44 protein-coding genes are annotated in these 45,545 nt (G+C 51.4%); 22 read left to right on the top strand and 22 right to left on the bottom strand.

Translation table 11 applies throughout. The features are described 5' to 3' along the window. Positions 1 to 536 precede the first annotated feature (536 nt). Positions 537 to 803, bottom strand: coding sequence for a hypothetical protein (locus J1778_RS00980; RefSeq protein ID WP_217171600.1), 267 nt, complete (start codon positions 801 to 803; stop codon positions 537 to 539). Positions 804 to 947: 144 nt separating this feature from the next. Here J1778_RS00980 and J1778_RS00975 point away from each other — a divergent pair, with 144 nt between their 5' ends. Beyond that, positions 948 to 1,832, top strand: coding sequence for a LysR family transcriptional regulator (locus J1778_RS00975; protein ID WP_217171599.1), 885 nt, complete (start codon positions 948 to 950; stop codon positions 1,830 to 1,832). Positions 1,833 to 2,072: 240 nt separating this feature from the next. Continuing rightward, positions 2,073 to 2,564, top strand: a complete 492-nt coding sequence (locus tag J1778_RS00970; RefSeq protein WP_217171598.1) for a hypothetical protein — start codon at positions 2,073 to 2,075, stop codon at positions 2,562 to 2,564. 50 nt (positions 2,565 to 2,614) lie between these two features. On the opposite strand, the gene J1778_RS00965 is transcribed toward J1778_RS00970, so the two are convergent. Further along, positions 2,615 to 3,829 (bottom strand): BaiN/RdsA family NAD(P)/FAD-dependent oxidoreductase, encoded by a 1,215-nt coding sequence (locus tag J1778_RS00965; RefSeq protein WP_217171597.1) that lies wholly within the window; start codon positions 3,827 to 3,829, stop codon positions 2,615 to 2,617. A 320-nt stretch (positions 3,830 to 4,149) separates the two neighbouring features. Between J1778_RS00965 and pitA the strand changes: the two genes are divergently transcribed. Beyond that, positions 4,150 to 5,655: an inorganic phosphate transporter PitA gene (pitA, locus tag J1778_RS00960; RefSeq protein WP_217171596.1), complete on the top strand. Its 1,506-nt coding sequence runs from the start codon at positions 4,150 to 4,152 to the stop codon at positions 5,653 to 5,655. Between the two features lie 96 nt (positions 5,656 to 5,751). On the opposite strand, the gene uspB is transcribed toward pitA, so the two are convergent. Then, positions 5,752 to 6,087 carry a universal stress protein UspB gene (uspB, locus tag J1778_RS00955; protein WP_217171595.1) on the bottom strand — a complete coding sequence of 112 codons (336 nt, stop codon included), beginning with the start codon at positions 6,085 to 6,087 and terminating at the stop codon, positions 5,752 to 5,754. 339 nt (positions 6,088 to 6,426) lie between these two features. Between uspB and uspA the strand changes: the two genes are divergently transcribed. Further along, positions 6,427 to 6,867 carry a universal stress protein UspA gene (uspA, locus tag J1778_RS00950; RefSeq protein ID WP_014333460.1) on the top strand — a complete coding sequence of 147 codons (441 nt, stop codon included), beginning with the start codon at positions 6,427 to 6,429 and terminating at the stop codon, positions 6,865 to 6,867. Between the two features lie 103 nt (positions 6,868 to 6,970). Here uspA and rsmJ read toward each other — a convergent pair whose 3' ends face one another. Beyond that, positions 6,971 to 7,717 carry a 16S rRNA (guanine(1516)-N(2))-methyltransferase RsmJ gene (gene rsmJ / locus J1778_RS00945; RefSeq protein ID WP_217171594.1) on the bottom strand — a complete coding sequence of 249 codons (747 nt, stop codon included), beginning with the start codon at positions 7,715 to 7,717 and terminating at the stop codon, positions 6,971 to 6,973. Positions 7,718 to 7,726: 9 nt separating this feature from the next. Next, positions 7,727 to 9,787, bottom strand: coding sequence for an oligopeptidase A (gene prlC / locus J1778_RS00940; protein ID WP_217171593.1), 2,061 nt, complete (start codon positions 9,785 to 9,787; stop codon positions 7,727 to 7,729). Positions 9,788 to 10,122: 335 nt separating this feature from the next. Between prlC and J1778_RS00935 the strand changes: the two genes are divergently transcribed. The 6 genes from J1778_RS00935 (at position 10,123) to gorA (ending at position 17,040) form a co-directional block, all read left to right on the top strand. Beyond that, positions 10,123 to 11,433: a 6-phospho-beta-glucosidase gene (locus J1778_RS00935; RefSeq protein WP_217171592.1), complete on the top strand. Its 1,311-nt coding sequence runs from the start codon at positions 10,123 to 10,125 to the stop codon at positions 11,431 to 11,433. Positions 11,434 to 11,452: 19 nt separating this feature from the next. Next, positions 11,453 to 12,730: a PTS sugar transporter subunit IIC gene (locus tag J1778_RS00930; protein WP_217171591.1), complete on the top strand. Its 1,278-nt coding sequence runs from the start codon at positions 11,453 to 11,455 to the stop codon at positions 12,728 to 12,730. A 13-nt stretch (positions 12,731 to 12,743) separates the two neighbouring features. After that, positions 12,744 to 13,781 carry an oxidoreductase gene (locus J1778_RS00925; protein WP_217171590.1) on the top strand — a complete coding sequence of 346 codons (1,038 nt, stop codon included), beginning with the start codon at positions 12,744 to 12,746 and terminating at the stop codon, positions 13,779 to 13,781. Positions 13,782 to 13,870: 89 nt separating this feature from the next. Then, positions 13,871 to 14,599, top strand: coding sequence for a GntR family transcriptional regulator (locus J1778_RS00920; protein WP_217171589.1), 729 nt, complete (start codon positions 13,871 to 13,873; stop codon positions 14,597 to 14,599). Positions 14,600 to 14,679: 80 nt separating this feature from the next. Then, positions 14,680 to 15,522, top strand: a complete 843-nt coding sequence (locus J1778_RS00915) for a 23S rRNA (adenine(2030)-N(6))-methyltransferase RlmJ (RefSeq protein ID WP_013573521.1) — start codon at positions 14,680 to 14,682, stop codon at positions 15,520 to 15,522. A gap of 165 nt (positions 15,523 to 15,687) precedes the next feature. Continuing rightward, on the top strand, positions 15,688 to 17,040 hold the full coding sequence (gene gorA / locus J1778_RS00910) for a glutathione-disulfide reductase (protein WP_217171588.1): 1,353 nt from the start codon (positions 15,688 to 15,690) through the stop codon (positions 17,038 to 17,040). A gap of 62 nt (positions 17,041 to 17,102) precedes the next feature. Here the strand turns inward: gorA and cho are convergent, their stop codons facing one another. Then, positions 17,103 to 17,954, bottom strand: a complete 852-nt coding sequence (cho, locus tag J1778_RS00905; protein WP_217171587.1) for an excinuclease Cho — start codon at positions 17,952 to 17,954, stop codon at positions 17,103 to 17,105. Between the two features lie 121 nt (positions 17,955 to 18,075). Further along, entirely contained in the window at positions 18,076 to 18,384 is a 309-nt protein-coding gene (locus tag J1778_RS00900; protein WP_217171586.1) for an antibiotic biosynthesis monooxygenase, read from the bottom strand. Between the two features lie 139 nt (positions 18,385 to 18,523). Here J1778_RS00900 and J1778_RS00895 point away from each other — a divergent pair, with 139 nt between their 5' ends. Beyond that, positions 18,524 to 19,432, top strand: a complete 909-nt coding sequence (locus J1778_RS00895; RefSeq protein ID WP_217171585.1) for a LysR family transcriptional regulator — start codon at positions 18,524 to 18,526, stop codon at positions 19,430 to 19,432. A 20-nt stretch (positions 19,433 to 19,452) separates the two neighbouring features. On the opposite strand, the gene J1778_RS00890 is transcribed toward J1778_RS00895, so the two are convergent. Next, complete coding sequence (locus J1778_RS00890) at positions 19,453 to 20,094, bottom strand: hydrolase (protein WP_217171584.1); 642 nt, start codon at positions 20,092 to 20,094, stop codon at positions 19,453 to 19,455. Between the two features lie 328 nt (positions 20,095 to 20,422). Here J1778_RS00890 and J1778_RS00885 point away from each other — a divergent pair, with 328 nt between their 5' ends. Then, positions 20,423 to 21,244, top strand: coding sequence for an alpha/beta fold hydrolase (locus J1778_RS00885; RefSeq protein WP_217171583.1), 822 nt, complete (start codon positions 20,423 to 20,425; stop codon positions 21,242 to 21,244). A gap of 83 nt (positions 21,245 to 21,327) precedes the next feature. Here J1778_RS00885 and J1778_RS00880 read toward each other — a convergent pair whose 3' ends face one another. Beyond that, positions 21,328 to 22,236, bottom strand: a complete 909-nt coding sequence (locus J1778_RS00880) for a LysR family transcriptional regulator (RefSeq protein ID WP_217171582.1) — start codon at positions 22,234 to 22,236, stop codon at positions 21,328 to 21,330. A 116-nt stretch (positions 22,237 to 22,352) separates the two neighbouring features. Between J1778_RS00880 and J1778_RS00875 the strand changes: the two genes are divergently transcribed. After that, on the top strand, positions 22,353 to 22,535 hold the full coding sequence (locus J1778_RS00875; RefSeq protein ID WP_217171581.1) for a 4-oxalocrotonate tautomerase: 183 nt from the start codon (positions 22,353 to 22,355) through the stop codon (positions 22,533 to 22,535). Between the two features lie 98 nt (positions 22,536 to 22,633). Continuing rightward, positions 22,634 to 23,587 carry a DMT family transporter gene (locus J1778_RS00870; protein ID WP_217171580.1) on the top strand — a complete coding sequence of 318 codons (954 nt, stop codon included), beginning with the start codon at positions 22,634 to 22,636 and terminating at the stop codon, positions 23,585 to 23,587. 32 nt (positions 23,588 to 23,619) lie between these two features. On the opposite strand, the gene msrA is transcribed toward J1778_RS00870, so the two are convergent. Then, entirely contained in the window at positions 23,620 to 24,165 is a 546-nt protein-coding gene (gene msrA, locus J1778_RS00865) for a peptide-methionine (S)-S-oxide reductase MsrA (protein WP_217171579.1), read from the bottom strand. Positions 24,166 to 24,385: 220 nt separating this feature from the next. Here msrA and J1778_RS00860 point away from each other — a divergent pair, with 220 nt between their 5' ends. Both J1778_RS00860 and J1778_RS00855 read left to right on the top strand, forming a co-directional pair. Then, the gene (locus tag J1778_RS00860; protein ID WP_095923905.1) at positions 24,386 to 25,021 is read left to right on the top strand and encodes a carbonic anhydrase; all 636 of its coding nucleotides are present in this window, start codon (positions 24,386 to 24,388) and stop codon (positions 25,019 to 25,021) included. A gap of 163 nt (positions 25,022 to 25,184) precedes the next feature. Beyond that, positions 25,185 to 26,312 carry a GNAT family N-acetyltransferase gene (locus J1778_RS00855; RefSeq protein WP_217171578.1) on the top strand — a complete coding sequence of 376 codons (1,128 nt, stop codon included), beginning with the start codon at positions 25,185 to 25,187 and terminating at the stop codon, positions 26,310 to 26,312. A gap of 9 nt (positions 26,313 to 26,321) precedes the next feature. Here the strand turns inward: J1778_RS00855 and J1778_RS00850 are convergent, their stop codons facing one another. Beyond that, positions 26,322 to 28,169: an ABC transporter ATP-binding protein gene (locus J1778_RS00850; protein WP_217171602.1), complete on the bottom strand. Its 1,848-nt coding sequence runs from the start codon at positions 28,167 to 28,169 to the stop codon at positions 26,322 to 26,324. A gap of 302 nt (positions 28,170 to 28,471) precedes the next feature. Here J1778_RS00850 and J1778_RS00845 point away from each other — a divergent pair, with 302 nt between their 5' ends. Then, complete coding sequence (locus tag J1778_RS00845) at positions 28,472 to 28,951, top strand: Hcp family type VI secretion system effector (protein ID WP_217171577.1); 480 nt, start codon at positions 28,472 to 28,474, stop codon at positions 28,949 to 28,951. Positions 28,952 to 29,164: 213 nt separating this feature from the next. Here J1778_RS00845 and J1778_RS00840 read toward each other — a convergent pair whose 3' ends face one another. Then, complete coding sequence (locus J1778_RS00840) at positions 29,165 to 30,667, bottom strand: MDR family MFS transporter (protein WP_217171576.1); 1,503 nt, start codon at positions 30,665 to 30,667, stop codon at positions 29,165 to 29,167. Between the two features lie 84 nt (positions 30,668 to 30,751). On the opposite strand from J1778_RS00840, the gene J1778_RS00835 reads away from it, so the two are divergent. Together J1778_RS00835 and J1778_RS00830 are read left to right on the top strand one after the other, a co-directional pair. Beyond that, positions 30,752 to 31,453: a TetR/AcrR family transcriptional regulator gene (locus J1778_RS00835; protein ID WP_217171575.1), complete on the top strand. Its 702-nt coding sequence runs from the start codon at positions 30,752 to 30,754 to the stop codon at positions 31,451 to 31,453. Between the two features lie 132 nt (positions 31,454 to 31,585). Then, positions 31,586 to 32,800: an MFS transporter gene (locus tag J1778_RS00830; protein ID WP_217171574.1), complete on the top strand. Its 1,215-nt coding sequence runs from the start codon at positions 31,586 to 31,588 to the stop codon at positions 32,798 to 32,800. On the opposite strand, the gene J1778_RS00825 is transcribed toward J1778_RS00830, so the two are convergent. From J1778_RS00825 to dcp, 3 genes are all read right to left on the bottom strand, one after another. Continuing rightward, positions 32,772 to 33,524 carry an isocitrate lyase/PEP mutase family protein gene (locus tag J1778_RS00825; protein ID WP_217171573.1) on the bottom strand — a complete coding sequence of 251 codons (753 nt, stop codon included), beginning with the start codon at positions 33,522 to 33,524 and terminating at the stop codon, positions 32,772 to 32,774. The two genes, J1778_RS00830 and J1778_RS00825, sit on opposite strands and share 29 nt — an antisense overlap. A gap of 14 nt (positions 33,525 to 33,538) precedes the next feature. Next, the gene (locus J1778_RS00820) at positions 33,539 to 34,597 is read right to left on the bottom strand and encodes a bifunctional transcriptional activator/DNA repair enzyme AdaA (RefSeq protein ID WP_217171572.1); all 1,059 of its coding nucleotides are present in this window, start codon (positions 34,595 to 34,597) and stop codon (positions 33,539 to 33,541) included. Between the two features lie 150 nt (positions 34,598 to 34,747). Further along, positions 34,748 to 36,901: a peptidyl-dipeptidase Dcp gene (gene dcp, locus J1778_RS00815; protein WP_217171571.1), complete on the bottom strand. Its 2,154-nt coding sequence runs from the start codon at positions 36,899 to 36,901 to the stop codon at positions 34,748 to 34,750. Positions 36,902 to 37,088: 187 nt separating this feature from the next. On the opposite strand from dcp, the gene J1778_RS00810 reads away from it, so the two are divergent. After that, positions 37,089 to 37,745 carry a Qnr family pentapeptide repeat protein gene (locus J1778_RS00810; RefSeq protein ID WP_217171570.1) on the top strand — a complete coding sequence of 219 codons (657 nt, stop codon included), beginning with the start codon at positions 37,089 to 37,091 and terminating at the stop codon, positions 37,743 to 37,745. Between the two features lie 132 nt (positions 37,746 to 37,877). Next, entirely contained in the window at positions 37,878 to 39,140 is a 1,263-nt protein-coding gene (gene cytX / locus J1778_RS00805) for a putative hydroxymethylpyrimidine transporter CytX (RefSeq protein ID WP_217171569.1), read from the top strand. On the opposite strand, the gene J1778_RS00800 is transcribed toward cytX, so the two are convergent. The 3 genes from J1778_RS00800 to mqo all read right to left on the bottom strand — a co-directional run bounded on the left by J1778_RS00800 (position 39,137) and on the right by mqo (position 41,599). Next, positions 39,137 to 39,421: a type II toxin-antitoxin system RelE family toxin gene (locus tag J1778_RS00800; RefSeq protein ID WP_217171568.1), complete on the bottom strand. Its 285-nt coding sequence runs from the start codon at positions 39,419 to 39,421 to the stop codon at positions 39,137 to 39,139. The two genes, cytX and J1778_RS00800, sit on opposite strands and share 4 nt — an antisense overlap. Continuing rightward, positions 39,411 to 39,668 (bottom strand): type II toxin-antitoxin system Phd/YefM family antitoxin, encoded by a 258-nt coding sequence (locus J1778_RS00795; RefSeq protein WP_217171601.1) that lies wholly within the window; start codon positions 39,666 to 39,668, stop codon positions 39,411 to 39,413. The genes J1778_RS00800 and J1778_RS00795 overlap by 11 nt, the downstream gene beginning before the upstream one ends. A 278-nt stretch (positions 39,669 to 39,946) precedes the next feature. Further along, positions 39,947 to 41,599 carry a malate dehydrogenase (quinone) gene (mqo, locus tag J1778_RS00790; protein ID WP_217171567.1) on the bottom strand — a complete coding sequence of 551 codons (1,653 nt, stop codon included), beginning with the start codon at positions 41,597 to 41,599 and terminating at the stop codon, positions 39,947 to 39,949. A gap of 58 nt (positions 41,600 to 41,657) precedes the next feature. Between mqo and J1778_RS00785 the strand changes: the two genes are divergently transcribed. Beyond that, a complete protein-coding gene (locus J1778_RS00785) occupies positions 41,658 to 42,011 on the top strand; it encodes a hypothetical protein (protein ID WP_217171566.1) in 354 nt (117 codons plus the stop codon). Here J1778_RS00785 and J1778_RS00780 read toward each other — a convergent pair. The 4 genes from J1778_RS00780 to J1778_RS00765 are packed head-to-tail and all read right to left on the bottom strand — an operon-like array spanning position 41,988 to position 45,431. Then, positions 41,988 to 43,778, bottom strand: coding sequence for a DUF2235 domain-containing protein (locus J1778_RS00780; RefSeq protein ID WP_217171565.1), 1,791 nt, complete (start codon positions 43,776 to 43,778; stop codon positions 41,988 to 41,990). The genes J1778_RS00785 and J1778_RS00780 overlap by 24 nt on opposite strands. A 5-nt stretch (positions 43,779 to 43,783) precedes the next feature. Beyond that, on the bottom strand, positions 43,784 to 44,326 hold the full coding sequence (locus J1778_RS00775) for a DUF3304 domain-containing protein (RefSeq protein WP_217171564.1): 543 nt from the start codon (positions 44,324 to 44,326) through the stop codon (positions 43,784 to 43,786). A gap of 20 nt (positions 44,327 to 44,346) precedes the next feature. Continuing rightward, positions 44,347 to 44,877 carry a DUF3304 domain-containing protein gene (locus tag J1778_RS00770; protein WP_217171563.1) on the bottom strand — a complete coding sequence of 177 codons (531 nt, stop codon included), beginning with the start codon at positions 44,875 to 44,877 and terminating at the stop codon, positions 44,347 to 44,349. A gap of 35 nt (positions 44,878 to 44,912) precedes the next feature. Continuing rightward, positions 44,913 to 45,431 carry a DUF3304 domain-containing protein gene (locus J1778_RS00765; RefSeq protein WP_217171562.1) on the bottom strand — a complete coding sequence of 173 codons (519 nt, stop codon included), beginning with the start codon at positions 45,429 to 45,431 and terminating at the stop codon, positions 44,913 to 44,915. Between the last annotated feature and the right edge of the window lie 114 nt (positions 45,432 to 45,545).

The following is a 45,545-nucleotide window of genomic DNA, read 5'->3' as shown; positions in this document are numbered from 1 at the left end:
CCGACTTTTAACACTTTAATAGCATGAAAGACCAGACAGGAATAATAAACAGTTACATTACCTGTTTATATTTGCTTTCAACTATTTTCATCGTCTTATTGACATGGTTTTGAACGCGATTTGTGAGATAAAAACAATGGCAAATAATCACCAGAACTCAATGATGGCTAAACAAATCGTAATTTTTATGGTTCTCAGCTAGGAATTTTCTAGTTTCTTGAGCGAAAAAAATCAAACCCCAAGTAGGTTTGATTTTTAGCACAAAATAACAAATTTCTTACCTCATCCAGGCAGTGATCGGGCTGTAGCAGTTTACTGAATTTGTTCAGGTACAGGCTGATGGCCTGCTCTGACGTTCCACTGAAGGCAGGTCGTGCCTGGTTGATTCTGTGGTGCGGCCTCACTGATCAAAAAGAATGCAAAGGGCACAATAAAGTGCCCTTTGCATTCAAATACATTCACCACATCAATAATTAGAATGTTTTTATACGCTTTGGATATTTTGGTTATCCTTTTGTAATAATTTTATCCCACTTTTAATGAGTAAATCCTTTCCCTTCCAGTAATTCTTGCATTAGCCTTACCTGGTCCTTATAGACATACCGCAACTGATTCCCACCAGAAAAAATATCCTGAGCCTCCACAAAAACCAGACAAGGGAATGACTCTGGAGCAGATTCAGAAATGGCAACGCCCAGTTCTTCATCAGTAAGAATCGAAGGATTCAACGGGTTATGGTTAATATTCAAATAATCTTCTACGAACCATTTTTCAAATGTCGGTTTATCAGTCAGGACTTTCATTACACCTTCTTTTCATCAGCTAGGTAACGGGGGTTATTAGGCATTCTCCTTAAAACAGACACAATAGAAGTTTTTCGAAGTCGTGCTTTGAATTTTTTATATCACCTAATCTAACTACTTGATCAAAATAAGAATGGATGAAAAATGAACAATAAATTTGACTATAATCTTATAAAAACGCTGGTGCTGGTGTATGAAACCAAAAGCATGAGTAAATCCGCGCAAGCATTAGGAATATCATCGCCCACGCTGACCTATGCATTAAATAAACTTCGGGATTATTACAATGATCCCTTATTTATCAAATCAATAAAGGGACTAAAAGCCACACCGCTTGCTAACCAGCTTTATCCCTCCTTTAAACATATCGACGAAGAAATATCACACTCTGTCATGGTGAGTGTTGATGACCCTCCTGAAATTCCTAATGTTATTATCAGAACAAATACGATGATTGAATACTATCTGGTCGATAAGTTATTAAAAAACAGGAAATTTCCTCTGGAGTTAAATTTTACCTTCAATAACCGTATCATGCTGGAAGATCAGCGCATCACCGCGCTGGTATCAAGAGAAGTCGACATCGATATTGGCTCAGCCATCAGACATAACCATTCGTTCATTTCAACAAAAATTGCCCAGTCACGGATCGTGGGTTTGTGCCGGAAAGAACATCCGAGGATAAAAAATCAATTGAGCGATGACCAGTGGATGGCAGAGGAACATATCGTTCTCAGCTCGGCCGAAACCAGCGCCTACCTTCCTGAGAAGCTTTACGGCTTGTCTCATCAGAGGAATATCCGCTATCGATCTAATTCACTGATTAATATGCTTTACTGCATTGAGAAAAGTGATGCCGTCATGTTCTTTCCGGCATGCCTGCTAAAGCACATTCCTGTGCACCTGGGCGTGCGCAGTGTAGAAATACCCTGGATGGAAGAAGATACGTTGGATATTTATGCTTACATTCACAGTAAGGCGAAAAATGACGAGAGACTGGAATGGATTATCCAGTTGCTGAAGAATTAGAGAATAAATGATGAGGCATTATTCTGCGAACAACTCAAAGAAATGGATCGCCACACGTAAAATGTATATTACTAATATCGGTTAAGAGCTGATAATTAAATTTTCTTAATAAAAATGTAATTTTATTTCCGGTATTACTGATATGCAGCTTTGATATTATATGGCAGATTCCTTGTTAAAATCAGGTTCCACTTTCGATAAGGTGAATTCAATCTTCCATTAATTTATTATAAGAATCATATGATTACAATTGAAAGAAGCATTCTCAAAAAAGGCCACATCGGTTTTAAAGTATCTAACTATCAAAACTTCGATTATAAATGCACTTGGCGTACACCAATTGACGTGACTAAACCCTGGGCCGGTTTTTATATCGGTACTACAGAGGATGTCGCGGATGGATATAAAGATGATTACCAGCATCCGTACAGACATGCTGTCACCTTATTGCAGGATCTGGACATTATTATATGTACAGGTCCGGAGCTGGCTAACTCACAGATCCCAGGCATGGCAAAAGCAGAAATGGTAACAGAGGCTCTCCCGGACCACCTTAAGGACGCCGTCAGGAAACAAAACAAACCGTTAATGGATGCATTAGGGGAGTTGGGATTTTGTTACCAGGGGCCACACGATGATGAAGGAGGGATAGAAATCGTCATCCCCAACAAACTGACTCATTTAGTATCATTAAAAATGAAAATTGATTTTGGCGTTAACAAATACTTTTAGACGAAAAATGATGAGCAGTTGGAAAACTCTCCCGCTGCTCAGATATCCATTTAGGACTGATTCACTGCGAACGACCGCGCCACCAAATCCTGCGCACACGCCCAGGCGGAACTCCAGGCCCACTGGAAATTGTAGCCGCCGAGCCAGCCGGTAACATCCACCACTTCACCGATGAAATACAAACCGGGAACTTTCGCTGCCGCCATCGTTTTAGACGACAACTCTTTGGTATCGACACCGCCGAGTGTGACTTCTGCCGTGCGATAACCTTCGGTGCCATTCGGCTGCACCTGCCAGTTTTGCAGTTGCTCAACCAGTGCGGCCTGTTGCGGCACGTTCAGCTGCCTGAGCGTCACATCCGGCAGTTGTCCCAGAGTTTGCAAACATTCGACCAGACGCTTCGGCAGTTGCATTGCCAGCGTATTTTTCAGGCTCTGGTTCGGGTGCTCGTTCCGCTGTGTATTGAGAAACGCCGCCAGATCGACATCAGGAAGTAAGTTAACACTTACAAACTCGCCAGGCTGCCAGTAGCTTGAAAGCTGTAAAACAGCCGGCCCCGAAAGACCACGGTGGGTAAACAGAATGCTTTCCCGGAACACCGTCCCGTCTTCGGCGGTCAGCACCGCAGGCACAGAGACGCCGGAAAGCGTCTGTAAATGTTCAAGCAGCGGCTTGTGCAGGGTAAACGGCACCAGACCGGCGCGGGTTGGCAACACTTTAAGGCCAAACTGCTCCGCCAGACGGTAACCAAACGGCGAAGCGCCAAGTCCCGGCATGGAAAGTCCGCCGCTGGCCACGACAAGTGAGTGAGTACTCACAGTTGAGCCATTCACGTTGATAATAAAGCCTTCTTCCGTTTTCTGAACGTCGGTGATTTCACTTCTCAGACGCACACCAACGTTCCCCGCTTCGCACTCTTTATCGAGCATTGCCACTATCTGCTGCGCGGAATCATCACAAAAAAGCTGGCCGAGAGTTTTCTCATGCCAGGCGATGTTGTAACGGTTGACCATATCGATGAAATCCCACTGGGAGTAACGCGCCAGTGCGGATTTACAGAAATGCGGATTTTCAGAAAGATAAGCCGCCGGCTCGGCGTAAAGGTTCGTGAAGTTGCAGCGTCCGCCTCCCGACATCAAAATTTTACGTCCGGTTTTTTTGCCATTATCCAGCAGCAGAACCCGGCAGCCACCCTGTCCGGCCTGTGCCGCACAGAACATGCCTGCAGCACCTGCACCAATGACGACCACATCAACCTGTTCCACTTTTGGCCTCTCTTTATGAATATTCGACTACGTTTTAGATAGGGTTTCCCCTTCTGAGCGGGCGTTCCGCCCCCTGAGTGGCGCGAATTGTAAGGGACAGACGCGTCTTAAACCAGTCAGACAGCTTGCTTTCTGAACGTCGTAAGTAAATGTTTCAGACATCAAAGGAGGAATAAGATTTTGATAAATAAAAATTTAATTGAAACAGACGCGATTATTGAACTGTTTTTAGTCAAAAAAATGTCATATTTTCCTTTTCCCCTCACCCTGTTCTCGCAGATAATGCGCGGCGTTCATGACCACTAACTGGCGTAACAATTATGCTGCATCTATTTGCCGGGTTGGATATTCATACCGGTTCGTTATTGATTCTCGCGTTACTGTTTGTTCTGTTCTATGAAGCGATTAATGGCTTCCATGATACGGCCAACGCAGTAGCAACCGTCATCTATACCCGGGCAATGCGTTCGCAATTAGCGGTCGTGATGGCAGGGGTATTTAACTTCTTTGGCGTTCTGCTGGGTGGTTTGAGCGTGGCCTATGCCATCGTCCATTTACTCCCAACCGATCTTCTGCTCAATGTAGGTTCGGCACATGGTCTTGCCATGGTGTTCTCTATGTTACTGGCGGCGATCATCTGGAACCTCGGCACCTGGTATTTTGGTTTGCCGGCGTCCAGCTCCCACACCCTTATCGGCGCCATCATTGGCGTAGGGCTGACCAATGCATTAATGACTCACACTTCCGTGGTCGATGCGTTAAACATCCCTAAAATGATTGGTATTTTTGCTTCGCTGATTATCTCCCCGCTGGTCGGGATGATTATCGCCGGTACCATGATTTTCCTGCTGCGCCGTTACTGGAGTGGCAATAAGAAACATGCCCGTATCCACCTGACACCGGCGGAACGTGAGAAGAAAGACGGCAAGAAAAAGCCGCCATTCTGGACACGTACCGGTCTGATTCTCTCGGCTATCGGCGTGAGTTTCTCTCACGGCGCTAACGATGGGCAGAAGGGTATCGGCCTGATCATGCTGGTGCTGATTGGTGTGGCGCCAGCGGGTTTTGTGGTGAATATGAACGCGACCGGTTACGACATTACCCGTACCCGCGACGCCGTTACCCACCTCGGCCAGTATTATCAGCAACATGTTGATGCCGTGCCGCACGTGGTTGCACAGACACCAATCGTGCCTGCACCGGACGTCAATATCGCACCGACCGACGAGCCTGAAGTGTTCCACTGCGACAGCAGCCACGCACTTGACGCTATTGGTCGCGCGCAAACACTGCTGACTAATCTTCAGTCTTACAGCGACCTGGCACCGGAAGAACGCAGCCATATGCGTCGCCTGCTGATGTGTGTTTCTGATACTGCCGATAAAGTGGCCAAGCTGCCGGAAACCTCTCCTGCGGATAAACGTTTCCTCGGCGAGCTGAAAACAGACATTCTGCAAACCGTTGAATACGCACCAATCTGGATCATCATTGCCGTCGCTCTGGCGCTGGCACTGGGTACCATGATTGGCTGGAAACGCGTGGCGACAACCATCGGTGAGAAGATTGGTAAGAAAGGCATGACGTACGCACAAGGCTTGTCTGCACAGCTGACCGCGGCCGTTTCTATCGGCGTTGCCAGCTACACAGGTATGCCGGTTTCCACCACGCACGTGCTGTCTTCTGCGGTTGCAGGGACCATGATTGTGGATGGCGGCGGTGTGCAGTCGAAGACTGTGAAGAACATTGCAATGGCGTGGATCTTAACCCTGCCGGTGTCGATTGTTCTTTCCGGCGTGCTGTACTGGCTTGCTCTGAAGCTGATCTGATCACTTTCTGAACGGCATTAAAAAGGCGACCCTGCTCAGCAGCGGTCGCCTTTTTTGTTTCCTTTCTCACACATCCTCCCTCACGTTTTTCAGTTTCTAATACCAGATAAGCATCGCTATCATGCTGATCAAGATCAGTCCGACCAGGGCAGTTGTGAGAACAAACTGACCGCGGACACGTTCACAACGGCGGATAAACTCAGGATCGTGATGTTCAACATAGCGCTGAGCATAAATATAACGCACCAGTCTTATCTGCTTGCTGGGCTGACCGTGCGACGTGAAAAATCCCCCGCCATCGACATACTGATACAGCAAAGGATCGCACCCCCGCAGTACCACCAGCAATGCGCGCAAAGAAGAGTAATAGCGCAGCATATTCACCACACACACAAAACATAAAGCCCAAAACAGCGCAACGGGACTGATCATGATTCCCCCTCAAGGCGAACTGACACCGCGCAATGCACCGGTAAAATAGCGGCGCATACCCGACGTTTCGCCCTGCCTTTCCGCAATTTCACACCCCCGGGCAAACTATGCCCGCCCTCTTTTCGTACCACAGAAGATTGCCAAAACAGGAGAAGCCTGCATTATTGAGTGTAGGAAACGAATCCCGAACTGTTCATATTATTTGTATCTATAGATGCCCGGATTTCGAAATGGGATCTGTATGCTTGATTTCTCTGACCATTTTGGCGCTATACTGAAGTCATGACATTTGCATGATGCTGATATTGCTATTAACCGACTTATGGAAGGAGTTTTCTTATGGCTTACAAACACATATTGATTGCTGTTGACCTCTCACCTGAGAGCAAAGTTTTAGTCGAGAAAGCGGTTTCCATGGCGCGTCCGTATAACGCCAAGGTGTCCCTGATCCACGTTGATGTGAATTATTCTGACCTGTATACCGGTCTTATCGACGTCAATCTGGGTGACATGCAGAAACGCATTTCCGAAGAGACGCACCACGCGCTGAACGAACTGTCGCAAAACGCCGGTTATCCGATTTCAGAAACCCTGAGCGGCAGCGGTGATTTAGCGCAGGTGCTGGTCGATGCGATTAACAAATACGGCGTGGACTTAGTGCTGTGCGGCCATCACCAGGATTTCTGGAGCAAACTGATGTCCTCCGCGCGCCAGCTGATCAACACCGTACATATCGACATGCTGATCGTGCCTTTGCGCGATGAGGAAGAAGAAGCGTAAGACGCAGTGTTACGTTAACGCTGACATAAAAATGCCCGCAGGCGAAAACCGGCGGGCATTTTTTTATGATTATTTAGGGAAGCGTGACAACAACGGCGGCTTTCTACAACGGCGTATAGATATCAAACCGGTGGCTTTTGGTGACCACCGCGGCCTGTGCGGCGATATCAGCCATTGGCGGGGCGTAGTCCGGGCGTTTCACCACAATGCGTTTTGTCGCTAAGCGGCGCGCCGGTTCCAGCAGGCCGTCGGCATCTTCATCCGGGCCAACCAGTCCCTGAAACACCCGCATCTCTTTCTTCACCAGCGCACTTTTCTGTTTGTGCGGATACATCGGGTCGAGATACACCACTTCCGGCTTCGGCGAAAGCTCTGCAAGCGCCGTCAGACTTGAAGCGTGCAGCAGCGTCATACGTTCGCGCAGCCACGGACCGATTTCCGCATCACGATAACCGCGCGCCAGCCCGTCATCAAGCAGTGCCGCGACCACCGGATTGCGCTCCAGCATCCGCACCTTGCAGCCCAGAGAGGCCAGCACAAACGCATCGCGTCCCAGTCCTGCGGTTGCATCGACCACATCCGGCAGATAGCTGCCTTTGATACCGACGGCTTTCGCTACCGCTTCGCCACGTCCGCCGCCGAATTTGCGACGGTGCGCCATCGTGCCGCCGACGAAATCGACATAAATCGCGCCGAGTTTGGGCTCGTCGCGTTTGCGTAATTCCAGACGTTCAGGCGTCAGCACCAGCGCCATAATGGCATCCGGATCAGATGTCAGATCCCAGCGCTGCGCCAGAACAGATAAGGCGCCTTCATCGGCGCCTTCTTCACACAGTAAACACACACTCACAGGCAGAGGTTATCCTTTGATTCCGTAGTGGCGCAGCATAGCATCCAGCTGCGGCTCACGCCCGCGGAAGCGTTTGAACAGCTCCATCGGCTCTTCAGAACCGCCACGCGACAGAATATTATCCAGGAACGACTGACCGGTTTCGCGGTTGAAAATCCCTTCTTCTTCGAAGCGGGAATAGGCATCGGCAGACAGCACTTCCGCCCACAGATAGCTGTAGTAACCCGCCGCATAACCGCCTGCAAAGATATGACTGAAGGCGTGCGGGAAGCGTCCCCATGACGGTGACGGCACCACGGCGACCTGTTTCTTGATTTCTGCCAGCGTTTGCAGAATTTGCGCGCCTTTGGCCGGATCATATTCCGCATGCATACGGAAATCGAACAGCCCGAACTCCAGCTGACGCAGGATAAACAGCGCCGCCTGATAGTTCTTCGCCGCCAGCATTTTATCCAGCATTTCTTTCGGCAACGGCTCGCCGGTTTCGAAATGACCGGAGATAAACGCCAGTGCGTCCGGCTCCCAGCACCAGTTTTCCATAAACTGACTCGGCAGTTCGACGGCATCCCACGGCACACCAGCAATACCCGCCACTCCCGGCGTGTCGATGCGGGTCAGCATATGATGCAGGCCGTGACCGAACTCATGGAACAGCGTGGTGACTTCGTTATGCGTGAACAGCGCCGGTTTGTTGCCCACCGGACCGTTGAAGTTACAGGTCAGATACGCCACCGGTTTTTGCAGTTCGCCGTCGGCTTTACGCATGCTGCCGACGCAGTCATTCATCCATGCGCCACCCCGTTTGTGCTCGCGGGCATACAGGTCGAGATAGAAGCTGCCGCGCAGATCACCGGTTTCATCAAACAGGTCGAAGAAACGCACGTCTTTGTGCCAGGTTTCCACGTCTTTACGTTCTTTGGCAGTGATGCCGTAAATACGTTTCACCACTTCGAACAGCCCTTCCAGCGCGCGCTGTTCAGGGAAATACGGGCGTAACTGCTCATCGTTGATGGAGAAAAGATGCTGTTTCTGTTTTTCGCCGTAGAACGGCAAATCCCAGGCTTCCATTTCATCCACGCCGAAATGTTCTTTGGCGAAGGCACGCAGCTGCGCCAGTTCCTGCTCGCCCTGCGGACGCGCACGTTTTGCCAGACCGCTCAGGAAGTCGATCACCTGTTTCGGGCTTTCGGCCATTTTGGTGGCGAGCGACATATCGGCGAAGGAATCAAAACCTAACAGCTGAGCCAGTTCGTGACGCAGCGCCAGCTCTTCAGCCATCACTTCGCTGTTGTCCCACTTACCGGCATTCGGGCCCTGATCGGACGCACGGGTCGCAAACGCGCGGTACATTTCTTCGCGCAGTTCACGGTTTTCGCAGTAGGTGATCACCGGCAGATAGCTCGGGATATCCAGCGTTAACAACCAGCCTTCCTGCTCTTTCGATTCGGCCAGTGCTTTCGCTGCGGCCAGTGCGCTTTCCGGCAGACCTTTGAGGTCATTCTCATCAGTGATGAGCTTACTCCAGCCCATGGTGGCATCGAGCACGTTGTTGCTGTAGGTCGAACCCAGCTCAGACAGACGCGCGGAAATTTCGCCATAGCGCTTTTGTTTGTCCATCGGCAAACCAATGCCGGATAACTCGAAATCACGCAACGCGTTATCAATGGCTTTTTTCTGAGCCACGGACAGCGTGCTGAAATGTTCACTGTCTTTTAAATCGCGATACGCCTGATATAAACCGGCATGCTGCCCGGTCCAGGTGCTAAATTCAGACAGAATTGGCAGGCATTGCTCGTAAGCCTCACGCAGTTCCGGGCTGTTTTTTACTGCATTGAGATGCCCGATCGGTGACCAGATACGGCTCAGGCGATCGTCACTTTCAGCCAGCGGCTGACACAGATTTTCCCAGGTATAAGGCGCACCCTGCGCGACGACGCGTTCAATCGTCTGCCGGCTTTCTTCGATAGCGGATTTCATCGCAGGGACAATATGTTCAGGCTTGATCGCAGAGAAAGGTGGCAGGGAGAACGGTTTTAAGAGCGGATTCGTCGCGTTTTGCTGTTCAGTCATAGGGCCAGTCCTTCGTAATAGCGTTTGGGGCTGATGCGCCTGTGGCGCACCACGCCGTGAATTCGGGTCGTCTTAAAGATGACGTAACTTCTAACATGCGGTCAAGTTATGGGGAAATCAATGGGTGGCGGCGATTTCGCCCGGCAGCCACAGATATTCATGTTATCAATCACTCCCGTTCGAGTTATCAGATTGCAGTAAGACCTGCCTCGCAATTTTCATCTTTGCCTGTCCCCTGCCGCTAAACCCTGTTTACAACAAGGTTATTTCTGTTAGCTTCCTGCTATCTGGCATATGCCAGTACGCTTTTTCTACAAACAGGGAGTCAGCGGGGCATGAAAACACTCAAAATTGTCACTCTGGGCGGCGGCTCAGGTTACACACCGGAACTGATCGACGGGTTTATCCGTCGCTACGACGAATTGCCGGTTTCGCAGTTCTGGCTGGTGGATATTGCAGCCGGTGAGGAAAAGCTGAAAATCGTCGGTGCGCTGGCACAACGGATGGTAAAAAAAGCCGGGATCCCGATGACCGTGCATCTGACCACCGACCGCGAAGCTGCGCTGCGTAACGCGGACTTCGTCACGACTCAGCTGCGCGTCGGCCAGCAGGAAGCCCGTATTCACGATGAGGCGATCCCGCTGAAATACGGCGTTCTCGGCCAGGAAACCACCGGCGCAGGTGGCTTTATGAAGGCGCAGCGCACCATCCCCGTGCTGTTAGATTTGTGCCGCGATATGGAAAGATTGTGCCCGGATGCGTGGCTGATCAATTTCACCAATCCGGCGGGAATTGTCACTGAGGCTATCGAAAAATATTCGCGCATCAAAACGCTGGGCATTTGCAGCGGCGCGAACAGCATGATGATGGATATCGCGAAGGTGTACGACGTTCGTCGTGAAGACGTGTATGCCCGGGTGATGGGGCTGAATCACCTGATATTTGCCGATCAGATCGCCGTCAAAGGCCACGACGTCACCGCAGAATTTATTGAGAAACTGGCGCAGGGCAACGGCCAGAATCAGCTGAAAAATATTCCCGATAGCGGATTGCCACCGGCCTTTATCCGCGCGCTTGGCCTGTATCCCCTTTCCTACCTGAAGTATTTCTATCTGCGCCGTGAAATGGTGGCGCACAGCGTAAAAGACAGCCAGACGTACGGCACACGCGGAGAACAAACGCGTGAAATCGAACGCCAGCTTTTTGAACTCTATAAGAATCCTCAGCTTGAGAGCAAACCGAAAGAACTGGAAAGCCGGGGCGGCGCGTATTACTCAGATACCGCCTGTTCGATCATCAGCGCGATTTATAACAACCGGCAGGAGATCCACGTCGTTAATACACTCAATCGCGGAGCAACGCCCGATCTCGATGAAAACAGTGTGGTGGAGACTAACGCGGTGATTGACCGCCGGGGCGCGCATCCGCTGGCTTATGGCCGTTTACCGGTGAAAATCCGTGGCCTGATCCAGAGCGTTAAAGCCTTTGAAGAACTCACCATCGAAGCCGCCGTCACCGGCGATTATTCCACGGCGTTAATGGCGCTTTCGGTGCATCCGCTGATGCCGTCAGTGGATATTGCCGAAAAAATTCTCAACGAATACCTCGTCGTAAACCGGCCTTTCCTGCCGCAATATCCACAATAAAGAACGGGCATATCACATCATGATGAAATTCATAGAATCACGACTGGTGCCCTGTCTGGTGAAAGTCGGTGATAACGTTATTCTGGTTGCGGTGCGCAACGGCATTACGCTGACGCTGCCGTTTATTATTTCCGGCAGTATCTTTTTAATTATTGCTAATCTGCCGATCCCCGGATGGACAGAGTATTTAGGTCAGTTTGGCAAAGCGCTGAATGTACCGGTTCTGGTCACCTTCGGGATCATCGGTTTAATTTCGGCGATGGGCATCAGTTATAATCTGGCGAAACATTATAAGCTCGACGGACTGACCTGCTGCGCCATTACTGTCGCCGTTTTCCTGATGGCGCAGTTAAATGATGATTACACGCTTAACGTCGATAATCTCGGCGCTGCGGGGTTATTCTCCGCCATTATTCTTTCGATCCTCACCGTCTATATCATTCGTTTTTTCATCGGGCATAAAATCTACATCCGGCTGCCGGATAACGTGCCGCCAGCCGTGCTGCAATCTTTTGTCAGCGTGATCCCGGCGATTGTCTGTCTGGCGCTGGTATGGTTTGTGCGGGTGATCTTACATTTTGATATCAACGCATTCTTCACGCTGATCCTCAGCCCGCTGGTTATCGGGCTGGGCACGTTGCCGGGCATGTTAATTCTGGTGTTCCTTATCTCGCTGCTCTGGTGCTGCGGCATTCACGGCACCAACGTGCTCTCAGGCATTACCGCACCGATATTTCTTAAATTTATTGTTGAAAATACTCAGGCTTATCTCAGCCACCAGCCGATACCGCATATCTTCGCTGAAGGTTTTTATAACTTCTTTATTTGCACAGGTGGCTCAGGCGCGACAATGGGGTTAGTGCTGGCGATGATGATGTCGAAGAGTCGTTATTATAAATCGCTGGGTCGCATGTCTTTTGCACCGTCGCTGTTTTGCATTAATGAGCCGGTGATTTTCGGCGTGCCGATGGTGTTTAATCCGCTGATGATGCTGCCGTTAATTATCACACCGATGCTGCTATGCACCCTGTCTTATTTTCTGATGACCTATAACATTATTGGCCGCCCGGTATTACAAATTCCCTGGACGATGCCGCCTTTGCTGAACGGCTATTTCGCCACCGGCGGCAATATTCCGGCAGCGTTGTGGTCAGGGGTCATGATTATTATTTCAACAATCATTTATTATCCCTTCTTCCGGCTGATGGAAAAGAAACAGCTGGTACTGGAAGGATCGGCAAGCTCCGTTAATGCAGCGCAGGTCAGCGCAGGTCAGCGCATAAATGCAGGCAACTAAGGAAGGAAACATCATGAAGATAAACTGTGCATTTGCAGGATTCGGGAAAAGCGCGACACGCTACCACTTGCCTTACGTGTTGCAGCGACGCGACACGTTTCAGGTTAAAACCATTTTCGATATCACCCGCCGCCCGGACATTGAAAAAGAGGAGGCGTATCAGGGCATCCGTTTCACCTCTGATCTGAACGATATCCTGCACGACGAAAGCATTACGCTGGTGACGCTGTGTACGCCGCCGCAAACCCATTATGACCTGGCAAAACTGTGCCTTGAGCACGGGAAAAATGTCATCGTTGAAAAACCTTTTACCCGGACGCTGGCAGAAGCGCAGTTGCTGTTTGCGCTCGCCGCCGAAAAAGGGCTGACCGTGACGCCTTATCAAAACCGGCGCTTCGACAGCTGTTTTTTAGCGGTTAAAAAAGTCATCGACAGCGGTGTGCTCGGTAAAGTTGTCGAGTTCGAAAGTCATTTCGATTACTTCCGTCCTGACGCCCCCGATGCACCGGCAGACTATACCCACGGCGCTTTTTACGGGCTGGGCGTGCATCTTGTCGATCAGGTGGTCAGCCTGTTCGGACGACCGGACGTTGTGCATTACGATATCCGTTCGGTGAGAAATAAAAACAATCCTGACGATACCTTTGAACTGCAACTTTATTACGGCCAAACCAAAGCCATTGTTAAATGCAGCCATCTGGTGATGCAGCCTTACCCGAAATTTATTCTTCACGGGGAAAAAGGCTCCTTTATTAAACTGAATATCGATCAGCAGGAAACCTGGCTGAAAGCCGGGAAATTACCGGGTGCCCCGGACTTTGGTCAGGAAACGGAATATGGCGTACTGAAATATATTGATGACAACGGTGAAGCCATTACCGAACACGTCAGGACGGGCAACGGCGATTATGGCCGGGTTTACGATGCCGTCCATGCCACATTATCCCGGGGACAACCGCCGTATGTGCCTGCCGCTGATGTCATGACCACCATGGAAATTCTGCACCGTGCCTTTGAACAGCCCGCGCCTGCGCTGATCAGGCTGCGCTGAAACGTCCCGGACCGGGGCGAAGGCTTCCGGTCCGCGGGGCATGTGTCTATACTGCTCAAAAATAACTCTGACATGAAGAAGTTACGCTAATGGCCGCCCGTTATATTGATATCAAAAACAGCCTGAAACAGGCGATCCTGAATAAAGAATATCGTGTCGGCGATAAAATCCCTTCCGAGCGGGAACTGGCGGTTCGCTTTGAAGTGACACGCGTGACGCTGCAAAAAGCCATGCATATGCTGGAGCAGGAAGGCTTTATCGAACGCATTCATGGCAAAGGGATGTTCGTCACCAAAGTGATTGAAGACAATGTTTATCTGCTCAATAACGGCACCAGCGATTCTATTCTCGGTTTTTCGCGCGAATTTAAAGATAACGTGAAAGTCTCCAGCCGCTTAATCAGCCTGAAAACGCGTAAAGCCGGTGAATATATTGCCAGTCAGCTGGATATTGATGAAAATGACGACGTGCATTATATCCGCCGCGTCCGGCTGGTGGACAATATTCCGGTCCTGGTCGAAGACTCCTATATTCCCTGTACGGTGATCGACATTATTCCTGAGTCCGTTTTACAGAACGGGTCTTTATATGAATATATCGAGAATAAAACCGGCCGGAAAATTAAATTCTATAACTCAGTGATCGAAGCCTCGCTGTTTGACGACACGCTTTCTGCACTGCTGGAGAGGGAAAGCGGTCTGCCGATGCTGAAAGTGTCGGGTATCACTAAACTGGAAGACGGAAAAACCTTCAACTACTCAATCAGTTATAACCGTGCGGACAAATTCAAAATCAAGAACAGCTGGGTTGGGAAGTAAGATCGCCCCTGCAACGTGAAGTATGAAGGGTGTAAACAGTTTATACTGTCGGCAATACGCCACTCCGGAACAATAAAGTTATGTTGAGTTACCGCCACAGTTTTCACGCAGGCAACCATGCCGACGTACTGAAACACACCGTTCAGAGCCTGATCATTGAATCTCTGAAAGAAAAAGAAAAGCCCTTCCTTTATCTCGACACCCACGCGGGTGCCGGGCGCTATCAGCTGAGCGGCGAACACGCCGAACGCACCGGCGAATATCTGGAAGGCATCGCGCGCATCTGGCAGCGGGACGATATTCCTGAAGAACTGGCGGCGTATATGTCTGTCGTCAATCACTTCAACCGCAATGAAAATCTGCGTTATTACCCCGGTTCGCCGCTGATTGCCCGTCAGCTGTTGCGCGAAGACGACAAACTGCATCTGACCGAACTGCATCCGAGCGATTTCCCGCTGCTGCGCAGTGAATTCCAGAAAGATGACCGTACCCGCGTTGCGCGTGCCGACGGTTATCAGCAGCTGAAAGCCCAGCTGCCACCGCCTTCACGCCGTGGCCTGATCCTGATGGACCCGCCGTACGAAATGAAAACCGATTATCAGGACGTGGTAAAAGGCATTCAGGAAGGTTACAAGCGTTTTGCCACCGGCACTTATGCGCTGTGGTATCCGGTGGTGATGCGCCAGCAAATCAAAAAAATGCTGCGTGATCTCGAAGCAACCGGCATTCGCCGTATTCTGCAAATCGAACTGGGCGTGCGCCCGGACAGCGATCAGCGCGGTATGACCGCTTCCGGCATGATCGTGATTAACCCACCATGGAAACTCGAGCAGCAGATGAACAACGTTCTGCCGTGGCTGCTCAAAGTGCTGGTGCCTTCCGGTACGGGTCATACTACGGTTAACTGGGTTGTGCCTGAGTAAGTAAAGCTTTTCCCCTCGCTGAGACCTTTTTCAAAGGTCTCAGCTATCAAACCTATTACAATCATTGATCCAATCTTTTCCACAACACGTTAAACTCTTAACCAAATTTTGAGATTAATGACGCTGTATCAGTGTCTCCATTTTTCACAACTTACGGATAAAACGATGACCAAACATTATGACTATCTGGCAATTGGCGGCGGCAGCGGCGGTATCGCATCAATCAACCGTGCAGCCATGTATGGGAAAAAATGCGCGCTGATCGAAGCTAAAGAGCTGGGCGGCACATGCGTCAACGTGGGTTGTGTCCCGAAAAAAGTGATGTGGCACGCCGCGCAAATCGCTGAAGCTATCCGCAACTACGGCCCGGATTACGGCTTTGATACCACCGTGAACAGCTTCAACTGGAAAACGCTGGTTGCCAACCGTACCGCCTACATTGACCGTATCCACACCTCGTACGACAACGTGCTGGGCAAAAATAAAGTGGACGTGATCAAAGGTTTTGCGCGTTTTGTTGACGATCATACCGTTGAAGTGAACGGCGAGAAGATCACTGCGGATCACATCCTGATCGCCACCGGCGGTCGTCCGAGCCATCCGGATATTCCGGGCGCAGAATATGGCATCGATTCAGACGGTTTCTTCGATCTGACCGAAATGCCAAAACGCGTTGCGGTGGTTGGCGCAGGCTACATCGCGGTAGAAATCGCCGGTGTGATGAATGCACTGGGTGCTGAAACTCATCTGTTCGTGCGTAAACACGCGCCGCTGCGTACGTTCGATCCGCTGATCGTTGAGACGCTGGTCGAAGTGATGGAAACCGAAGGTCCTGCTCTGCATAAAGAATCCATTCCGAAAGAAGTGGTGAAAAATGCAGACGGCAGTCTGACGCTGAAACTGGAAAACGGTCAGGAATTTGAAGTCGACAGCCTGGTGTGGGCGATTGGCCGCGAACCGGAAACCGACAATTTCAACCTGAAAGCGACCGGCGTGAAAACCAACGATAAAGGTTATATCGTCGTCGATAAGTTCCAGAATACCAGCGTTAAAGGTATTTATGCTGTTGGCGATAATACCGGTGCCGTTGAACTGACTCCGGTTGCCGTTGCTGCGGGTCGTCGTTTGTCTGAGCGTCTGTTTAACAACAAACCTGACGAACATCTGGATTACAGCAACATCGCTACCGTCGTCTTCAGTCACCCGCCAATCGGCACAGTCGGCCTGACCGAACCGCAGGCGAAAGAGCAGTTTGGCGAGGAAAACGTGAAAGTGTACAAATCCGCATTTACCGCGATGTACACCGCAGTCACACAACACCGCCAGCCATGCCGCATGAAACTGGTGTGCGTCGGTGCTGAAGAGAAAATCGTCGGCATTCACGGTATCGGCTACGGCATGGACGAAATGTTGCAGGGCTTCGCGGTCGCACTGAAAATGGGCGCAACCAAGAAAGACTTCGACAACACCGTCGCCATCCACCCGACCGGTGCGGAAGAGTTTGTGACCATGCGTTAATCCTCCATTTAGCGAAAAATAAAGGCCTGAGATTTTCTGATCTCAGGCCTTTTTTATTGCCGTCAGTCCAGCAAAATCACTTTCGAACTGTCCGTCTCGAATAGCGGCCTGCAGAGGATTTTATAACTGTCGCGGTCAAAGTGCGGAACGGCGATATCAAAGGCTTTCGCGGCCTCCAGCGTTTTTACCGTCCCCAGATAGAACCAGTGATTGATGACGTGATAATCCGTCTGGCCCCTGGCTTCTTCGACGATAGCGATCCGACCAGGATACGGCCAGCTGCGGATTTTCAGGGTACTGAGCGCACTTCTGAGACGTTCCTGATGAGCCTCCGGCGTTTCTTTACCACAACAGACGCCCGCGCATTTGCCCAGTGAAAAGCGGAAACAGGCGCGGTTCTTGGTGAGTTTTTCCAGCCCCAGCGCGCCATAACACAGCTTTTCCTGATCGGCGATATCGCGGATTTTCTCGACTGCCGACATTTTAGTTTTAAACAGGCCAAACAGATCTTCGCTGTGGGAAAAATCCACGTCATCGCTGAACACAATGCTGGCCGTCAACCCCTGAAGCCGGATGGAACACAGCTTGCGGGCGGTGCGCAGGCGCTTGTTAAACAACGGACGCCGGGTTTTGATCAGGTCAGATTCCAGCAACAATGCTCCGACCTCACCTGTTGTTTCGATGTGTTCGATATCGCGGGTCATATGCAGAAGTTTGGCTTCAGCAGGATTGCGAAAGTGCGACATCACGCGGCTGCGGATATTCACGCTTTTACCGATATACAGCGGAAAGGCGTTATCGTCGCCGTAAAAAATATAGACGCCGCTGCTGCCGGGTAAATTTTCTAAGGTATGACGAAGATGTTCAGGGTACTGATAGAGCTCGGTAAAAAGCTCTTTTTCGGGATTCCACAAAATAGCTGACCTGCTTTAAACGGATAAACGTCGTATAGAAAACAGACGAATAATACTGGCGTTTTATACAGCCTTCAACCTTTGCCGGTTAATCATTGTGTAAATTTTGGTCGAGGAAAGACTACGTCTGCGTACGCAGCTCAATATACTCCTTTCCACTCAGTAAGTTGGCGAGCGTTGCCTCACGGATTTCACGCTGATCGGATTGTATCCACTGATACAAATTATCAATGTTATCGAAGCGCACCAGCACGGTGTAAGTGGTTTCGCCATGCACCGGGCGCAGGATATTCACATTCTGATAACCCGGAAATCTGCCCGCATCCGTCTTCAGTTTTTCCAGCCAGCTTTCGTATTCCCCCCGTTTTTCCCGCTGTACGCCGTGGGTGATGACCAAAGTAATGTGGTCAGGTTGATGCGGATAAGTCATCGGATATTCCTTCTGATTAACCGATGTTCTGGTTAACTGAATGTTGCGTTATATTCATAAACGATACGAAATCATCACGGCCATTGATAACGGAAATATTTTGAGTTGTTGTTAAACAATTTTTGGGGTGGGAAAAATAATGCGATTAAGCCTTGAAGCGCTGCTGATACTTGATGCGCTGGACAGACACGGCACCTTTGCGGCGGCGGCGGCCAGACTGTTTAAAACCGCGTCGGCACTCAGTTATACCGTGCAGAAAATGGAAAGTGATCTCAACATCAAACTCCTGGATCGCTCAGGTCATCGTGCCACATTCACCCCAACCGGCCGTCTGATGCTGGATAAAGGCCGCGTGCTGCTGCGCGCCGTCAGCGAGCTGGAACAACAGGCGCAGTATGTTGAAAGCGGCTGGGAGAGCAAACTGACCATCAGCGTCGATGCCTCCGTGCCCTTTGCACTGCTTGCGCCGCTGATCGACCGCTTTTACGCAGAGCATCAGCATACCCAATTATTATTCCGCCACGACGTGCTCGCCGGTTGCTGGGAAGCGCTGAGTTATGGCGAAGCTGACATCGTATTTGGCGCCGTGCAGGAACCGCTCACGCGCAGCGGCATTGAATATCGCCCGATCGGCTGGCTGGAATATGTGTTTGCCGTTGCGCCGCATCACCCGCTCGCCTCGATGCCGGAACCGCTGGTGCGCGAGCAAATCCGCCAGTATCGCGCCGTGGTCGTTCACGATACATCCCGCCACAGCACAGGTGCGGATTTGCGCGTGCTGGACGAACAAAAAATGCTGAGTGTCCATGACTTTAATGCCAAAGTTCATGCACAAATCGCCGGGCTGGGTTGCGGCTATCTGCCACGTTATCTGGCCGCGCCGCACCTTGAAAACGGCGCGCTGATTGAACGTCGTCTTGATACAGAAACCCGCCGCGATCAGGCCTTTATGGCCTGGAACGAAAATGCCACCGGCAACGCTGCCATGTGGTGGCGGGAGAATTTACAGAATTTCGACGGACTGAGCACCGTCTATAGCCCGGAATAACCGGGCTATACATTAAGGCATTAACCTTTACGCTGTGGCGCTTTATGCACCATGGTGTAGGCATAATCGACGCCCATACCGTATGCACCGCTGTGCTCGCGCACCAGTTCCATGACCGCGTCGTAAGTTTCTTTCCGTGACCAGTCGCGCTGGTATTCGAGCAGAACCTGCTGCCAGGTTACCGGCACCGCGCCGGCCTGCACCATACGGTCAATGGAACGTTCGTGAGCATCAACGCTGGTGCCGCCTGAGGTGTCGGTCACCACATACACTTCATAGCCTTCTTTCAACGCCATCAGCGCCGGGAACGTCAGACACACTTCGGTCCACAGTGCAGAGATAATCAGTTTTTTACGGCCTGTGGCTTCTACCGCTTTCACAAATGCCGCATCTTCCCAGGAATTCATCGAGGTGCGTTCAATCGGCTTCACATCAGGGTGAACCGCCAGCAATTCCGGCCAGATGTAGCCGCTGAAGCTTTCCGTTTCGACCGAGGTGTAAATCACCGGCACGTTAAAAACTTTGCCCGCTTTAGCCAGAGCGACCGTATTATTTTTAAGCTGCTGGCGATCGATATTGGCGACGCCGAATGACATTTGTGGCTGATGGTCGATGAAAATCAGGGTGGAATTCTGTGGGTCCAGCAGATCGAATTTAGACATTTTCATTTCCTCTCAGAGTGCATTGTTGGGTTGTGTGTTTGTATTTAACGTTGTGTTGTTGTGCTGCTGGAATTAACAATAGGACAGGACTTCAAAAGCGGATAGCGGAAAGAATTTGGCAACTTGTTCAGATTTTTTTGACAGACCCTGACCTATATAAACAGTGGTGAAAACTCCTTATTTTCAGACTGATAGCAACAACAAAATCTTTTAACGACTTGCCAAAAATAACCCATTATCAATATTTGTCTGCCGCGCCTAATGTTGTTTGCAACACAACGCACAACCCGTTTAAAACCTGCAAATTAACCGCTGAGGAAATATAAAAATGAGCACATTCAATACACAAGACGGCACTCAAATTTATTATAAAGACTGGGGCAAAGGTAAGCCGGTGTTGTTCAGCCATGGCTGGCCGCTGGACGCCGATATGTGGGACAGCCAGATGAATTTCCTGGCCGAACGCGGTTACCGCGCTATCGCTTTTGACCGCCGGGGTTTTGGTCGTTCAGAGCAGCCGTGGGAAGGGTACAACTACGATACGTTCGCTTCTGATATCAACGATCTGATTGAACACCTCGACCTGCACGACGTTACGCTGGTCGGCTTCTCGATGGGCGGCGGCGACGTTACGCGCTATATCAGCCGTTACGGCACAGATCGTGTCACCGGTCTGGTGCTGCTCGGCGCGGTCACGCCGCTGTTTATCAAAACCGACGATCATCCTCAGGGCGTAGATAAAGCCGTATTCGATGGTATTAAAGCCGGTTTGCTGAAAGACCGTGCGCAGTTCATCAGTGATTTCGCGACACCGTTCTACGGCACAAATCAGGGCATGACCGTATCCGACGGGGTCATGACGCAAACGCTGAACGTCGCGCTGATGGCGTCGCTGAAAGGCACCGTCGATTGTGTAACGGCCTTTTCTGAAACGGATTTCCGCCCGGATATGGCTAAAATCACTGTGCCGACGCTGGTTATTCACGGCAGCGCAGATCAGATAGTGCCGTTCGAAGCCACGGGTAAACTGGCGGCAGAAATGATTAAGGGCGCAGAACTGAAAGTCTACGAAGGCGCGCCGCACGGTTTCGCCGTGACGCATCAGGATCAGCTGAATGATGATTTACTGGCGTTTCTGTCCGGGAAATAAGGTATGACGCAGTAAAGTACAGATGCGATCCGCTGCGGGATATGAGGCACTTAAAAGCCAGAACCAGGGTTCTGGCTTTTGTTTTATTGCGATAAGGCCTGACTGTTTTCACCCAGCCGCGCGATAAGGAAATCAATCACGCTGCGTAACTTGGCAGAGGGGCGACTGTCCTGATGATAAATCAGGTACAACGGTGTCGGTTTATACGACCACTGTGGCAATACCGGCACCAGACGGCCCTCAGCAATATCGTCCATCAACACATAATCGGGTTGCAGGACAATACCGCAGCCGCTGAGTGCGGCAATCCTCAGCGCGTTGCCCTGATTAGACATAAAGCGTCCACCGATAAAGGCCTTAAACGTCTCGCCCTCCGGGCCGGTCAGATCCCAGCGGTCCTGATGCAGCCAGTAAGACAGCCCCAGACAGCTGTAATTTCCGAGCTGTTCGGGATGTTCCGGCATCCCATGCTGCCGGATATAGTCCGGCGAAGCGGCCAGTATCCGGCGATATGGGCGTAACGGGCGTGCGACCACACCGGGTTCACGCACTTCTCCGATCTGAATGCCTAATTCGTAATTATCATTATTGAGACTGGGCACCCGGTTATCCAGATTCAACATTACGTCCACTTCGGGATGCAATGCCATATACGCGCTCAGCTCAGGCACCAGACACTGACACCCGAAACTGACCGGGGCAATCATTCTCACCAGTCCTTTCGGCGCAGCCTGCAATTCCATGGCACTGCTTTCCGCCAGTTCCACTTCCGACAGCACCCGGCGACAGCGGTCAAAATAGAGCTGACCGACTTCCGTCAGTTGCTGACGGCGTGTCGTGCGGTGCAATAAGCGCGCACCGAGCCGCTGCTCAATCTCGCGGATCTGCTTACCCACCATCGTTGGTGAAACGCCGCTGGCCACTGCTGCCGCCGTAAAACTGCCACATTCCACCACTCTGACGAACATTTCCATTCCGGACAGTTTGCTCATGATTAACAACCTGCAGGTTTCAATTCATTCAACTTAACACATATTTATCATTTAAAGCGCTTAAGTAAAATCAGCCTTAGCTCCTCAACCGGGGGGCTGGAAAATAAGGATCTATCATGCCAATTATCCGTTTAGAACTGGTGCCGGGCCGTACGCCTGAACAAAAAAGCAATTTCGCCCGGGAAGTCACCCGCGTAGCGGTAGAAACCCTCAACTGTAAGCCCGAAAGCCTTGATGTCGTGATTACTGAAGTCCCAAAAACGAATTGGGCAAAAGGCGGAAAACTGCTGGGAGAATAATTCTCAAGCGAAAGAAGACTGACTACCCGGCACATGATCCATGGGCCGGATTACTGAATGATTTCAATATGATTACTACCTAACCGGGAAACAAAGAAATGAAAAATTCTTACTCTGCGGGCGTTATCTGCTGCCTGATAGCAACCCTTTCATGGGGCGCGACGTTCCCGATGATGACCAGCGCGCTGAGACATCTTGACCCTTATACCTTTACCACCCTGCGCTATGGCTTCGCCGCTATCGCGTTAGTGATCGCGCTGAGATTACGCGAAGGAAAGCAGGGGCTGAACCTGAAAGGTGAACGCGCCGGTCTGGCGTGGTTATTAGGATCAGCGGCCTTTGTCGGCTTTGGCTTTTTTGTCTTTCGGGGTCAGCAAATGGCCGGGCCAAATGGCGCGTTAACCACGTCGATTATGATGGCCACCATGCCGATGCTGGGTATTCTGGTCAACGGCGTATTGCGCAAAATCGTCCCGCCCGCCGTCTCTGTTGGTCTGATTATGATGTCTTTCTTCGGGGTCATGACGGTGATCACCAAAGGACATTATGCCAGCCTGTTTGATTCTCCCTCCAGCTACAAAGCCAACGCTCTGATTATTTTCGGCGCACTTTGCTGGGTTTTTTACACCGTGGGCGCGTCGTTTTTCCCGACCTGGTCACCGCTTAAATACACTGCATTAACCAGCGTTCTCGGGATGACCAGCGTACTGGTGTTAAACGCCCTGTTGTATATCAGTGGACTGGTAGCAGTACCCGCCGTCAGCGACTTCGTGTATGTGATCCCACATGTCTTTTACACCGCCTTCGTGGCCAGTTTTATCGGCATCCTGTGCTGGAATATTGGCAATAAAATCCTGACGCCACTTAACGGGGTGCTGTTTATGGATATTGTCCCGATCACCGCCTTCTCTATTTCAGCCATGACCGGCATCAAGCCCAGCGCACCTGAAATCGCGGGTGCCTGCATCACCGGTTCTGCCCTGATCCTCAACAATCTCTATCTGCGTTACCGCGGGCCGAAAAATGCAGGCATCCCTGTGCGTAATAACTGAAAGCCTTCACACCTCAACTTCGCAACCCGCCGTTATGACTGCTGCAAAGATTTCGTGCGCTGCGCAAAGCTCTTGCGCAACTTTTGCAGTTTCGGTGGGATCACCGCCATGCAATAACGGTTCTGCTGTCCGGCGCCGTCCCAGTAATTCTGATGATAACCTTCGGCCACGTACACTTCGCCGAGCGGCTCAATGCTGGTGACAATCGGATCACTGTGGTCGTGCTGCGCGCGCAGAATTGCCGCTTCGGCCTCTACTTTTTGCTGCTCATTCGCCGGGAAAATCGCCGAACGGTATTGTGTACCGACGTCGTTACCCTGGCGGTTAAGCTGGGTCGGATCGTGCGTGACAAAGTGGATATCCAGCAAATCGCCGTAGGTCAGTTTTTCCGGATCGAAACCGACTCGGATGGCTTCCGCATGACCGGTTGTGCCGGTACAAACCTGTTCGTAATTCGGATTCGGACGACGCCCGCCGGTGTACACACTTTCCACCGATTCCACGCCGATAACGTCTTTAAACACCGCTTCTGTACACCAGAAACAGCCGCCACCGAAAATAGCGTATTCGATTGTCATACAGACTCCTTCACTCAGGGTATAGAGGAAATATGGGGATGGATAATGCTGAGATAAAGGTATGGCATTAAAAAAACAGAATGTGAAATGCTTATCGCCGGTAAATTATATTATTTTGCTTCCGTTTATTTCCCTGTAAATAGTGTTGATATTGTGTCTGATTGATCTGCTTTTTTTTTCGTGGCAGACTCACTGGCATTGAAATACATGGAATTCCCCTATGAAAGACGTAATTGAAGGTTTTCTCAGATTCCAGAAAGAGGCGTTTCCGCAACGCTCTAAGTTATTCAAAGAACTCGCGTTAAACCAAAATCCCAAGACCCTGTTTATCTCCTGTTCTGACAGCCGGTTAGTGCCGGAATTAGTCACGCAGCGTGAACCGGGTGAACTGTTTGTTATCCGTAATGCCGGAAATATTGTGCCACCCTTCGGACCGGAGCCTGGCGGCGTTTCCGCGACGGTCGAGTACGCGGTCAAAGCACTGGGCGTGAAAGATATCGTCATCTGCGGGCACTCAAACTGCGGCGCAATGAGCGCCATCGCTAACTGCACCTGTCTCGATCACATGCCGGCGGTTGCGCACTGGCTGCGTTATTCCGATGCCGCGAAAGCCATCAATGAATCCGTCGAACACGAAAACCCTGAGGCACGCGTCAACGGTATGGTGCATCAGAACGTCGTGGCTCAGCTGAGTAACCTGCGCACGCATCCTTGCGTCGCGGTCGCGCTGGCGAAAGGGGAAATCACCCTGCACGGCTGGGTGTATGATATTGAATCGGGTTGTATCGAAGCCTTTGATGCGAAAAGCGCATCCTTTATTTCGCTGTCAGATAACCCGGAAGTTCGCGCCAGTTAATTGCCCGTTAAATAAAACATCCGGAACATTTTTAAATAATGTTCCGGATGATAAATCAGCGACTTAAGTCTTATTATATTGTTACCTTAACCTCTGCCGTAATATCCCCCTGCCTGAACGACAGTAAACCGATTTCTCTTTTACGCCACAGCGAGAATAATTGATGCCTGTTATCACGTTAGACCGTCTGGCCGATTGTCCTGCTGCACAGTGGGATGCGCTGGTGCCTGCGCAACAGCCGTTCCTCAGCTATGCATTTTTATCGGCACTGGAAGACAGCGGCAGTCTGGGGCCCCGTTCAGGCTGGCGTCCGCAGCATCTGACCTGGCAGGAAAACGGCAAAATCCTTGCCGCCATTCCCGGCTACCGCAAACGCCATTCTTATGGCGAATACGTGTTTGATCAGGGCTGGGCAGATGCCTGTCAGCGTTCCGGTATTGCCTATTACCCGAAATGGCTCGGCGCGGTGCCGTTCAGCCCGGTGACCGGCGCACGATTGCTGGGCGATGAACCGGCGGCAGTCAGTTTGTTGCAGGCGCTACCGGATTATTTGCAGGAAAACGGTCTGACCAGCGCGCACATCAATTTTACCGACGAACGCGCTAACCGGCTGATCGGAGCAGAACCCGTATGGCAGCACCGGCAGGGGTTGCAGTATCACTGGCAAAACCGGGGTTATCGCGATTTTCAGGATTACCTCAACGCGCTCACGTCGCGCAAGCGCAAACAGTTTCGCAAAGAGCGCGAACAGGTGGCCGCTCAGGGGATTGATTTTGTCTGGCTGGAAGGCGCACAGGTCACTGAAGCGCAATGGGATTTCGTCTATGCCTGCTACAGCAACACTTATCATATCCGCGGCCAGTCGCCGTATCTGACCCGCGCATTCTTCAGCCTGCTGGCGGAAAGAATGCCGGAGGCGATCCGCGTGGTGTTCGCGCAACAAAACAGTCGCGACGTGGCGATGGCGTTCAGCTTAATCAGCGGTGATACCTTTTATGGCCGTTACTGGGGATGTCTGGCAGAGTTCGACCGACTGCATTTCGAAACCTGTTTCTATCAGGGGATGGAATACGCGATTGCCAGCGGCCTTAAACGGTTTGATGCAGGCGCACAGGGAGAACACAAACTGCTGCGCGGCTTTGAGCCGGTGATCACCGACTCGTGGCACTATTTACGTCATCCGGGTTTACGCGATGCCGTGGAAGATTTTTTAGTCGAAGAACGTGCCGGCGTGCAGCGCTGGGCGGACGAAGCCCGCAAAGTGCTGCCCTACCGGCACGATGTCGTTTAAGTTCCGGCCTTAATCCATGCCGACAAAACCGCCGGTCTGATGTTGCCACAGGCGCGCATAAAGCCCGCCGTGCGCCAGCAGTTCGGCGTGATTGCCCGTCTCGACAATCTGCCCTTTTTCCAGCACCACCAGACGGTCCATTTTGGCAATCGTCGATAAGCGGTGCGCAATGGCAATCACCGTTTTGCCGCCCATCAGCGTCTCCAGACTTTCCTGAATCGCCGCTTCCACTTCGGAATCCAGCGCCGACGTGGCCTCGTCCATGATCAGGATCGGCGCGTTTTTCAGTAACACGCGGGCAATCGCAATACGCTGACGCTGGCCGCCGGAGAGTTTGACGCCGCGCTCACCGACGTGCGCATCCAGCCCGGTTCTGCCCAGCGAATCATAAAGCTGCGGAATGAATTCATCAGCCCGCGCCTGACGGATCGCCAGCTGCAACTCTTCTTCCGTCGCTCCCGGCCTGCCGTAAAGCAGGTTATCGCGGATAGAACGGTGCAGCAGCGAGGTGTCCTGCGTGATCATGCCGATTTGCGCGCGCAGGCTTTCCTGCGTGACCCCGGCGATATTCTGCTGGTCAATCATAATGCGGCCACCATCGATGTCATACAGGCGCAGCAGCAGGTTCACCAGCGTGGATTTGCCCGCACCGGAAGGCCCGATCAGGCCGATCTTTTCGCCGGGGCGGATCGCCAGATCCAGATTGGGGATCACCCTTTCGCCTTTCCCGGAATTCTCTTTGCCGTAATTAAACTGAATGTGATCAAAGTGGATCGCACCCTGATCCACTTTCAGCGCTTTCGCCTGCGGTTTATCGGTGACACTCAGTGGTTTCGCAATCGTGTGCAGGCCATCCTGAACCATGCCGATGTTCTCGAAAATACCGTTCACCACCCACATAATCCAGCCAGACATATTCACGATACGAATCACCAGACCGGTCGCCAGTGCGATGGCCCCGACACTTATCAGCGACTGTGTCCACAACCACAGCGCCAGACCCGTGGTGCTGACAATCAGCAAGCCATTCAGCGTGGTAATCGATACATCCATACCGGTGACCAGACGCCCCGCCAGCTGAGTTTTCTCAGTCTGTTCGGTAATGGCTTCGCGGGCGTATTTCTGTTCCAGATCGGTATGCGCGAACAGTTTCAGCGTGGTGATATTGGTGTACCCGTCAACAATGCAGCCCATTAGTTTCGAGCGCGCTTCCGACGACTGCACCGAACGTTGTTTCACGCGCGGCACGAAATAACGCAAACAGACGCCATAGCCGACTATCCAGATAATCAGCGGGATCATCAGCCGCCAGTCAGCTTCGGCAAACAGGAACAGCGCACTGGCGGCGTAAATCACCACATGCCAGATGGCATCCACCGCCTGTACCGCAGAATCGCGCAGCGAGTTACCGGTCTGCATAATGCGCTGGGCAATGCGTCCGGCAAAATCGCTCTGGAAAAAGTTCAGGCTTTGTTTGAGGACATACTTATGATTCTGCCAGCGGATCATGCTGGTCATACCGGGGCTGATAGTCTGGTGAACCAGCAAATCATGCAGCCCGATAAACACCGGCCGCAGGATCATCGCCACCGCCGCCATCCACAACAGCTCGCCCATATGGTCGGTGAAAAAACTGCCCGGCGGGGTATCTTTGGTCAGATCGATAATCTGGCTGAGATAGCTGAACAGCGAGACTTCAATCAGTGCACAGACCAGCCCCACCACCAGCAAAATCGCAAAACTCGGCCAGACCTGGCGCAGATAATAAAGATAGAAAGGCAGAACCTGATCCGGCGGCTCAGCAGCCGGTGCCTCACGGAAGATGTCTATCATTCGCTCGAAACGGCGAAACAGCATGGCACACCTCTTAAGTTGTTCATCGTCAAAGCTGTCCTGCTTTGATGTTTTGGTTCGGATCATTTAACAGAACCTATAAGAGTAGAGCATTTAACCCGTTCCCCCCAGAAATTAATATTAATTTCACTTATATATAAAATTAATTTAGATGAAAATTGAATATATTAATGACATGAAGTTGAATATGGAGAGTTAAGGAAACTTATTTTTAAAACAATAAGATGATATAACACGAAAGAAAATTAAATTCGTTCAGAAAGCTAATCAGAAACCACAACGATTTTTAAAAAGGAAATTTAAAAATGCCCATCTGTACCTATCTGACAATTACAGGGAAGACACAAGGACTGATATCGGCAGGTTGTTCGACCTATGACTCGATTGGGAGTCACCTTCAGACTGGCCATGCAGATCAAATACTGGTGTATTCTTCTGAGCATAAGATTATCGGGGGGAAGATCGTCAGTCATCACCCGATGGTCATTACCAAACCGCTCGATAAATCAACGCCGCTATTGCTGGTCGCCATTTCTAATAACGAGCTTATTCAGTGTGTTTTAGACTATTACAGAACGTCACAATATGGTGCTCAGGAGAAATATCTCACTATTAAACTGACCGATGCCACATTGGAGAGTATTTCTTCAATCTGCCCGGGTACATTACCTGGCGGTGATCCCGGCCCTTACGAGATGCTTTCTCTTAGTTATGAAACCATCGATGTGACCCATCATATAGCCGGCACTTCAGGCTATAGCTTATGGATTGACAGAGAACGATAGAAGAAAATAAATGCCGTCCTGATCCATTCAGACAGACTCATATTTATTGCAGGAATGGATTTCGGATATATTTCATAGTTTCATGATAGTTAAATGTGCGAAAAATAACGGCAAGGCCTTTTATAATCCGCAAACGAAAAAGCCCGGCGAGACAATGAATCCTTTCTGCGGCATGAATTCGAGACTCATCGCCGCAGAAAGAGATTTAACCCGTCACTCTTTCTTCAGCACCGCATCTTTTTGCAGCAGCGACAGGACAAACGCCAGCACCATGACGCAGGCGGCAATCAGATATACCGAGTGCAGTGCCGAGCCAAATGCCTGCAAATAATCATCGCGAATGGCGGTCGGTAATTCTTGTACTGCCTGTGCGCTGAGTGAGCGCGGAAGCACCGTGCCCTCGGGGATCAGCGCCACCAGTTGATCACGCAGAACGTGGGTAAAAATCGCACCAAACATCGCCACACCGATAGAGCCACCAATCGAGCGGAACAGTGTCACACCGGAGGTCGCCACGCCCATTTGTTTCATTGATACCGAGTTCTGCACCGCCAGCACCAGTACCTGCATCACCATCCCCAGACCGAAACCGAGCACGCCGATATAGAGATACAGCATGTGTACCGGCGTACTGACTTTCAGAAAGCCCAGCAGCACCATGCCGGCAAAACTCAGTAACGTACCGATAATCGGGAAAATACGATAACGCCCAATACGGCTGATCAGACGTCCGCTGACTATCGAACTGAACAGCAATGCGCCCATCAGCGGCAATAGCTGCATCCCCGCTCCCGACGGCGACGACCCTTTCACCACCTGCAGATACAGCGGCAGGAAAGTCATTGAGCCCATCAGCGACATCCCGATAATAAAGCTGATTGCGCAGCTCAGCAGAAAGGTGCGGTCGCGGAACAGACCCAGCGGGATGATCGGCTCTGCTGCCAGCGTCTCTTCATAAATAAAGCCGCCAAGTGTCACGATACCGAACGCCAGAATGCACCACAGCTGCGGATCCGACCACTGATATACCGTGCCGCCTTCGCTGGTGAACAAAATGATGCAGGTCAGGGCAGCCGCCAGATAACCCGCGCCGAGAAAATCGATTTCATGGCGGATGCGCGCGCTTTGCGACTTCAGCGCCACACCTATCACCAGCAGGGCAAAAATCCCCAGCGGCAGGTTGATATAGAAAATCCAGCGCCACGAAATATGCTCAACCAGAAAACCACCGATCAGCGGCCCGATCACCGTCGCCAGACCAAATACGCCGCCGAACAGTCCCTGGTATTTTCCACGTTCTGACGGTGGAATGACATCGCCGACCGCCGCCATACTGACCACCATCAGCCCGCCACCGCCCAGTCCTTGCAGCGCGCGCATCAGGATCAGCTGCGTCATGTTTTGCGCCAGTCCGCACAATACCGAACCGAGCAGGAACACAATAATCGCCGTTTGCAGCACGATTTTGCGTCCAAGCAAATCACCAAACTTCCCGTACAGCGGCACCACAATCGTGGAAGCCAGCAGATATGAGGTTACAACCCACGAGAGCTGATCCAGGCCGCCGAGCTCACTCACGATGGTCGGCAACGCGGTGGACACAATTGTCTGGTCGAGTGCGGCCAGCAGCATCACCAGCATCAGCGCGGAAAACAGCAGCTTTATTGAAGGCTTCTGTTCCGTCACCTCGCTCTGTGCCGAGTTTATTGTCGTCATGAATGACATCCTGACTTGTAATTAATTAACTGTATAATTAATATTGAAGCATCAAATTCATCTGGTCAATGGATCACCCTCCTTATGGCAGACAGAAAAATCTCAGAAGTGGCAGGATCCGCACAAAAGGATCAAAAGGAAGCCAGCACGCCCGGCCGTCGTCCGGGTCGTCCGCGCAGTGCCAAAAAGGGCGCAGATAAGCGTGAACTGCTGCTGGATGCAGCCCTGAAACTGTTTGCCCAATACGGCATCGCCGAAACGCCGCTGAGTATGATCGCCAAAGAAGCAGGCGTTACCACCGCCATGCTTCATTACTATTTCAGGACCCGCGAACAACTGCTGGACGTGATGATTGAAGAACGTTTTCAGCCGGTCCGCGCCGGTTTTACCGACATTTTCCAAACACATGCCGATGACCCGCTGATGGCGATCACCCACATGGCGCAGTGCATGATTGATGCGGCAGAAAAATACCCCTGGGTGGCGCCGCTGTGGGTGCGCGAAGTCATCAGCGAAAGCGGCATGCTGAAAAAACGCATGGAAGAACGTAACGGCGACAAGAACCGCAAAATCGTGCATGAATGCATTACCCGCTGGCAGGCCGAAGGAAAGCTCAACCCGGATCTTAATCCGGCATTGCTGTTTATTTCACTGTTCGGGTTGACGCTGTTTCCGATGGCCTCAATGAAAATGCGTCAGGAAGGCGCGTCGCCGATTTCTCCCGATATGCTGCGTAAACACGTCGCTCTTTTGCTGTTCCACGGCGTGGCACCGCAGAAGCCGTAAGGGAAATTCCGGCAAGCGCGGGGATAGCCGCGCAACTCTCTTAAATCCCTCTTTTTTGTAATGAAAAATACTGCGCAGACTCCTTTATGATGTAACGAAAATGTTGCCGTTACTCAGGGAATGCCGTTTAACATGAAGGGAATGCCGCCGTTAATTCTCGCGCTGTTAGCCAGTTCGTTAGTACTCACTATCGGACGAGGTGTCACACTGCCATTTATCACGATTTATCTGACCGAGCACTATCATCTGCTGCCGAAAAGCGTCGGGATCATTCTCGGTGCCAGCCTGGCAATCGGTATTCTCAGCAGTTTGTACGGCGGTTATCTGGTGGATAAATTCAATCACCGGACGCTGATTACCGTCTCCGTCAGCCTGTTTGGCCTGAGTTTTTTACTGCTGCCGTTCCTGCCGAATGTGACCGGTGTCCTGCTGGTTCTGGCGCTTCTGAATGCTTCCTACGCCCTGCTCAGTATCACGCTCAAAGCTTGTATCGCCAGCTGGCTGCCGGTGGAAAAACGGGTGAAAGCCTTTTCGATGAACTACACGCTGGTGAATGTCGGCTGGGCAGTGGGTTCGTCACTGGGCGTCTGGCTGGCGGGCTTCAGCCCGATGCTGCCGTTCGTGATTTCCGGCGTACTGGCATTGGGCACCGTGATTTCCCTGACCTGGGGATTGCGCAATATTCCGCACAAACCGCCGCAGACCACGCCTGAACAAAAACCACTGCCCAAACCGAACCTTCGCCAGACACTGAGCATTCTCGCGCACGACCGCCGCCTGATTTACTTCACGCTGGGCAGTACGCTCGGATCGATAGTGTTCGGGCAATTCGCCGGTTATCTGTCGCAGTATCTGATCCTGGTGTCGGACGCGACCTTTGCCTACAAGATTATCGGCGCAGTGATGATCACCAACGCCGTGATTGTTATCGCTTTCCAGTACGTGTTAAGCAGCCGGATGAAGCAAAATACACTGCTGAAATGGCTGCTGCTTGGCACGCTTTTCTTCATCATCGGCCTGATCGGTTTTATGACCGCCGGACAATCGGTGTTGTTCTGGGTGATCGCCATGGCGATTTTCAGTTTCGGCGAACTGATCGTCATTCCGGTGGAATACATGTTTATCGACTTTATCGCGCCGGAAAACATGAAAGGCAGCTATTACGGCATGCAGAACCTGAGTAATCTGGGTGGCGCGATAAACCCGGTGATGTGCGGTTTTCTGCTCAGTTACGCCGCCCCGCCGGTGATGTTTGTCGCACTGATCGCCGCCTCGGTTGGCGGCCTGTTGTTCTTCTGGATGGGGCACCGGCTCGCGGCTAATACAGCGCGCACGCCTGCTGTTTAAGGGTTTCCATCAGTCCGACATAAGGATAAGGGCCGTAGCTCAACCGACTGATACCCGCCGCAGTGAGTTCAGCCAGCGGCGGCGTCAGGCTGCTGGCCATAATATTCACCGGCAGTGCTGAGTCATCGCAAAGTTCGGCAATCAATCCAACGTCACTCAGACCTGGAACAAAAAACCCGCTGGCACCCGCATTCTGATAAGCAGTCAGCCGCTTTTTGGCTTCGGCCATCAGCGCCGGATGTTGCGTGGCGTCAGGCTGCTGCAAAAAGACATCGGTTCGGGCATTGATAAATAGCGCAATTCCCTGAGACTCCGCCTCCTGACGAAGCGAGTTTAAAATCTCGCATTGTTCTCGCACTCCGTTCAGCGCGGATAATCCCAGTTGCTGATCCTCAACATTAATCCCCACCACACCGGCCTGCAAAAGTGCGCTCAGGTTGTCGCGGCGGGCTGCACCATAACCGGTTTCAAAATCCACCGTCAGCGGCAAACTGATAACTGAGGCAATACGTTGCGCCGTGTGTAACAGGCTGGAAAAAGGCATGGCTTCGCCATCCTGATATCCCTGCGCCGCCGCACACGACCAGCTTCCAGTGGCGATGGCTTTTGCCCCCGCCTGCGCCACGGCCAGCGCGCTGCCCGCATCCCAGATGTTGTATAAAACGACCGGATTATATTTCTGGTGAAGCGCTGAAAATGCCACTGCCTGACTTTGCTGACTCATACCCTGCTCCTCGTTTAGCGGCTCAGCGCCATTCTTCGTTCGTGTTCAATCAGCCATCGCTTGCGCCATAATCCGCCGCCGTAACCGGTCAGCGAACCGTCGGCACCGATTACGCGATGACAAGGGATCAGAATTGAAATCTGGTTAGCACCGTTGGCACGTGCTACCGCGCGGGACGCCGTTGCCTGCCCGATATCTGCCGCCAGCGCGGAATAACTGCGCAGCTCACCTGCCGGAATGTCTCTGAGCGCATCCCAGACTTTACGGGTAAATAACGAGCCGAACTCTGCCAGCGGCGTGGCGAATGTGTGTGTTTCACCCGCGAAATAGGCCGCCAGCTCCTGTTCAACCTGATCAACCAGTGGTGTTCGTCCAAAAATAATTTCAGAGGATGTGAGCTGTTTCAGCCGCTCAATTTCATTCGGCAATGCCGGACGGTCAATAAACTCCAGCAGATACAGCGCCTCGCGACTGGCAATTGCCAGCATTGAACCGATGGGCGTATCCAGCCAGTCTGCTTTCAGAAACTGATGCTTTCTCGCCTGACTGGGGTTACTGCCGATTTGCCGGGTGATCGCTGCACGAAATCCGCTACCGGATCCAAAGCTGGCGTCCAGTTGCGCCTCAATCACGGCCTCACCGTGAGTAAGCGCATCGACACCTTTACCTATCCGCCGCAAACGCGCCATTTCCAGAAAGGTGATGCCAAACTGCCGTTTAAAGGCGCGCCGGACAGTGGAAGGATCGACATTCATCGCCTGCACATCGCCCTCGCTCCATTTTCTGTCCGGCTCATTTTCCAGTGCGGCCAGTAATTTCAGCACCAGCGGGTCTTTTTCGCCGCCCTGCATCAGCGGCCGGCAGCGTTTACACGGCCGGAATCCGGCTTCCATCGCGCTGACCATCGACGGATAAAATACGGTATTTTCACGTTTGGGTTTACGCGCGGGACAGGTCAGCCGGCAGAAAATACCGGTGCTTTTCACGCCGACAAAGGCAAAGCCATCGTAAGCAGGATCACGGGCAATCAGCGCAGCATAAAGAACATCATCGTCAGGCAAATCGAACAACATGATTTCACTCGCAGACCGGAGACATGGGGAAAAGCATAGGGGAATTTGAGCAGGGGTAGCGACGTTTTTCGGGCGTTGATTTTAACTATTTCCGTTTACTAATTACGACAAGATAATACGTGCCCGGCGTGATACCGGGCACGGCTGCTTTTACTCTTCCAGACCGCGGTTTTTCAGCATCGGCTCAATCGACGGCGCTTTGCCACGCCAGGTTTCGTAGAGCTTTTCGAGGTCTTCGCTGTTACCGCGCGAGAGGATCTGATCGCGGAATTTCTGACCATTTTCCCGCGTCAGTCCACCCTGTTCGGTGATACCGGCAAAGGCATCGTCGGCCAGCATTTCGGTCCACAGGTAGGCGTAATATCCGGCCGCATAGCCATTACCCCAGATGTGCTGGAAATAGCTGGAACGGTAACGCGGCGGCACGTACGCCAGATTCACTTTGTCTTTCGCCAGAGAATCCGCTTCGAACTTATCCACATCCTGCTGCGGGGCGTCCGCGCTCAGACTGTGCCAGTGCATATCCAGCAGCGCAGCGGCCAGCAGCTCTGTCATGTCATAACCTTTGTTGAACTTACTGGCCTTTTCGATTTTGTCCTGCAACGCCTGTGGCATCACTTCGCCGGTCTGATAATGTTTAGCGAAGTGAGTAAACACTTTCGGGTCGCTCGCCCAGTGCTCGTTAAACTGAGACGGGAACTCGACAAAATCACGCGGTGTCGCGGTGCCGGAAAGGCTCGGGTATTCCTGATCGGCAAACAAGCCGTGCAGCGTATGACCAAACTCGTGGAACAGGGTGATGACATCGTCCCACGACAGCAATGCAGGTTGCCCTGCCGCCGGTTTCTGGAAGTTCGCCACGTTATAAATCACCGGCTTATTACCCAGTAATTTCGACTGATCGACGTAATTGCTCATCCACGCGCCACCGCCTTTATTATCACGCTGATAATAATCGGCATAGAACAGCGCCATTGATTTGCCGTCTTTATCGAACACCTCGAAAACCCGCACGTCCGGGTTATATACCGGCAGGTCTTTGCGCTCTTTAAACGTGATGCCATACAACAGGTTAGCGGCATAAAACACGCCATTCTCCAGCACGTTGTTCAGCTCGAAATACGGTTTGATCTGCGCGTCGTCCAGATCGTATTTCTCTTTGCGAACCTGCTGCGCATAGTGCTGCCAGTCCCATGCAGCGACGTTAAAGCCGCCCTTTTGTTTATCGATTTCTGCCTGAATATCCTGCGCCTCACGCTGTGCGCGGGCGGTCGCGGCCGGCACAATTTTGTGCATGAAATCCAGAGCGGCTTGCGGCGTTTTCGCCATCTGATCTTCCAGCTTCCACGCTGCATAGCTCGAAAAACCCAGCACCTGAGCCTGTTCCGCACGGACTTTTGCCAGCCTGGCGATGAGGCTACGGGTATCGTTGGCATCGCCTTTCTCAGCGCGATTAACGGAAGCGTCATACAGCGCCTTGCGCGTGTCACGGTCATCAAGCGACTGTAACAGCGGCTGCTGCGTAGTGTTTTGCAGCACCAGCAGCCAGGCGTTATCCAGCTTGCGGTCTTTGGCGGCCTGCGCGGCAGCCGATAACTCAGCATCACTCAGCCCGGAAAGCTGCGCTTTGTCTTTCACTGTCAGCCCGCCCGCTTTGGTCGCGGCCAGCAATTTGTTAGTGAACTGCGTGCTGAGCGTCGCGGCCTGCTGGTTCAGTGCTTTAAGTTTGTCTTTATCGGCATCGGAAAGATTGGCGCCTGCCAGTTCGAAATCCTTAAACGTCACGTCGACCAGGCGTTGTGATTCCGGCGAAAGTTTCAGGTTGTCACGCTGGTCATACACGGCTTTCAGCCGTGCGAACAGTTTGCTGTTGAGATGAATACTGTCATCCATCGCCGCCAGTTCAGGCGACGTGTCTTCATCAATTTTTTGCAACGTGTCGTTGGTGTTCGCGCCGGTCATGGCGCCAAAAACGTTCAGTACGCGCTGGAGCATGACGCCGGATTTTTCCAGCGCCACATAGGTATTCTCAAAGGTGGGTGGCGCACTGTCGCTGGCAATTTTATCCACTTCAGCCAGTTTCTGGCGGATGCCTTCGAGAATGGCGGGTTCGTAATCGCTGTCTTTATAGCGATTAAATTGCGGCGCCTGATATTCCAGCGGGCTGGGTTTCAGAAATGGGTTATCTGCATTGATGGCGTGATTCATAGCATGCTCCTGCGTGGCGGGCTGTGCAGTTTCCGCAGCCCCTGCAAACTGGCTGACAGCCAGGCTGGTTGCCAAAAAGAGAGATGACAAACGCATTCCAGTCTTCCTTATCTGAGTGAGAGAAGTGCTCCGTTAAGTCATTGAGAATAGACCTCACTTACCGATCCGGCAAAAGGCAAACGTGGGTAAATCGTGTTATTACGAGGCGGATTCCATATTTTCGCTAAAAGTTTTCTGTCAGGATACCGGCCTTAGCAGGGTATAAAAGACGACAGAGGATCCGATGATCAAAGACCAGACATTCAGAGACCAGCGTTTTAGCGTGAAACAATTTACCGGCGAAACGCTGGAGAATTGTCGCTTTTACCGCTGTCGTTTTGACAGCGCCGATTTGTCAGAAACGGCGTTCGTCGATTGTCTGTTTTACGATGATGAAGAGCAAAAAGGCTGCTCTTTCCAGCATGCAAAATTGCAGGATGCCAGCTTCAAACGTTGTGACCTGACGATGGCGGATTTCAAAAACATTCAGGCGCTGGGCTGTGAAATCCGGGAATGCAAAGCCACCGGTGCAGATTTCAGCGGCGCCAGCTTTATGAATATGATCACCTCACGCACCTGGTTTTGCAGCGCATTTATGACCAAAAATAATTTCAGCTACGCGAACTTCAGCAAAGTCATTCTGGAGAAATGCGAGTTGTGGGAAAACCGCTGGACCGGCGCAAACATGCAGGGCGCAAACCTCAGCGGCTCCGACCTTTCCGGCGGCGAATTCACCGAGTTCGACTGGAATGACGTCAACATCACTCATTGTGACCTGACGAATTCAGATCTGGGCGAACTGAATATTCGTAAAATCGACCTTGATGGCGTGAAAATCGACGACTGGCAGCAAAGCCATTTGCTGGAAAAGTTGGGGATGATTGTGATCTTTTCAAAGTAAGAGTTTTCGAACTGACAGGAATTGAGATATGCATTTTGGAAACCGAAAAGTGCGCTTCTGCCTTCGCCCTTCATCAGGTTCCCGCCGCAATATGCTATAACAGGCATTCGCATTAGCCACGAAATTAACCTCATGAAAGATAATAGTATTTACTCTCCTCAGGCCTCTGTGCCGGAAAAATCACGGGTGCTGGGCTGGTCTGATTTATTCTCGTTGTGGTTCTCACTCGGCATGGGCCTGATGGTGTTGCAGACCGGGGCGATTCTGGCTCCGGGCCTCGGGCTGGCGGGTTCGCTGGCGGCGATTGTGCTGGGGTCTGCCGTCGGCGTGGCTCTGCTGGCACTGGTCGGCGTGACCGGCGGGCAAACCGGTTTGTCTTCAATGGCGTCGCTAAAGCTGAGCCTCGGCAAACGCGGCGTGGCGTTGCCTGTGCTGTTCAATCTTATCCAGCTGGTCGGCTGGGGCGCGTTTGAAATTGTGGTGATGCGTGATGCCGCCAGCCTGCTGGCAAAACGAGCCTGGGGCGACGGCAGTTTTTGGGCGAATCCGGCCCTGTGGACGTTTATCTTCGGCATCGTCGCCACCTTGCTGGCGGCCAGCGGACCCCTGGCGTTTATCCGTGTGGTGCTGCGCCGTTGGGGTATCTGGTTGCTGCTGGCGAGTTGCGCGTGGCTGACCGGTTATCTGTTTCTGCACGCGGATTTATCCACACTGTGGCATAAAGCCGGAGACGGTTCGATGCCGTTCGCACTGGCCTGCGACATCGTGGTATCGATGGCATTTTCATGGCTGCCGCTGGTGTCGGATTACACCCGTTTTGGCAAATCTGCGCGGCAAAATTTCTGGGGAACTGCCTGCGGATATTTCCTCGGCAGCGTGTGGATGATGTCACTCGGTGTGGCTTATACGCTGGCGTTTGTCAGCACATCGGCAGATGCCAATGCGCTGCTGCTGGCACTTTCTGGCGTTGCGCTGGGTATTCCGCTGTTGCTGATTCTGGTGGATGAACATGAAAATGCCTTCGCGGATATTCACTCAGCGGCGGTGTCGGCGGGCACTTCTCTGCCAGTCAGTATCGGTAAACTGACGCTTTGCATTGGCCTGCTGTGTACGCTGATTGCCTGGTCGGTGCCGCTGACGCAATATGAAAACTTCCTGCTGCTGATTGGTTCGGTATTTGCGCCGTTGTTCGGCGTGGTACTGACGCATCATTTTGTTCTGCGCAGACAGACACAAAAAGACCTGAACATCTGTTCTGTCGCGGCCTGGTTTATTGGTATCGCGGTCTATCATCTGATGGCAAATCTGCTGCCTGATGTGGGTGCGACGATTCCGTCGCTGCTGGTGGCAGGGCTGGTGTGTTGGGGATTAGGGCGGGGAAACAAGCGCCATTAAATACGGAGTTTTGCGGTCTGATAAACCTCAGACCGTTCACGTTTTCCAACAGCCAACACCAGAACCACGATCTGCGCATCAATGACCTGATAAACCAACCGGAAACCCGAAGCACGCAATTTTATCTTATAGCAGTCGGGTAATCCGCGCAGGCGGTTAGCGGGAACATGAGGTTGGTCTAAAACTTCGGCAAGTTTCTTTTTAAACTGAAGTTTTACCGGCTCACCCAATTTCTGAAATTCTTTGAGTGCCCGTGAATCAAACTCCAGGTTATAGGTCATCAAGATTAACTCTGACCCGTTTATTCTTACTGTTCATTCGTGAGCGGGCGATCTCCCCAAGCTCCATATCCTCCAGATATTCAGAAAGCATTTCCCATGTTTCGGCTGAGACGTAATAGCCGGAAATCTTGCCATTGGTAAGAACGGCAACGGGCTGCCCGTTCGACTCTTTTAATACGGCATTTGGCGATTTTTTAAAGTCACTGATGCTCACGGCGGCATTGGCATAAACAGGCTGAACTGGCATAGAGACCTCTTCGGTAAGATTTAACATACTAAATTTAGTATCATAAAGCATACCATCTGAGCTTTTAGTTTGTATAATATTTACGCTTTCCATATGCCTCACTTTCACCCTGAAATATTTCACGGTGTATATCATTCGCCTGAGGGGAAAAAGGATCCACATATTCTGATGATGCATTTTAGAATCTGGAAGATGCCTTCCATAAAAAGCGTTTTTACAGTCACACAGACATAAAAAAACCGCTCACTTGAGCGGTTTGTATTCTCAGAAACAAGAACTTACAAAGCAATATCCGCAGGCTGTTTTGGCTCTTGTTTGGCCTGAACGTCGAGTGGTCGCAACTGAACCACATCGGCCACCGGGGTGGTGATCATCGAGGGCGTTTCCAGTTGCAGAATACGGCTGGTTTCCAGCAGCTCTTTCTCGGTCGCTTCGATATTGCCATTCAGTTTAGTGCCATAAGACGGAATGATTTCCCGGAATTTGGCCTGCCATTCAGCACTGGCGGCTTTCTCTTTAAAGACCGTTTCCAGCAGCTTCATCATGATAGGCGCTGCGGTTGAGGCCCCCGGTGAAGCGCCCAGCAAGGCGGCGATACTGCCGTCCTTCGCGCTGACCACTTCGGTGCCGAGACGCAATACGCCGCCGTGTTTGCCATCTTTTTTGATGACCTGCACGCGTTGTCCGGCCACCCAACGTTTCCAGTCTTTCTGCTCGGCCTGCGGGAAGAATTCCTTCAGCGCGGCATGACGGTCTTCATCGCTGAGCATGACCTGCCCGACCAGATATTTCACCAGATCGAAGTTGCCCATGCCCACGTGGGTCATCGGCAGCAGGTTAGAACTGTTCACACTGCCGAACAAATCCCACAGGGAACCGTTTTTCAGGAATTTGCTGGAGAAGGTGGCGAACGGCCCGAACAGCAGAACCTGTTTGCCATCAATAATACGGGTATCGAGATGCGGAACCGACATCGGCGGCGCGCCCACGGCGGCTTTGCCGTAAACCTTCGCCAGATGGCGTTTCACCACATCCTGATTTTCGGTCACCAGGAACTCGCCGCCGACCGGGAAACCGCCGTATTCACGGGCTTCCGGAATGCCGGATTTTTGCAGCAGCGTCAGGGACGCGCCGCCCGCGCCGATGAACACGAATTTCGCATTCACCACGTGATGTTTGTGGCTGTGTTTGAGATCGGTAATCGTCACGCGCCAGCTTTTATCCGGATTGCGCTGGATATCTCGCACTTCCTGACCGTTTGCCAGCGTGAAATTGGATTTTTTCTGCAACGCCTCGACAAGCTGGCGTGTGACTTCGCCGAAATTCACGTCCGTGCCAGCCGTAGTGCGGGTTGCGGCGACTTTTTGCGCCGGATCACGGCCTTCCATCACTGCCGGGATCCACTGTTTGATTTGTTCCGGGTCTTCTGAATATTCCATCCCGCGGAACAGGGTGCTTTCCTGCAACGCCGCGAAGCGTCTGCGCAGGAAATCGATGTTGTCATCGCCCCAGACAAAGCTCATGTGCGGCACGCTGTTGATAAAGGAGCGCGGGTTATTCAGCACGCCTTTCTGCACCTGATACGCCATAAACTGACGGGAAACCTGGAAGGCTTCGTTGATCGCCACCGCTTTAGTGATATCGACAGAACCGTCTGGCATCAGAGGGGTATAGTTCATTTCTGCCAGTGCGGAATGGCCGGTACCGGCGTTATTCCAGCCGTTGGAGCTTTCCTGCGCCACGCCGTCCATGCGTTCAATCATATGGACTGACCAGTCCGGTTCGAGTTCCTGGAGGAAGGTCCCCAGGGTTGCACTCATAATTCCGCCGCCGACCAGCAATACATCAACGGATTTTTCGTCTTCTGCGGCCGCAGGCTCGCTGGCACCCAGTGAGTCACGGTTGAGAAGCATACCAAGTATCTTTCTCATGACGTCTGTTTCTCTAAATGTTCAGTTCTGTTCTTGGCGATTCGATAAGAATATTGTTATGACCATCGAACAAGAAATTAGCAAAAAAACACGCGGGATCGTTACTGAAACTTCATTTTTTAAAATGCTGGCTACGAATATAACATTATCACTACATAATTTAAAAAAGGATTTAACCTTTCAAAAAAACAGGCAAACGGGATACCGGACAGCGCTTCAGGCCGTGTCACCGCTGGATTTGAAGGATTCTGCGAAGGGGTTTTGGAGAGCCTGGAGGCGGTCAAAGAACGCGCAATTCGTGCTAAATCGGGTTTTGAGTCGCGGAATAGCAGAAAAAAGTGAGGGAAAGCGATCAACCGGCGGCCTGATGACCGCCGGCATCAGGAGGCTAACTGTCGGGCATTTCCATTGAGCGGATCACCAGAAAATCTTCTGAAATACCTGCACCTTTGTCCACCTTCTGCACGTCATGTACAAACCAGGCATATATCTCAGAGGGAGCACTGTCTTCAGGCCAGGGTGGCGGTAATCCCTCATAAGCAGCGTGCCCGTAAGCTAAAAACTTTTTCGCCCTGCGTAATGCAGGAATGTAAACATCAGGCACGAGCTGACGGCGGATATCCTTGCTATCGGGCATTTCCATCGCATTTTGCATACTCAGTGCAGCACGGTGAACATCATCCAGCCAGCCCCAGTGTTTACGCAGAATATCGATTTCATTGCGAATATCACTGGCGGTCTCCTGCGCTTTTGGCGAGATGCCTAACAGGCCTGCCGACGCACCTGCGGATGCCATCACCTGCCCGCGCTGTTCGGCATATTTCATGCACTGACTGCGATACAGATAAAACTGTCTGCCCAGCCAGTCGATATAACTGTCGAGGTGCAGGTTTTGCGCGGCAACGCTGAGATTTTTAAAAGGCACTGCCTGCTGATATAACGCTGTCCACTCTGCGACCGATTTCTCCTTCACGCTGTTTTCCATTATGAAGTATTCGGCAATAACTGGGTTACTTTGATGTAATGTCTGAAAATCAGGGAAGGGAACGCCTGCCAGCGTAGCCTCACGGTACATTCTGTGTAAGGCGACCCGGCATAACTCGGCGCTCGGTTTTTGCTCATCAGGTTTTAGCCCGCCGCCCACATCTTCAGAACAGCCGGGCAGTAACTCCTCGCGGTATTTTTGCTTATCGCCGCCTAAGCGGTAAAGGCTGCGCCAGACCCGCGTTTCATGGGCCGCCACCAGATGCAGGGCGCTTTTCACCGCAGCCGGTAACGGAGTGTCCTGATCGACATATTTATCGCCCAGCAAAATACTGATCCCCCTGATCGGGCCGCCGAATGCCCCCACAAACCAGTCCACACCGTTGTTATTACTGGCAGGCGTATGCCGGGCACAATCGAATAAACCGGCAAAAATGATCTCAACGGGAATACCCTGATAAACGTATTTATCGCCCTGTTTCTGGCAAATATCGTCGAGCAGCGTATCCAGAAACTTACGCGCCAGAGTTGCCCCGAGGTCGTAACCGAATAACGAGACCGAGATCAGCTTGATGGGCACCTGACTCTTATTTTTAGCCTCTTTAAACGCTTCTTCAAAAGACGTTTTGGTTGAAGTGATTCGGGTATCTACGCCTGTCACCAGCATGTCGGCAATAACAGGATTGTCGCGCAACCAGGGAGTGGCCTCGATGCTCACTTTTTTCACCGCACTTTTCGTGATATCCCCGGTCAGCTTCGCCCATTCGGTGGGGTTAATCAGCTTTTTACCGACATCTTTTAATACTTCCCACCACTTGCCTGTTTTAAAAAATTCTATGCCTGCTTCTTTGGCAATATCACCAGGCAGATCTTTTAAGTCATCCAGTGCGCTGCCTTGCGCGCCATCCATAATGGCGTGGAGTTTCGAGGTTAAGTTTTCATGAAAAGGTGTGCCAAGACCGGAAATGTACAATGCATCGTAACTCTCACGGGACGTATTTTTATTCAGATCTGGAAAAGCTCTGAATAAACGCCCGATATTGCTGAGGCGATTTTCTGGTGCATCTTGCTCAATATTCCGATGAATACCATCAAAGAAGAATCCTACATGCCAAATCCTGGAGCAGTTACTCAGACTTCCATCTTCCGCTTGTTGAGCACGATGCGCAGCTGCAATAAGGCTTTCACTATCCATAATGATTACTCCTTAATAGTATCTGTCTCATTTGTATTTGGAACATCTTTTGCCGTAGGGCTAATAAATCCTGTCCCCCACCACAAGCGCACTTTATCTCCGGGCAGAAAATAAACATGCAGGTAATTTTCTTCCCATTTTCGTTCAGGGAGAGGAATCCTTACTTTATGGATTTCAGTACGTATTCCTGCCTGATATTGCGCAAGGGTGTAATCAACAGTCCAGACAACTTCCGCCGTTTTGCCACTGACACTTCCGCAACATGTGGATTTACCAGAACCTGAAGCGTAAGGATTTTCTTTATCATGTGCTGAAGAATTAGCACCCGCTACACCATTCACACTAAATCCCCGGATAGGCCGGTCAATTTCGCTGTGAATAATTAATGTCACCGGCCCGGTCGGTGGCCCCCAGATGGATGCCCAGATTAACCAGCCTCCCCATGCCAGTATGAACAATAATAATCCTGCGCCCAGCCATTTACCCCAGCGCGCATAGCCGCGATTAACGGCTCCGTCTATTTTTTCCAGTCTTTTAAAAAAATCCATTTTATTACTCTCTATGAATTTTATTTACGATTTACTGTATCTGGCAGATCTTCAACCTTCGGACTAATAAATCCGGTTCCCCACCACAAGCGCACTTTATCTCCGGGCAGAAAATAAACATGCAGGTAATTCTCCCCCCATTCCCGCTCAGGGATAGGCATAACAACACGTCGTTTTTCGAGACGCATCCCTTTAAGATACTGCTCATGAGTTATATCAAGAGTCCATATAACATCCGCCTCTTGACCGCTGATACTTCCACAACACGTAGATTTACCAGGGCCTGATGCATATGGATTATTTTTATCATGTGCTGATGAATTAGCACCCGCAACACCATTCACACTAAATCCCAAAATAGGCCGGTCAATTTCGCTGTGAATAATTAATGTCACCGGCCCGGTCGGTGGTCCCCAGATGGATGCCCAGATTAACCAGCCTCCCCATGCCAGTATGAACAATAATAATCCCGCGCCCAGCCATTTACCCCAGCGCGCATAGCCGCGATTAACGGCTCCGTCTATTTTTTCCAGCCTTTTAAAAAAATCCATTTTATCTCTCTCGTTATTTATTTTGACTGACGGAATCAGATGCCTGCCGCTGGTAATTTATTATCCTTGCCGGGATGCTTTTCATAAGGTGACCAGGCATTGTCACTCCACCCTAATAAAACTTTATCTCCGGGGAGGAAATGAACGTGCAAATCATTCTCACCCCATTTGCGTTCGGGAAGAGGCATGACGATGCGACGGTTTTCCGTACGCAGTCCTGCATTGTATTGGGCACGGGTTGTACTCAATGTCCAGGTAACTTCCGCCGTCTTTCCGCTGATACTGCCACAACACGTTGTTTTACCCCCACCATGTGCAAACGCATTGGATCCCGCTACGCCATTCACACTAAACCCCAAAATAGGCCGGTCAATTTCGCTGTGAATAATTAATGTCACCGGCCCGGTCGGTGGCCCCCAGATGGATGCCCAGATTAACCAACCGCCCCATCCGAGTACGATCAGTAATAATCCCGCGCCCAGCCATTTACCCCAGCGCGCATAGCCGCGATTGACGGCCCCGTCTATTTTTTCCAGCCTTTTAAAAAAATCCATTTTATTTCTCTCGTTATTCATTTTGACTGACGGAATCAAATATCTGCCGCTGGTAATTTATTATCCTTGCCCGGATGTTTTTCATAAGGTGACCAGGCATTGTCACTCCACCCT

This window comes from Rahnella bonaserana (assembly GCF_019049675.1).
In the GTDB taxonomy this organism is placed as follows: Bacteria; Pseudomonadota; Gammaproteobacteria; order Enterobacterales; family Enterobacteriaceae; genus Rahnella; species Rahnella bonaserana.
Note: the sequence above shows the minus strand (reverse complement) of the source record. Positions and strands in the feature narration are given on the sequence as shown.

Coding starts and splice junctions, on each gene's coding strand:
- J1778_RS00875 (WP_217171581.1), top strand. CDS start 22,353: ATGCCAATTATCCGTTTAGAACTGGTGCCGGGCCGTACGCCTGAACAA.
- J1778_RS00920 (WP_217171589.1), top strand. CDS start 13,871: ATGGCCGCCCGTTATATTGATATCAAAAACAGCCTGAAACAGGCGATC.
- J1778_RS00830 (WP_217171574.1), top strand. CDS start 31,586: ATGAAGGGAATGCCGCCGTTAATTCTCGCGCTGTTAGCCAGTTCGTTA.
- J1778_RS00845 (WP_217171577.1), top strand. CDS start 28,472: ATGCCCATCTGTACCTATCTGACAATTACAGGGAAGACACAAGGACTG.
- cytX (WP_217171569.1), top strand. CDS start 37,878: ATGAAAGATAATAGTATTTACTCTCCTCAGGCCTCTGTGCCGGAAAAA.
- J1778_RS00885 (WP_217171583.1), top strand. CDS start 20,423: ATGAGCACATTCAATACACAAGACGGCACTCAAATTTATTATAAAGAC.
- J1778_RS00900 (WP_217171586.1), bottom strand. CDS start 18,384: ATGACTTATCCGCATCAACCTGACCACATTACTTTGGTCATCACCCAC.
- gorA (WP_217171588.1), top strand. CDS start 15,688: ATGACCAAACATTATGACTATCTGGCAATTGGCGGCGGCAGCGGCGGT.
- pitA (WP_217171596.1), top strand. CDS start 4,150: ATGCTGCATCTATTTGCCGGGTTGGATATTCATACCGGTTCGTTATTG.
- J1778_RS00800 (WP_217171568.1), bottom strand. CDS start 39,421: ATGACCTATAACCTGGAGTTTGATTCACGGGCACTCAAAGAATTTCAG.
- J1778_RS00840 (WP_217171576.1), bottom strand. CDS start 30,667: ATGACGACAATAAACTCGGCACAGAGCGAGGTGACGGAACAGAAGCCT.
- J1778_RS00915 (WP_013573521.1), top strand. CDS start 14,680: ATGTTGAGTTACCGCCACAGTTTTCACGCAGGCAACCATGCCGACGTA.
- J1778_RS00785 (WP_217171566.1), top strand. CDS start 41,658: ATGACCATCGAACAAGAAATTAGCAAAAAAACACGCGGGATCGTTACT.
- J1778_RS00795 (WP_217171601.1), bottom strand. CDS start 39,668: ATGCCAGTTCAGCCTGTTTATGCCAATGCCGCCGTGAGCATCAGTGAC.
- J1778_RS00775 (WP_217171564.1), bottom strand. CDS start 44,326: ATGGATTTTTTTAAAAGACTGGAAAAAATAGACGGAGCCGTTAATCGC.
- J1778_RS00850 (WP_217171602.1), bottom strand. CDS start 28,169: ATGCTGTTTCGCCGTTTCGAGCGAATGATAGACATCTTCCGTGAGGCA.
- msrA (WP_217171579.1), bottom strand. CDS start 24,165: ATGACAATCGAATACGCTATTTTCGGTGGCGGCTGTTTCTGGTGTACA.
- uspA (WP_014333460.1), top strand. CDS start 6,427: ATGGCTTACAAACACATATTGATTGCTGTTGACCTCTCACCTGAGAGC.
- dcp (WP_217171571.1), bottom strand. CDS start 36,901: ATGCGTTTGTCATCTCTCTTTTTGGCAACCAGCCTGGCTGTCAGCCAG.
- J1778_RS00820 (WP_217171572.1), bottom strand. CDS start 34,597: ATGTTGTTCGATTTGCCTGACGATGATGTTCTTTATGCTGCGCTGATT.
- J1778_RS00880 (WP_217171582.1), bottom strand. CDS start 22,236: ATGAGCAAACTGTCCGGAATGGAAATGTTCGTCAGAGTGGTGGAATGT.
- J1778_RS00765 (WP_217171562.1), bottom strand. CDS start 45,431: ATGGATTTTTTTAAAAGGCTGGAAAAAATAGACGGGGCCGTCAATCGC.
- J1778_RS00835 (WP_217171575.1), top strand. CDS start 30,752: ATGGCAGACAGAAAAATCTCAGAAGTGGCAGGATCCGCACAAAAGGAT.
- J1778_RS00930 (WP_217171591.1), top strand. CDS start 11,453: ATGATGAAATTCATAGAATCACGACTGGTGCCCTGTCTGGTGAAAGTC.
- J1778_RS00770 (WP_217171563.1), bottom strand. CDS start 44,877: ATGGATTTTTTTAAAAGGCTGGAAAAAATAGACGGAGCCGTTAATCGC.
- J1778_RS00975 (WP_217171599.1), top strand. CDS start 948: ATGAACAATAAATTTGACTATAATCTTATAAAAACGCTGGTGCTGGTG.
- J1778_RS00860 (WP_095923905.1), top strand. CDS start 24,386: ATGAAAGACGTAATTGAAGGTTTTCTCAGATTCCAGAAAGAGGCGTTT.
- mqo (WP_217171567.1), bottom strand. CDS start 41,599: ATGAGAAAGATACTTGGTATGCTTCTCAACCGTGACTCACTGGGTGCC.
- prlC (WP_217171593.1), bottom strand. CDS start 9,787: ATGACTGAACAGCAAAACGCGACGAATCCGCTCTTAAAACCGTTCTCC.
- J1778_RS00855 (WP_217171578.1), top strand. CDS start 25,185: ATGCCTGTTATCACGTTAGACCGTCTGGCCGATTGTCCTGCTGCACAG.
- J1778_RS00890 (WP_217171584.1), bottom strand. CDS start 20,094: ATGTCTAAATTCGATCTGCTGGACCCACAGAATTCCACCCTGATTTTC.
- J1778_RS00780 (WP_217171565.1), bottom strand. CDS start 43,778: ATGGATAGTGAAAGCCTTATTGCAGCTGCGCATCGTGCTCAACAAGCG.
- J1778_RS00970 (WP_217171598.1), top strand. CDS start 2,073: ATGATTACAATTGAAAGAAGCATTCTCAAAAAAGGCCACATCGGTTTT.
- J1778_RS00825 (WP_217171573.1), bottom strand. CDS start 33,524: ATGAGTCAGCAAAGTCAGGCAGTGGCATTTTCAGCGCTTCACCAGAAA.
- J1778_RS00895 (WP_217171585.1), top strand. CDS start 18,524: ATGCGATTAAGCCTTGAAGCGCTGCTGATACTTGATGCGCTGGACAGA.
- J1778_RS00980 (WP_217171600.1), bottom strand. CDS start 803: ATGAAAGTCCTGACTGATAAACCGACATTTGAAAAATGGTTCGTAGAA.
- J1778_RS00870 (WP_217171580.1), top strand. CDS start 22,634: ATGAAAAATTCTTACTCTGCGGGCGTTATCTGCTGCCTGATAGCAACC.
- J1778_RS00925 (WP_217171590.1), top strand. CDS start 12,744: ATGAAGATAAACTGTGCATTTGCAGGATTCGGGAAAAGCGCGACACGC.
- uspB (WP_217171595.1), bottom strand. CDS start 6,087: ATGATCAGTCCCGTTGCGCTGTTTTGGGCTTTATGTTTTGTGTGTGTG.
- J1778_RS00810 (WP_217171570.1), top strand. CDS start 37,089: ATGATCAAAGACCAGACATTCAGAGACCAGCGTTTTAGCGTGAAACAA.
- J1778_RS00935 (WP_217171592.1), top strand. CDS start 10,123: ATGAAAACACTCAAAATTGTCACTCTGGGCGGCGGCTCAGGTTACACA.